The organism is Pseudovibrio sp. Ad5 (assembly GCF_001623095.1).
In the GTDB taxonomy this organism is placed as follows: Bacteria; Pseudomonadota; Alphaproteobacteria; order Rhizobiales; family Stappiaceae; genus Pseudovibrio.
In genome coordinates this window covers 1-57,671 of record NZ_LMCH01000015.1, presented here as the reverse complement: position 1 = coordinate 57,671, position 57,671 = coordinate 1, and the positions used below count along the sequence as shown (strand labels likewise).

The following is a 57,671-nucleotide window of genomic DNA, read 5'->3' as shown; positions in this document are numbered from 1 at the left end:
TTGTCACGAGCTTCCGAAGGGCAGCTCTCATTAAAAATCTTTTTCCTGTAGCGCCTTAACAAAGCGCCACAAAGGTTCGCGCGAGATATACTTAAACTCTCCCTTAAAAAGCAAGAGGGTATATCCGTATTCCCACGTTGTCCTGCGTGAAAACTGCAGAAAACAGGCGATTATGACTCATTGATGACGGTTGCAATGCTGTTATCAGCCCTGCTCCGAGGCACCCCTCCCGTCTCTTCCTTATGGCCCCTTTTGATTTTAAGGGGAGGTTTTCCCAAGGAGGCAATGTCGCGAATGCAGGCTTTTGGCGAAAAGAGTTGAGGTTCCAACAGGTTCTGGCACTGCATGGACAACTACGTCTTTCGGGTTGCGACTACACGTCTCCCCCTACGGCTGATTTTGTTTGAGATGGGTCAATTTATAGAGGTTCAAAGGCGTGCATTGTTCTTGCAACAGACATAGCAAGAGGACACCCCTATGAAAGCAGCATTTGTAATGTATGCCTCCTATAACAAGTGGGCTAACGATCTATTGCTTCAGGAATGCGACCAGATCACTGCGGAAGAGTACCACCGTGATCTTGGCGTTTATTTCAATTCCATTCATGGCACCATGGATCACCAGTATGTGGCAGATAAAGTCTGGCTTTACCGCTTTACCGGCCAGGGCGACCCGATTGACAGCCTTGACGAACAGTTGACCGGCGACCTTGCAACCTTGCAAGAAAAGCGCCGTCTGCTGGACGACCGTATCTGCTCGGTGATTGATCAGATGCAGGAGAAAGACTTCCTGCGCACCATGATTTATCGCACTGTGCGCAAGCCACTGGTGATGCAGCAGCCCCTTGGCGCTGCGCTGTTCCACTTCTTCAACCACCAGACTCACCACCGCGGACAGGTGCATGCCATGCTGACCCAGCTGGGCCGGACACCTGCGGCGCTGGACATGATCTACTTCCAGCGTGAGACCGGGCAATGGATGGCAAAAGAAGAGGACATGATTACCGCCTGACGAAAGGCAGCTGATTTCGCCTGATAATCAGGCGTGTGCTCTTGTTTCTCCCTGAAGAGGTCAATTATGATCTGGTATTGATCATGATCTTTTCAGGGATGCATTTATGGAGCGTGTTACAAAGCCCCGCAAACAGTCAGCTCAGGCGCCTTTGCCTGATGACGTTGCGGCGGTGTTTGCCGCTTACCCTGAGGATAAACGCGTCCACCTGCTGGACCTGCGCTCGCTTATCCTGGACTGCGCCCAGCGCTTATATGGCCCCTCCTCTTTGACTGAGGCTCTGAAGTGGGGGGAGCCTTCCTATCGCCCTTTGCCAAAGCATGGCGGCACCACGGTGCGCCTTCACTGGAAACCAAAGTTCGGCGACCAGCTCGGCCTGTTCGTGCACTGCCAAACCACCCTCATTGCTGACATGCGCACCCTTTATGGCGATGTGCTGAGTTTTGAAGGCAACCGCTGCCTCTGGGTGCCTGTAAATGGCACTTACCCACGTGATCCAGTCGAGCACTTTGTGGCGGAGGCGTTCAGGTATGGGAAGAGGTAGGAGTTGCTCTCTCCAAGCCTAAAAGAAAGCACTTCTTTCATTGATTGAAGTAAAGAAAATACATTAAATTAGAAAGCTGAATCTGATTTAATTCTAATGGGTTAGGTATATTGAAGATCAATTTTTCTTCTTTTGACTGGTGGCATATTTTTTTGCTGTTTTTTTTCGCGGTATTTGCGCTCACATTCATTACGTTTTCGGCTTACGGAGCCCTGTCGGTATTCGGAGTACTAAGAGGTGCTACCATCGACATCTCACCATCAGAAGACTTTCTAGTGGCGGCACTAGGCGTTGCTGCAACTGTTATTGTTGCGATAATTACTCTGCTCTCAGTTTTGGCAATAAAACAACAAACCGCCACAGCCCAAGAGCAAGCCGAGTACGAACGTCACAGACGAGCGGAAATGTATCGTGCTCGCCTGCCTTTTGATCTTGTAGACCTCAGTAAGTTTATTGACCTTCTCGCATCTCATTACGACCGATTAGTCAACGAAATAAACCGTAGAGAAGAAGCAAGCGAACCCGAAATCTCAATTAAAGAAATTAATGAAATTGGCTTCAGAGACCTTAAAGATCCACGTCGTTACATGGATTCACTTTGTGGTTATCTGGAGTATGGCGATCAGCAAATTGCAACGTCGATCATCTCAGTAATGCATGAATTGCAAACAACATATTCCAGCGCATCGTTCAATGAAGAGCGCGACTTAGTATTTGATGCAGAGAGCTATCAATCTGAATTGATCAACTTAGCCAAACTCAAATCTGAAATATTGGATATTCTCATGCAAATGAGGAAAGTCGGCACAGAAGAAATACTTGATATCTTTCAGCCGTCTTTTGAGCGAACCATACGTTCATGGGCATTCAATTCGACTGTAAGCCCCGAGCAAGTTCGATACTGCTTGGATTATTATTCGAGAAATTACGCCTGATCAAATTTAATCCTGCTTCCTGAAACCACGCCAGTATCAGAAAAACTTAAAAATTGGATTGGTTCCCCCTTGCACAACAAGAGGTTTGCGGGCAAACAGCGTGGCATGCTTCAGGTTTCTAATCTTACATATCGCATTGCCGGGCGTCTTTTGATCGACAATGCCTCCGTTACTATTCCAAGTGGTGCGAAAACCGGTCTGGTTGGGCGCAATGGCGTTGGCAAGTCTACGCTGTTCAAACTGCTGTGCGGTGAGCTGTCCGTTGAGAGCGGCGGTGTACATATGCCGCAAAAAGCGCGTGTGGGTCAGGTGGCTCAGGAAGCGCCGGGCACGCAGGAAACGCTTTTAGAGGTGGTGCTGGCAGCTGATACGGAACGCACGGCTCTTTTGGCTGAGGCCGAAACGGCTGAGGATGCGCACCGGATTGCGGAAATTCATACGCGACTTGTTGATATTGAGAGCCACAGCGCTGAAGCACGGGCCTCTGCGATCCTGAGCGGGTTGGGTTTTTCATATGATGAGCAGCAGCAGCCGTGTGCCAACTTCTCTGGTGGCTGGCGTATGCGTGTTGCGCTTGCAGCCCTGCTATTTTCCAAACCAGACCTGATGTTGCTTGATGAGCCAACCAACTATCTTGACCTTGAGGGTACGATGTGGCTGGAGAACTTCATTGCGCGTTATCCGTATCAGGTTGTTCTGATCAGCCATGATCGCGACCTCCTGAACAATGCGGTCGACAGCATCGTGCATATGGATGGTGGCAAGCTCACCTTCTATCGCGGTGGTTATGACAGTTTTGACCGTCAGCGCCGTGAAACCATTTTGCTGCAGAAGAAGGCGGCTGATAAGCAGGAAAAGGCACGCAAGCATATTCAAAGCTTCGTTGACCGTTTCCGTGCAAAGGCTACCAAAGCGAAACAGGCGCAGTCTCGCATCAAGATGCTTGAGAAGATGCAGCCAATTTCCGTGCTGGATGAAGGTTCAGGACTGGAGCTGCACATTCCGCAGCCTGAGGCCAAGCTTTCTCCGCCGATCATCAAGCTGGAACAGGCTTCTGTTGGCTATGATGACACGGTGATCCTGAAGAACCTGACGCTGAACATTGACCATGACGACCGCATTGCTCTTCTTGGTGCCAATGGTAACGGTAAATCGACCTTCGCCAAGCTGATTGCCGGGCGCCTTGGATTGATGTCTGGTGATATGACTAAGGCCACCAAGCTGAGCACTGCGTTTTTTGCGCAGCATCAGCTGGATGACCTGATGCCGGAGAGCAATCCGATTGAGCATGTGCGTCCGCTAATGCCGGGTGCGTTGGAATCCAAAATCCGCGCGCGTGTGGACCGGTTTGGTTTGCCGACAGACCGGATGCTGACCCCTGCCAAGGATCTTTCCGGTGGTGAGAAAGCCCGGTTGCTGCTGGGCCTTGCCACGTTCCACGGACCGAACCTTGTTATCCTCGATGAGCCGACCAACCACCTTGATATCGACAGCCGCGAAGCCCTTGTGCATGCGATCAACGATTATGACGGTGCGGTCATTCTCATCAGCCATGACAGGCATCTGGTAGAGGCCTGTGCAGACCGGTTGTGGCTGGTTGCCGATGGTGGTGTAAGAAACTTCGACGGCGACATGGCGGAGTACCGCAAGCTGATCCTGAAGGGCGACAGTGGCTCCAAGTCCAAAGTCGCGGTTGATGAGGACAGCGAGAAAGCGAATGCGCAGGCGCGCCGTAAGGAAGCTGCTGAGCGCCGTGCCAAAACTGCACCGCTGAAAAAGAACATTGAAGCTGCGGAAAAAGAGATCTCCAAGTACCAGAAGTACATCAAAAAGCTAGATGCCCTGCTGGCTGATCCGCGCATCTACACCGAGGCACCGGACAAAGCAAAACAACACGCCATCCGCCGTGCCGCCTATGTGAAGGTGCTGGAAGAGACCGAAGAGAACTGGCTGAAGATGTCCGCTGAACTGGAAGAGCTGACAGGCGGCTAGGCTTATCGCTTTCGAGAGATTGTTATGCCCGGGACTGGAAGCAGTGCCGGGTTTTTTATTGCTACGTGTAGAGCGCCTTATGCATCCCTGTCGGACATACCTATGTCGGTAGCTTCCCCCAACGGGAAGGACCGGCGTAGCCCAAATTTCATGGCAAAGGCCAGGATCAAAGCAGTCAAGACTAACATGAGTGTTGCGAAGTAAGCGTCACTTGGCTGGTTGGTGCAGACACTTCCCTTGCAATGCATTGCGACCAGAGATGGCTCGCGCCTGTCGCCCTGCAACTTAAGCAGTTTTAAATGTGTGCGCTCGCTGAGGATATGGCTTTTGTCGCGCTCGTTCATAACCACGATCGCTTTGCCCGCAACCTCGAGACTGAGCTTTGCAAATTCAACAGCGCGCTTTTGAGCATCTTGCTTGTAGGAACTTGAATATCTGAGCGCAGGCCACCAAGCCTGCATAGGGACGAAAGTGTGCAAGAGAATTGGCAAACACACCAACAGCCCAAGCTTCACCAGCGGTTGCGTCATCAGGCCTCTTCCAATTCAATAAGTTAGTTATAACAATCGGTTAACTTAATTTTCTAATATACAGATTCACCGGCTTCACAAACTGATTCAAGTGAACGGCTCACACCATGTTAGGCCTTAGAAACCAGTTTTGACAGGGCTTTCATTCGGTCGCTTTTCGAACCTGTCAGCTCCACCGTTTCGGGCAGGACATCCAGCAATCCGAGCGTGTCATCGCGAAGAATTTGCTTCAGACGGGTGTCGGTTTGTTTCCGCAGTTTGGGGTATTCGATGGTGGTGGTGATCTCATCAGGTGAGATAAGCGGAAGGAAGATGATCAGGTCCAGTGTGGTGAGGGCTTGTTCGATCTGCCTCAGGAGCTGACCTGACGGCTCCCATTCATCGTCGTCTTGTTCACTCAGCACTTCCAAATAAGCCATGAAATCCAGCGGGCAGCGATCGAAGATTATGTTTTGCTCTGCACCGGAAGTGAGGATCGTTTTCAGGTTGTGGCTCAGCTGCTCTGTGAAGCTTTCGATGGTGGGCTCATTTGAGAGTGCAACGCCCTGCTCTGCCAGGTCCCAATAAGGTTCCTGAGTGGCTTCATAGGTCAGGTTTTGATCGACAAAGTCCTCTATGAGTGTTGTTTTGCCGCTGCCGTGGGTTCCAGTGATCGCGATCCTCATGCTGTCCCCTGAAGATAAATGCCTCTCTCCGTGCTCGAAGTGAGGCGCTTGATTGTTCTCTACTGACACTCGGCTCTAACCCTTGCGTTTCAGTTCCAGCCAGATGTGGGGGATGTTGCGGCCATCGTCTTTGTGTTGGACGAATGTTGTTCTTGAAGCCTCTTTAAAGCCGTCACCGTAATACACTGCAATCTCTTCATCCGTCAGTGGCCATGGCGGGCCTGAGCGGTCGCCGGTGCCATCATAGTACCGCCCGAGGATGATCAGCGAGCCGCCCGGTGCGACAAGGCTTTTGAGAGGTTTGACCACATCACCGCGCATTTCAATGCCGATGGCCTGCAGGGTAAAGCATTCGTAGACCAGATCGAATTTGCCAACCCAATCTGCTGGCGGGTTGAACAGGTCTGCACAACGGAACTCGATTTCACCAGATGGGAAGCGCTTTTGCGCCCATTCTATTGCTGTGGGTGCCACATCAAAGGCGGAGGTTTTCCAGCCTGCCTCATACAAAGCATTGGCGTTGTCGCCCAGCCCGCAGCCCACATCCAGCGCGGTGCGTCCCTCACCCTTGTTGTGTTCCAGCCATTCCACCAATGGTGCTTTTGGCTTCAGCTCGGCCCACGGGATCTCGTTGGTGTCGCCATCGGCAGTGGTGTAGACCTGCTCAAACCAGCTTTTACGGTTTTCCCAGCCTCCACCATTTGCACCTTCCAATGTATCCAGACGCGCGCGCAGCTGTTTGCGATGGTCTATGTCGTCAGTGGTCATGCTTTCCGGTCCCATCCGCCATTGTCGGTCTGCGCCCAATATGTGAGTTCGTGGTCGCCGTTTTTGACCTCGAGCCAGCGCTGCCGGGCTTCTTGCAAGGCATCCTGATCGTTGCCGTCAAACATATAAACGACGCGCTTGTACTGCGCCGGATCTGGCAGCGGTGCGCGGTCCACCAGAAAGCGGACGATTGCCTCATTGGGGTTGTCGTTTTCCGTTGTCAGGTAGATGGGCTGAAATTCCGGATGGCCTTCCTTTTTGGTGCCGTGAGGCAGGAAACCATCGTCAGAATAGGTCCAGAGGTAAGAATCAATGGCATCACACCGTGCTTCCGTTCCAAACTGGATGGTCACAACCCATTCTCTCTCCAAGCACTTTTCAAGGAGAGTGGGCAAGGCCCGTTCCAGCGGAAATTTAGAGAGCTGGTAGAACAGCACTTCACTCATATTCTGGTTTCCCGTTTATCCGGCAGGCCTTTTGCGTCCTGCAGCCCAATACGCCGTGCGACGCATGCTGCATCAGGCTGCGCATGGAATATGTAAAGCCCAAATCACTGTGTTTCTCAATTGACCACATTTTATCCTAAAAATTGTCGTGAATGATCCCAATTACATTGGGATATTCATAGGAATCGTTGATAAACCCAACCCAGACGCTTTAAAGGGCTAGACTTGACCGCATTCCTGGGGAATTTCGGTGTGGTGTTAAGCTTAGCGAAACCGACGCCAAATTATGGAGAGTGAAATGCTCTCATCTCTGTGGTGTTGTAGGACCGCAGGCATTGTATATTTAGGAAACGACCAAATGGCAGCGCGTATTGTATTGTTCTTTGCTCTTGTATCCGGTCTTGTTGGCGTAACAGCTGCAGTGGGTGCAATGCTTCCAGAAGCCTCCAGCTCCTGTACTCATTATCAGACCTGCTGATTGACTGGAAAACCAACTTACTCTTTCAAATATAAAATTTTCTTTGAATATAGCGCTTAGCGCGTTTAACTCTTTTAAGATCAAGAATGCCCCTCTTCAGTTTGAAGTGGGGTTCTTTTTTTGTAGTTATCAAGACGTTACTGTTACCTTTGTGATGAGCAGCAAAAAAGGCCGCCCACAACTTCTGTGACCGGCCTTTGTTCGTTTAATTTAGCGCAGGCATTTTACTGCCTGATGCAAGGCTTAGCCTTCGTAATGATCTTTGATCATGCGGTTCAGTGCGCGCACGCCGAAACCGGATGCCCAGCCCTGAGAGATTGCGTTTTTCTTGGATCCCATTGCAGTGCCGGCCACATCGATGTGTGCCCACTTGGCCTCATTGGTGTGACGCTGCAGATAAACAGCTGCAGTGCTTGCACCACCCCAACGGCTGCCACCGGTGTTACGCATATCGGCATTTGGGGTGTCGACCATCTTGTCGTACTCATCACCCAAAGGCAGACGCCACATTTTTTCTGCAGTGGTTTCACCAGCTTCGCAGATCTGCGCTGTCAGCTCATCATCAGCAGAGAAGACACCTGCGCGGTGGCCGCCCAGAGCAACCAGACAAGCGCCTGTCAGGGTTGCAAGGTCTACCATGAACTTCGGCTCAAAACGGCTTTGTGTGTACCAAAGCGCATCACCCAGTACCAAGCGGCCTTCCGCATCAGTGTTGAGGATCTCAACGGTCTGACCAGACATTGTTTTGACGATATCGCCCGGACGGATTGCGTTACCATCCGGCATGTTTTCTACCAGACCCAGCACACAGATTGCGTTGACTGCAGCTTTACGGCCTGCAAGAGCTTTCATAAGGCCGATGACAGCTGCTGCGCCGCCCATATCGCCCTTCATGTCTTCCATGCCAGCGCCTGGTTTCAGGGAGATACCACCGGTATCAAACACAACGCCTTTACCAACGAATGCGATTGGAGCGTCGCCTTCCTTGCCGCCATTCCATTTCATGATTGCCAAACGGGAAGGACGAACTGATCCCTGACCAACGGCCAGCAGTGCATTCATGCCCAGTTCCTGCATCTCTGCTTCATCGAGGATTTCAACTTCCACGCCGAACTCAGAGAGCTGCTGAGCTTTTGCAGCGAACTCAACCGGGCCAAGCGTGTTGGCAGGCTCATCAACAAGAGTACGTGCGAGAAGTGTGCCTTCTGCCACAGCCTCAGCTTCTGCCCAAAGTGGCTCAACGGCTGCTGCATCCTGCACCTTCAGCGTGATTTCGCAGGCCTTGTCGCCGTCTGCTTCTTTTTTAACAGTGCGGTAGGTGTCGAACTTGTAACCACGCAGCAAAGCACCTTGCGCAAAGTCTGCTGCCTGCTGAGCTGTTGCGGCAGCTGGGAAGGTCACTTCTGCACCTTCCGCTTTGAGCGCAAGCAATTTGCCAGCAACTTCACCGCCCAGATTAACCCAGTCCTGCTCTTTCAGATCGTCGACTTTGCCAAGGCCTGCAACGATCAAACGGTCTGCATCCATACCTTCTGGAGCGAGCAAGTGCATGATACCGGATTTCTTACCTGTGAAATCAGCCGTTTTAGCAGCGCGCTCAACAGTTTTTCCAGCAGAGCCCATCACACCCTCAGCTTCTGCTGCAAAGCTGAGTTCTTCACCTGCAAAGACGACCTGAACGGGTGCTGTTGCATCAGAATACTGCGCGATCTTAATGGATGTGAATTGCGTCATTATGTCGTTTCTTTCCTCGGGATGACCTGCGATAGGCAATTTCTAGCAGAATATGCTAGCAACCACAGGCGGACGCGTGGTCCAGCTACTCTTAAAATTCATGGCAGAACATGGCGCGATAATGGTCCCGTTTCAAGGCTATGTGAAGAAACTTGCGAGTTTATTCATTAAAAGATCCGGTGATCCGGCTTTCTGCCGTATTCCGTGTTATTGAGTGGACTTGAATCATTTTGCGGCTTGGCCTCCCCCATAACGAACAAGAAAAGGTTCTGTTGCACGGCACAATGAAAACTATTGAACGCTACATCGTCAAACGCAGCTTTACCGCCTTTATTGTGACACTGGCCGCCATGACCGGCGTCGTCTGGTCTACGCAGGCGCTGCGCCAACTGGATCTGGTCACCTCAAAAGGCCAGACCCTTTTGCAGTTTGGTTACATCACTGCATTGGCTCTGCCTTTCCTCATCCTGATCGTTGCGCCCTTCGCAATGATGCTGGCGTTTATAATCGTGCTTAACAGCATGTCCCGCGACAGTGAGCTTATCGTCATCAACGCTTCGGGCGCTTCCAAGTCGCTTGTTCTCCGGCCAATCATGGTGTTTTCACTCACGATCACAGCCCTGATGTATTTCCTGTCCATGTATCTGTCCCCGACAGGCTTGGCGGAATTGCGCAGTGAGTTGACGCGCGTACGTGTTGATCTGGTCGCCAACATCATCAAGCCTGGACGTTTCATTCCGATCGAAGAGAATCTGACCTTCCATATCCGCAACAGAAGCGGTGATGGGATCCTTGAAGGTCTCTTGCTGGATGATGCCCGCGATCCGGAAACCTCATTTACCTATACGGCTGAAACGGGACGGATTATCGAGGCTGCGGACAAAACACTGCTTGTCATGCTTGATGGGACGATCCAGCGCCGCCCGAAAGGTGGACAGGATATGTCCATCGTCAGCTTTGAGAGTTATGGCTTCGATTTGTCCTCGATGATTCCCGAGGCTCGCGAGCCAACATTCAAGGCAAGTGAGCGTCCAACCTTCGAATTGCTGAGCGCAAGCCCTGATGATTCTTACGCTGCAAAGCATTGGGACAAGCTAGTTGTGGAATTCCACGACCGTTTAAGTGTCCCGCTTTACCCCATTGCCTTTGGTCTGATCATCTATGCTTTCCTGGGTTCTCCCAAGACCACTCGTCAGGACCAAGGCCTTGCAATAACAACAACAATCGCAGTTGCGACCCTGCTGAGAACAGCAGGTTTTGGCGCAACGCTCATCGTGAGTTCGGCTCCTGATATGTTCCCATTGCTCTATGCAATCCCAATAATCGCAATTGCGCTTGCTGCGTGGTCCATTAGCCTGAACAGAAGACCTTGGTTTGTTCAGCGTCTGGTCGATGGAACACAAAGCCTCTTTAATGGCATTGGTCGTGTGTTCTCCAAATTGGTAGGCCGCAAGAACCAAGGGACAGCAGGACTGTAATGACCGGAAGAACGCTTAGTCTTTACATATCCAAACGGTTTTTGAAGTCAATTCTGGCCCTCTTTCTGTTTGCTGCCGTTTTGATCTTGCTGTTTGACGTGCTTGAGCTTGTTCGCCGTGGTGGCGATCGTGAAGGGTTTTCTCTTCTGCGCATTGCTGCGATTTCTGCCTTGCGCGTTCCACTTCTGCTTGAACAGGTTATTCCATTTGCAGTCCTTTTTGGCTCTATCTGGGCGTTTGTTACGCTTTCCAGAAGCCTTGAGCTTGTGGTCGCACGTGCGGCTGGTATTTCGGTCTGGCAGTTTACTGCCCCTGCTCTTCTGACTGGCCTGTTCATCGGCGTAGCTGCTGTGATTGGTTACAATCCTGGTGCTGTATATCTGCAGCAAAAATCAGATGAGGTGGCAGAGGGCTTGTTCAGTGTGGAGCAAACCTATTTACTGGAAGGATCTGGAGAGGTTTGGCTCCGGCAGAACGGCACCGATGGTGAGTCAGTTCTTCATGCACGCCACACCAGCGGGCAAGGTGCGTCACTCAATGGTGTCACGATCTTCTCTTTTGATCGCCAAGGCCAGTTTTCAGAGAGAATCGAAGCACGGCGAGCCGTCCTAGCTGAGGGCATGTGGCGGCTAACGGATGCGGTTGTCTATGCTGTGGACACTGATCCACAGCATTATGGGAACTACTCTGTCAGTACTTTTTTGACCCCGACAGAGGTCAAGGAGAGCATAGGTTCGCCGGAATCTATTAGTTTTTGGAGTCTTCCACGCTTTATTGAGTTATCCCAAAGGGCTGGACTACCCGCGTATAGGTATTCTTTACAATATCAGACTCTTCTAGCCAAACCCCTGTTACTTGTGGCAATGATTGTCATTGCTGCTGCTGTTTCGCTGCGTGTATCGCGTTTTGGGGGGATTGGCCGCTTGATCGTTTGGGGCATTATTGCTGGTTTCGTGCTTTATGCCGTTTCCGAAGTCTCAAAGGATCTGGGCGGTGCTGGAATCGTTCCCACAACGGTTGCAGCATGGGCACCTGGCGTATTTGGGGTTCTTATGGGTTTTACAATTCTGTTGAATCAGGAGGATGGTTGATGGGTTCGGCCTTGATCCTGAAACAGAAAATCAAGCGAGTTGGTGCTGGCTGCGTATCGCCAGAATACCTTCGCACTGTCTCTGCAGTTGCTCTGCTGTGCGGCGCTGGCCTTGCGGTCCTCAGCGCGCCTGCAGTTGCGCAGATCGACCTTTCACAGTCTGCCCAGCAGGCTGTTGACACATCTCAACCAATGTTGCTTGAAGCGAAAGAGCTTCGCTATGATTTTGACAATGACGTCATTATCGCGACGGGTAGTGTTGAGATCTATTTTGACAACTACACATTGCTCGCAGATCGTGTGACTTACAATCGTAAGGACGGCAAATTTTCTGCGCACGGCAATGTGGAAATGACAGAGCCTGACGGCAATCTCATACTCGCAGACAATCTGACTTTGAGTGATGACTTCTCTGAGGGTTTCGTCAATGCTTTGCAGATTGACACTCCTCAGTTTACGCATTTCGTTGCCGAGAGCGCTGAGCGCTCTAATGACAACGTTACCACACTGAGGAATGGCACTTATTCTGTCTATAAGAAGGCTCCCAAGCCTCCGTTATGGCGGATCAAATCAACAACGATCATCCACAATCAGCAAAAGCAACGCATCTATTTTGAGGGTGCTTCCATTGAGCTGTTCGGGAATACGATTGCCAAGATTCCTTACTTCTCAATCGCAGATCCATCAGTCGGCCGTAAATCTGGCTTCCTACTTCCGCGCTTTGTTACCAAGAATCGCCTCGGTTTTGGTGCCGCGATTCCATATTATTGGTCCCTTTCGCCAACATACGATCTAACCGTGACACTCACGCCGCTCACGCAGCAGGGTGTATTGGGCCAGCTGGATTGGCGGCAACAGTTTGATACTGGTTCCTACAATGTTTCACTTGGCGGGATCTCTCAGGCAGACCCAAGTGCCTTTAATGGCTCCAGCGGCGATGTACGTGGTCGCTTCATTGTCAACACGGACGGAAGCTTCGATCTGAGTCAACGCTGGGAAGCCGGTTGGGACATTACTTATGCAACAGATCGGGCATTCCGCGAGGACTATGGGTTTGCACGATTTGGTAGCGCTCAGGAAGTTTCCAAGCTTTTCTTGAATGGTCAAACAAAGCGGAATCTCTTTGACGCAAATGCATATGCCTTCCAGATTTCGCAGGAAGACAACCCAAGCCCAACGCAGCCGATGAATCCAATTGGGCCATTCTCTCAGGTCAATGCAGACCTTCAAGAGAAGCAGCCTTTTGTTCATCCTGTCATAGACAATGCCATTTATTTTGAGAAGTCTGTCGTTGGTGGACAACTAAACTACGATGGCAACCTCACAAGTCTGACACGCCAGACAACTGACGCCTTCTCTGTGAATGGCCAAAACCGCTTCCGTGGTGTTGAAGGTACGTTTAGTCGTCTAAGCGCAAACCTGACTTGGCAGCGCACACTTATCGATCCGATTGGTCAGGTGTTCACGCCGTTTGCCTATGCAAAGACCAACCTGTATTTCCTCGCTAATGCTGACCATGATGTCACCGCACTTTCCGATGAAGCAGTTGTCTTCCGCGGAATGCCTGCGATTGGCTTGGAATATCGTTATCCATTCCTTGCAACATTCAAAGGTGGCAATCAGGTAATTGAGCCGATTGCGCAGATCATTGTTCGTCCAAACGAGGCGGAAATTGGGGAACTGCCAAACGAAGATGCGCAGTCCATCGTGTTTGACGCTTCCACGCTGTTTGAGTGGGATAAGTTCTCAGGTTTCGATCGTAACGAGGGCGGCACTCGTGCAAACTTAGGTTTGCAGTATAAGCTTCAGTTTGACAAAGGGTCGTTTATCAGCGGTTTGTTTGGTCGCTCCTTCCAGCTTGCGGGCCGGAACTCCTATTCAGTTCCAGGCATTCTCGATTCAACAGGCGACTCTGGCTTGCAGACTGCAGGGTCTGATTATGTGACGAGCCTTTATTTCGACACCAATACTGGCTTTCGCGTTGGTGGTAATGCACGCTTTAGCGAACATGACTTTGGCGTAGAACGTGCAGAAGTCAGCGCGAGCGGTCGTTACGGTCCAGCTTCGACAGTTCTGTCCTATGCCTATTTGGCGGAGCGTCCAGACGCTGGGATTGATGAACAGCGCTCTGAGCTTGTTGGTGCCTTAAATCTGAACTTGCAGGAAAACTGGCGTGTCTTCGGTTCACTGCGTTATGATATGATCAACGAGAACATTGTTCAGGACACTGTTGGTCTTGGTTATGACGACGAAGGTTTCTCCGCTTCACTCTCCTACGGCGAGGACAGAAGTCGGAACAATGGTGAGCCTGTTGAGCGGATCTTCTTCTTCCGATTCGGCCTCAGAACCATTGGTGATACGAGCCTTTCGACCTCAACTTCTGACTCATCCCCAAATGATTGAGTAAGTATATAAGCTTAAACCTCTGGCTGTGCACAGGAAATAGCCAGAGGCATGACAGAATGTCGCCTACATTTGTTATTATTAGTTTGAATAAATTTTTCCGGGCTGCACCCTTCTAATTTGAGTCAAGCTGTGCCAAATATGCACCAGTGCTATCTAGGGAGCGTCCATTGAGGGCAATCGCCTTTGGGACGGAGAGCTTAACAAAATGAAACTTACTCGCTTCTGTGCTTCGCTTGTTGTCGCTGCCAGCATGCTGGCGCCACTTGGTCCGATGCTTACTTCTGCGGAAGCCGCAAGTAAAATCGTTGCTGTCGTCAATGGCCGTCCGATTACCAGTTATGAACTGCAACAGCGGTCAAAGCTCATCACGCTTACCACACGGGCACCGTCCAGCGTTGCCAAAAGAAAAGCTAAGGATGAGCTGATTGATGAAGCGCTGAAGCTTGAAGAGGCAAAGCGGGTCGGAGTTTCAATCGCTGACAAGAAAGTTGATGATGCTTTTGCAACAATCGCACAGCGCGTTAAACTCTCGCCTTCTCAATTCAAGCAAGCGCTTTCTCAAAGCGGCGTTAATCCTCGCACGCTGAAAAATCGCCTACGTGCTGAAATTTCCTGGTCTGAAGTTGTCATGCAGCGATTTCGCGCGACCGTTCGGATTAATGAGTCAGACGTGATTGCTGCGCTTCAGGGCAAAGAAAACAAAGATGACAATGGCGCGACCAGCGTTGAATACGATCTGCAGCGCATCATTTTTGTCGTCCCGAAGAAGTCCAGCAAGTCCTTCAAAAACAAGCGCGTCACTGAAATGAAGAAGCTTCGAGCCCGCTTCACATCCTGTGAAGAAGGAACGCGAATTGCATCCGGTTTGAATGAAGTCATCGTGCGCCCAATCGGCAAACGCCTTGAAACTGATCTGCCAGCAGCCTTCGTGCAAAAGCTGAATAAAATCTCTATCGGCCGCGTCACAGCGCCTACCCCTGTAGACTCCGGATTTGAGATGATTGCTCTTTGTGGTAAAGAGACAATCAACAGTGATGCGACTGCGCGAAGCACTATCGAGGGCGAGTTGCGGAATAAAAAAGGGCAACAGCTTTCTCGCCGTTACCTTCGTGACCTGCGCTCCAATGCTGTAATCGAGCAGCGCTGATCGCCTGATCAGCAGCAGGAGATGTTTTTTTATTATGCGCAGAGTGAAATTGGCGCTCGCCCTGACAATGGGCGAGCCTGCAGGTATTGGACCTGATATTACGCTTAAAACGTGGAAAGTTCGCTTTGAACAAGCTGTTCAGCCGTTCTACGTCCTATGCGATCCAGAGCTCCTCAAAGCCCGTGCAAAGCATCTCGGATTGAAAATTCCAATCAAAGTGGTGGAACCAGAAGCCGCCTGTGACTGTTTTGATGAGGCACTTCCGGTGGTTCCTCTCTCTGGCCCAGTCCAGGTTAGTCCCGGCGCTCCTTCTGGCACGAATGCTGCTCTTGTCATCGAATCCATCGAGACTGCGGTACGACATGTGAAGGATGGCAGGGCTTCAGCGGTTGTTACCAACCCTATCTCCAAGAAAATCCTTTATGACGCTGGTTTTCATCATCCGGGTCACACCGAGTTTCTTGGCGATCTGGCAAAGACCTACTGGGACAAGGACGTGGAACCAATCATGTTGCTGGCTGGTCCTGAGCTGATGGCTGTTCCGCTTACGGTCCATGTTCCAATTGTGGACGTACCAAAGCTGGTGACAAAGGATCTCATCGTCGACCGCTGCCGGGCCATCAACAAAGACATGATCGAACGGTTTGGCATTGCTTCGCCGCGTATCGCGATTGCGGGCCTCAATCCTCATGCAGGTGAAGGTGGCTCTATGGGTACGGAAGAGATCGAAACGATTTCTCCAGCGATTGCCCAACTGCGCAGTGAAGGCATAGATGCTCGTGGTCCTTTGCCTGCCGACACCATGTTCCACAGTGAAGCGCTGGATACCTATGATGTGGCTGTGGCCATGTATCATGATCAGGCGCTCATTCCTGTCAAAACTCTGGCCTTTGATGAAGCTGTGAATGTGACACTCGGCCTCCCCTATGTGCGCACATCACCTGATCACGGAACCGCATTTTCCATTGCGGGAACGAATAAGGCCTCTCCAAACAGCTTGATGGCTTCCCTGCGCCTTGCAGCAGCCCTCGCACAACCTGAGCTCGTTTAATGGCACAAATTGATGATCTGCCACCTCTGCGTGAGGTGATTGCAGAGTATGGGCTCGATGCCCGCAAATCCCTTGGTCAGAATTTTCTTCTGGACCTTAACCTTACCTCGCGCATTGCCCGCAGTGCCGGGGATCTGAGCAACTGCACCGTTGTTGAAGTTGGTCCAGGCCCCGGTGGTTTGACACGCGCCTTGCTTGCAGCTGGTGCCAAGAAGGTGGTTGCGATTGAGAAAGACACGCGATGCCTGCCTGTGCTTTCTCAGATTTCAGAGCACTACAATGGCAAGCTGGAAGTGATTGAGGGTGATGCCCTCAAGTACAATCCTGCTGAGCTTGCTGACGGCCCGATCAAGATTATCGCTAACCTGCCTTACAATGTGGGTACGCAACTCCTGCTTGGGTGGCTGACAACAGAGGAATGGCCTCCGTTTTGGGACTCTCTAACATTGATGTTCCAGAAAGAAGTCGGACAGCGCATTGTTGCTGAAACAGGCAATAAAGCCTATGGCCGCCTCGGTGTTTTGGCAAACTGGCGGTGTCATACGGATATACTTTTTGATCTGAACCCAAAGGCTTTCACCCCTCCACCAAAGGTGACGTCCGCTGTTGTGCAACTACACCCGCGCGAGAAGCCTCTGGAGTGCCCTTTGAAAGCGTTAGAGCGAGTAACCGCTCATGCCTTTGGTCAGCGCCGTAAAATGCTCAGAGCAAGCTTAAAAGGCCTTAAGCCAGATGCGGAGGATCGTATCGAAGCTGCCGGCCTCAAGCCAACTGCCCGAGCAGAAGAGATCGACGTGACCGGCTTCATTGCCCTGGCACATGCTTTTGACAAGGACTAGAGCAAGCTCGTTCAGTTTCTAACATGATAAAGCCCTGAGATCTTATCCGAGCTCAGGGCTTTTGGGTGTCTTCGCAGAAGTGATTTTACTCCACGCGCATGAAGGCGGTCATGCCGCTTTCCTGGTGTTCTATGATGTGGCAGTGCATGAGCCAGTCGCCTTCGTAGTCCGGGCGCACGGCGACTTGAACGCGTTCGTCTGGCAGCACGAGCGCGGTGTCGGTCCACCATGGGGCGAGCTGGCGTTTGTTGCTCTTGAGGAGCTGGAAGGTCATGCCGTGGATATGGATCGGGTGCGTGTGCGGGGTTCGGTTGATGAACTCGAACACATAAGACTTGTCGCGCTTTAGAACTTGCACCGGATCTAATGGGCCGCGCTCTGCGCCTTGCCATGCCTCTTTGTTGACCGCCCAGAATGAGAATCCCAGTCTTCCGCAGATTGGATTGGCTGGTCGTTTTTCTGCTGTGGCTGAGAACTCCAGCGGGATGTACTCCGCGTTTTTCAGATCAGGCTGCGGGATCGGATTGGCTGGCAACGGTTTGATCTCACGCAGGTCGCGGTTCAAGGATTGCCCGATCGCTCTCAGTGACAGCACCGGCCATGGAGAGGACGAGGAGAAGTTGGTCAGCTCAATTTGCTCCCCTTCTCCATCTGGAATGCGCATTGCGATGTCCGCACGCTGCCCCGGCCCCAATGCCAGCTTGTTGACTGCAAATGGTTCAACCGGATTGCCATCCATGGCGATGATCTTTGCATCCGTGCCTTGTGGGAAGGACAGTTTGTAAATGCGAGTTACATCAGTAACGCACAGGCGCAGGCGGACAAGGGAACCGGCTTTTACATCCATAACTGGCGCAGATTGCCAGTTGGACGTGCGGAGTGTTCCAAATGTCCCTGCTCGCGCGGATTTGCGTGGCTGGAACAGTTTGATGAACTGACCATCACTGCCAAGGCGGAAGTCGCGCAGGTTCACCGGGATGTCATGATCGAACCCCGGATCTTCATCCTCTTCCACGATCATCAGGCCAGTCATGCCGTAAGACAGCTGTTCCAGCGAGTTGCAGTGCGGGTGATACCAGAATGTACCTGCATCATGTGGTGTGAAGCGATAATCGAAATGATCGTCGGTATACACGTAGTGCTGGGTCAGGAATGCCACGCCGTCCATATCATTGGGCAGGCGCATGCCATGCCAATGGATCGTCGTTGGCTCTTGCAGTTTGTTGATGAGGCGACTGTGGAACGGCTGCCCCTGCTTTACGCGCAGGGTTGGTGGCATTGCATCCCCAAAGGTGAACATGTTTTTCGTTGCAGGTGCACCGCTCATCAATTGATGATCGATGTTGCGTGCAATCATGTCATGTCGTTTTGGAACGGCCCAAAGGCTGGAGGCGCCAGCCAAGCCACCAGCAACAGCAGCCCCGCCAAACAAAGCGCCTTTCAGCGCCTGACGTCGTGTGATCATCGCTCTTTGTCCTCAAGTTCAGCCCGTCTCTGTACTTGGCTGGTCAATGGCTATTCACTCACGACGGCTGCTGTTTTGCAGGGCACCTGCTCTTGCAAATAACGCCCTGCTTGTATCTGGCTCATAATTTGATTCAAGTAGCTAATAGTTTGAATCACAAAACCACGTCAACATTCTGAATTTACAAGATTTTGCATTGTTCTTGTCTGATTATTCAGCAATGGTGGACTTCAGGTCGGCAATCATACCTTCCATTTTCCCAGAGAGCTTTGGCAAGCGAACCCGTTTCAGACGTTCACTGGCGATGATTGACTGCACTGTTGCAACGGCTTTATCCAGGTCATCATTTACGATGATATAGTCAAACTCCTGCCAACCGGAGACCTCGTCAATCGCGGTCTTCATGCGGCGCTTGATGGCTGCGTCATCGTCATCTCCACGGCCCGTCAAACGGGCGTGCATTTCTGCGATTGATGGCGGCAAAACGAAGATGGCAACAACGTCTTCTCCGGCCTGTTCCTGCAGCTGGCGTACGCCTGCGATATCAATATCAAACAGGATGTCCTTACCTGCGTTCAGGCTGGCATCAACCGGCTCACGCGGGGTGCCGTAATAGTTGTCGTGGACCTTGGCCCATTCCAGAAGTTCGTTGGCTTTGATCTTGCGTTCGAACTCATCCGTTTCGAGAAAGTAGTAATGAACGCCATGCTCTTCGGCTGCGCGGCGTTGACGGGTCGTTGCTGACACAGAGAGCGCCAGTTTGTCATCATCAGCCAGCAGTTTGTTTGCGATCGTTCCCTTCCCAGCTCCGGAGGGCGCAGCTAACACCAGCATGAAGCCGCGGCGCGCCTCTTCGATATCCTGAGCTGATACGGTTGTCGCATCTGATTTTTTAGAGGTCATATTGATTTTGTCTTCTTTTGCTTATCTGCACTTCAAGCGTTTGTCTTCATGTTCTGCTGCGAAAACCGATCCCTGACTTTCGCAGCACCTCTTCACTCAATGTTTTGAGTTTGTTCGCGGAGCTGGTCGATCACTGTTTTCAGTTCCAGCCCGATTGCAGTCAGCTCTACGCTGTTGGACTTTGAACAAAGTGTGTTTGCTTCGCGGTTAAATTCCTGTGCCAGGAAGTCGAGGCGACGTCCGATGGCTCCACCTTTAACAAGCAAGTCACCGACAGCTTCCACGTGCGCGTAAAGGCGATCCAGTTCTTCACGGATGTCTGCTTTGGTGGCAAGGACGGCTGCTTCCTGATGCAAGCGCTGAGGATCAAGCTGGCTGCTCGCCTGAAGCAGCTCGTTGACCTGAGTTTCAAGACGGCCGCGAATAGCCTCTGGACTGCGGGAGGGCAGTTCTTCAGCTTGCCGGGCCAAAGCCTCAATGGTATCGACCTGGCCCTTCAGCAAAGTGGCAATGGCATTGCCTTCGCTTCTGCGCATTTCGACAAGCTCATTCAGTGCTTCATCAAAGGATGACAGAAGAGCCGCAATCTGAGCGTTCTTTTCATCTTCGCTCTCTTCAGCCTCTTCAAACTCCAAAACGCCTTTATAGCCCAAAATGCCGTCGAGTGTTGGCTCAGGCGCATCTGGCAGGCGGTCCCGCAGAATGGAGATGGCTTTGAGTACTTGCTCAAGAGCGTCTTCATTTACAACCAGCGCTGTATCAGACTGCGAACGTTGCATCTGCAGGCCTACAGAGACGTTGCCGCGTTTCAGCTTCGCAGCAAGGCGCTTACGCACTTCCGCTTCTACTCCGTCCAGCCCCTGAGGCAGGCGCAAGCGGGCATCCATGCCTTTGCCATTGACGGAACGGAGTTCCCACACCCAGCGCGTCTCTTCATAGCTGCTTTCCACGCGCGCAAAGCCGGTCATGCTCGCCAGTGCCATCCCTTGAAACTCCTCATCTGAACACCGCCTGTGTGTTGGCGTTCTCATTCAATATTTGCTGGCCCTGAGCTTACCCGTGAAATCGGTCCATGCCCATGAGGTATGTCGTTGCCCCGGCCTTTGCGCCTAACCTAATCTGAAAACCAGTATGCATCTTTCAGGCATGACGCTTGCTTTCAGCAAAAAAACCTGCCCGGTGTTTCAACTGGGCAGGTTTTTCTCATTTTGTCCTGCAAGGTTTGCAGATCAGTTCTTTTTCTTTTCCGCAGCCTGTCTGGCACGGATCTCTTTTTCAACCTTACGCCAGTTGGCTACATTACGCTGATGCTGTTTATAGCTTTCAGCGAAGGCATGGCCACCCGTTCCGTCGGCAACAAAGTAGAGGTCCTTTGTGCGAGCAGGGTTTGCGACTGCTTCCAGAGCCGCAGCACTCGGGTTGCCGATTGGCCCCGGAGGCAGTGCTTTGATCTGGTAGGTGTTGTAAGGGTTCTTTTCTTTGAGCATGGAGCGCGTGATCGCAGAGCGATCTTTTGTCCAGGCATCGCCACCAAACAAGCCGTAAAGGATCGTTGGATCAGACTGCAACGGCATGCCCTTGCGCAGGCGATTAACGAAGACAGAGGCAACGCGCGGATGCTCATCCACTTTGGACGTTTCCTTCTCTACTATAGAGGCAAGGATCACGAGTTGTTCTGGCGTATCAATCGGCAAACCCTGAGAGCGCTTTTCCCAGATGCGAGCGATGTGATCATTCATCGCCTTTTCCATCTGCTCGATAATGCGCGCCTTCGTGGTTCCGCGGGTGAATGTATAAGTTTCTGGCAGCAGTGAGCCTTCTGCTGGGATTGCAGAGATTTCACCGGTCAGGATCTTGTTTGCATTCAGGCGGTTGATGATCTGAGCGCTACTCCAACCTTCCGGGAAGGTTACGGAGTGGTACACAGCACGGCCACCGACAAGATCTTCCATGACGGTCTTCATGGAGATCCCTAGTGGAAACTCGTACTCACCTGCTTTGATCTTGTTCTCATTTTTGAACAGGCGGGTGCCAGCTTCAAATACGAGTGAATTGGTAATGACGCCTTCGTCTTCCAGCTTCGCAGCAATCTGCGGCAGGCTCATGCCACTCGCGACAATGAAGATTTTCTCTTCTGTCAGCGGACCGGTGGCGTCAAACTCGCCCTTCCCCCAATAAAGCGCAGCGCCGGCAACGATAATGCCGAGTACAGCTATGGAAAGCAGAAAGTTGATGGTTATGACGACTGGATTGCGTGCATGACGGGAACGCGGCGGAGGTGGTGGTGCAGCTTCTGGCTGAATAGCGCGGCTGGGACTCCGCGGTGCAGATTGCCCACCCGGCTGAATATGAAGATCGGACTGATCTTGAGGCCCATTTGAGTTGTCTTCAGGCGATTGAGCCATTGTAACCCTCTATACGGGAGCACTTACAGCACTCCATTACTAGCGTATCCTTAGCGAAAACCGATGCCCACTTTTCGCAGATACGCTTTAAATACTCATTACAGAGCCTAACCCATTCGGGAGCCGCAATATAAAAGGCCAGATTCCGCCATGCGGAGTCTGGCCCTTTTATTTCTTGATCAAGAAAGCGAGTTATGACTCGACTTTTTTGAGAACCAGAGACGCGTTTGTGCCGCCAAAGCCAAATGAGTTAGACAGAGCATAATTAATCTCCATCTTCTTGGCTTTATTAGGGACCAAGTCAATCTCAGTTTCAACTGATGGATTTTCAAGGTTGATCGTTGGTGGAGCAATCTGATCACGGATCGCCAAAGCGGTGAAGATTGCCTCTACTGCACCAGCGGCACCCAACAGGTGGCCGGTTGCAGATTTGGTGGATGACATGGTCAAAGACCCGGCATCATCACCAGCCAAACGCTCAACTGCACCCAGCTCAATCTCATCACCCAGAGGTGTTGAGGTGCCGTGTGCGTTGACGTAATCAACATCACCGAGAGAAATGCCAGCACGTTTCAGCGCAGCTTTCATACAACGGTACCCACCGTCGCCATCGGATGCCGGTGCCGTGATGTGGTATGCATCACCGGACAGACCGTAACCAACAACTTCAGCGTAGATTTTCGCACCGCGCGCAACAGCGTGCTCGTATTCTTCGAGAACAACAACGCCAGAACCGTCGCCCATGACAAAGCCATCGCGGTCTTTATCGTAGGGACGAGAACCTTTTTCAGGCTCATCGTTGTAACCAGTAGACAGTGCTTTACAGGCATTAAACCCGGCAATGCCCAAACGGCAGATTGTGCTCTCAGTGCCGCCAGCAACCATAACGTCCGCATCATCTAATGCGATCAGACGGGCAGCATCGCCAATAGCGTGCGCACCAGTGGAACAAGCTGTAACCACTGAGTGGTTCGGGCCTTTGAGTTTGTGCTTGATGGACACATAACCGCTTGCAAGGTTGATCAAACGACCAGGAATAAAGAACGGGCTAACACGACGCGGGCCCTTCTCTTCCATCATAATTGCTGTTTCAGCGATACCCTGAAGACCGCCAATTCCAGACCCAATCAGGGTCCCAGAACGGTTCTGCTCTTCTTCAGTCTCTGGATTCCATCCCGAATCTGCAATTGCCTGGTCGGCAGCTGCGACAGCATAAATGATGAAGTCATCTACTTTACGCTGTTCTTTTGGGAGCATGAAATCGTCTGGATTGAAGGTTCCATCGGTTCCATCGCCAAGTGGTACCTGACAGGCGATTTTGGTTTGAAGGTCTTCAATTTCGAAGCCCTCGATGCGCCGTGCACCGCTCTTACCTTCAAGAATTCGCTGCCAAGAGATTTCTGCACTGCTGCCCAGTGGGCTAACCATGCCAATGCCTGTGATAACGACTCGACGCATATTTCCTGCACTTTAATTAGATTGGCGCTGCCAGCCCTTTGTGTCGTACCGGAAGACATAAGTGTCATTCTCTGCGACAGGCATGCAGCTGAAAAGGAAACAGGCGCGGCGAGCGCAAATGACCCACCGCGTGCCTAGCTTTTTGAAACAGGATTAGCCCTGTTTGGATTCGATGAACTTTACAGCATCGCCAACGGACTGAATGGTTTCAGCAGCATCGTCCGGGATTTCAACGCCAAATGCTTCTTCGAAAGCCATTACCAGTTCAACGGTGTCCAGGCTGTCTGCACCAAGATCGTCGATGAAGCTTGCAGATTCAACGACCTTGTCAGCCTCTACGCCGAGGTGTTCGACAACGATCTTCTTTACCTGCTCTGCAACATTGCTCATTTTAAGTCCTCAATTGGTTTTCAAGGTAGTGTTTCGGTCCGCTTCGCGGGGCCTTGTTTCACTCGGCTCCCGTGTTGCATACTCTGGTTCTTTTGAAAAGACGCAACGGCCCATATGTTAAGCCGCTTCCAAAGAAAACCGCAGCTTTTCCGTTCCTCTTTCCAAGAGGTCACTTCTAATCGGCGGGTTCCTAGCACAATTAGCACTGGTTTACCAGCCGCCAGTAGTGATTGCCCCATTTGTAAGAGGATCGGACCGGCTGCGTATTTCTTCGTTAAATCATCGCCATACCGCCATTCACGTGCAGTGTCTGACCGGTAACGTACGCTGCTTCATCACTTGCGAGATAAACAGCTGCACCTGCGATTTCTTCAGCAGTGCCCAAACGACCAGCTGGAACGTTGCCCAGGATCGATTCGCGTTGCTTTTCGTTCAGCTCGTCGGTCATCGCGGTTGAGATGAAACCTGGAGCAATTGTGTTTACGGTGATCTTGCGAGACGCCACTTCCTGCGCCAAAGACTTGGACATGCCGATCATGCCAGCTTTTGCAGCAGAGTAGTTCACCTGACCTGCGTTGCCGGTAACACCAACAACAGAGGTAATTCCTATAATGCGGCCCTGACGACGCTTCATCATGCCTTTGATTGCAGCACGGCAAATGCGGAACGTTGCGGACAGGTTCACTTCAAGAACCTGATCCCATTCTTCGTCCTTCATGCGCATGAAGATGTTGTCACGGGTGATACCAGCGTTGTTCACGAGGATATCGAGAGTACCCATCATTTCTTCAGCAGCTGGTACAAGCGCATCAACACTGTCACGATCAGACAGGTTTGCTGCTTTAATGTGAACGCGGTCACCCAGATCAGAGGCCAGCGCTTCCAGCTTCGCTTCGCGAGTGCCGGACAGAGTTACAGTTGCACCTTGCGCGTGAAGAGCGCGTGCAATCGCTTCACCGATACCACCGGTCGCGCCGGTTACGAGCGCGCTTTTACCTTCTAAATTGAACATGCCGTTGGTCTCCTCGGCTTAAAATCCGTTTGAAGAAAGCTCATAGGGAGGAACCATAGGTTCCGTCTATACGCAGTGCAAAATGCGGTGCCTTTGAGCCTTCAAAATCTGTGTATTAGCTTTCGACGCCTTCAAGGCGTGCAACAAGTGCATCAATATCTTCTGCTGTGTTGATCGCAACACCTTCCAGAGACTTGACGATACGGCGCACCATGCCACTGAGAACCTTTCCAGTGCCGATTTCAACGAGCGTGGTCACTCCGTTATCAGCCATCCAGGTTACAGATTCGCGCCAGCGTACAGTTCCAGTCACTTGCTCTACGAGACGAGTGCGGATTTCTTCCGGATCAGTGATTGGTGCAGCAAGAACGTTTGCAACAAGTGGAACAACCGGTGCTTTAATCTCAACTTCAGCCAGCGCCTTTGCCATTGCGTCTGCAGCAGGTTGCATCAAAGAGCAATGGAACGGTGCGGAGACCGGAAGCAGAACAGCGCGGCGAGCGCCTTTGCCTTTTGCGATTTCACAAGCACGCTCTACGGCTGCCTTATGGCCAGACACAACAACCTGACCGGTTGCGTTGTCATTGGCTGCCTGACAAACTTCGCCCTGAGCGGCCTCCTGTGCAACTTCCATCGCCTGATCGAAGTCCAGCCCCAGGAGAGCTGCCATTGCGCCCTCACCTACTGGCACTGCTTTTTGCATTGCGTCACCGCGAATGCGCAGCAGACGTGCTGCATCGGCAATGCTCAAAGAGCCCGCTGCAGCCAGTGCAGAGTATTCACCAAGAGAATGGCCTGCTACAAAACTTGCAGCTTTGGAGAGGTCAACGCCTTTTGCCTCAAGCACACGCATGGTGGCGAGACTTACAGCCATCAGAGCTGGCTGAGTGTTTGCAGTGAGGGTCAGCTCGTCTGCCGGACCTTCCCACATGATCTTGGTCAGAGACTGACCGAGAGCTGCATCAACTTCCTCAAATACAGCGCGCGCTTCCGGGAACGTGTCGGCAAGTTCTTTACCCATTCCAACCGTCTGGCTGCCCTGTCCGGGAAATGTAAATGCAATAGTCATTTATAAATAGCTCCGTCGCACTCTATATTGCGTCAATGTGGGCCAATCGCCTCAAATGTGGGTGGTCCACTTTGTATTCCAAGATGGGGCGGCTATAAATTCACCAAATACGTGCAAATTATGACCGCCGCCAAAATTAGTAGCACTGCAGATGCCCTATTGGTCAGCTGCTTGCACCTTCAAGAAACCCAAGGAAAACCTTGGTTGCCTGCGTATTCATCGGGGCGACATGAGCCGCCTTGCACGCGCAATGTCAAGACTGCATCTGGAAAAAAGGTCTTTTTCCCCGATAGTACTTGTCTTTTGTAGGGGATTGGCTATAAAGCCCATCTCGTTTCCGGTATTAGGCCGGAGGCTTAAAGGAAGGCAGCCCTTTGGGGTTGTAGGAGTTGAAAGATATCCGTCTTCCCGTGTCTCCGCTCTTGTGTAAACATCTTCTGGGCCTTTTTCTGAGGGCCGTTCGAAGGGGCTTTGCGCCAATACCGGAATTGTTTAACTCAGAAAGGCAATCCACATGGCGCTCTATGAGCACGTGTTCCTGGCTCGTCAGGACATTTCTACTCAGCAGGTTGAAGCCCTCGTTGAACAGTTCAAAACTGTTCTCGAAGAAAACGGCGGCAAAGTCGGCAAAATCGAAACTTGGGGTCTGCGTACTCTGACTTACCGTATCAACAAGAACCGTAAGGCTCACTACACTCTGATGAATGTAGATGCTCCACACGCGGCTGTTGCTGAAATGGAACGTCAGATGGGCCTGAGCGAAGACATTCTTCGTTTCATGACCATCCGTGTAGAAGAGCTGGACGAAGAACAGTCCGCTATGATGCAGAAGCGTGATCGCGACGACCGTCGTCGTGGTGACCGTAACGATCGTGGTCCACGTCCGGACCGTGGCGATCGCGGTGATCGTGGCCCACGCCCTGATCGTCGTCCTGAAGCACCTGCAGCGGAGTAATTGAAAATGGCTGAATCTTCTTCCGCAGGACGTCGTCCTTTCTTCCGCCGTCGTAAGACCTGCCCATTCTCCGGCGCGAACGCTCCGAAGATTGACTACAAGGACATCCGTCTTCTGCAGCGCTACATCTCTGAGCGCGGCAAGATCGTTCCTTCCCGTATTACCGCAGTATCTGCGAAGAAACAGCGTGAACTGGCTCGTGCCATCAAACGCGCTCGTTTCCTCGGCCTGCTGCCTTTCGTAATCAAGTAAATCTTGGTTATTGGGTCAGGGTGTTTTGCACCCTGGCCTTTTTCATGATCCCGACGTGTCGGGATCACGGTTGAGAGATTGATCGCATCAGCGAGAAGCTCTCTCTAACTGCGGATCACACTTTCCGCAGGACAGCAAAGGAGATATTCCATGAAAGTTATCCTTCTTGAGCGTGTGGCTAAACTTGGCCAGATGGGCGAAACCGTAGCTGTTAAAGACGGTTACGCACGTAACTTCCTGCTGCCTCAGGGCAAAGCACTTCGTGCAAACAAAGCTAACCTTGAACGCTTTGAAAGCGAACGTGTACAGCTTGAAGCTCGTAACCTTGAGCGTAAAACTGAAGCTGAAGCAGTTGGCACAAAGCTGGCTGGCGCAAGCATCGTTGTTATCCGCGCTGCTGGCGAAACTGGTCAGCTCTACGGTTCTGTTGCTACCCGCGATATCGCTGGTGAACTGACCGAAGCAGGCTTCAGCGTTGTTCGCTCCCAGGTTTCCCTGCGCGCGCCAATCAAGACCATCGGTCTGCACGACGTATCCATCGTTCTTCACCCTGAAGTTGAAGTTGAAATCTCTGTTAACGTTGCTCGTTCTGAAGACGAAGCTAACCGTCAGGCAGCAGGCGAAGACCTCACAGGCCGTGAAGAAGACAACTTTGAATTCGACGAAGATCTCGACGAAGACGAAGAGCTGGAAGATGGCGAAGAAAACGCTGAAGAAGCTTCTGACGAAGAAGAAGCTGAAGGCGAAGAAAAAGAAACCGAAGAATAATTTTTCTTCACTTTTCGATGAAAAAGGCAGGGTCTCCGACTCTGCCTTTTTTTATGCACTGATCTTGGCAGAATCGGCAAAGGCCCCGCTGATTCTATTCCTCAAAAAAGAGTTTGTTAATAATTGTAGTTGGGGCGAAAATCCCTGAATACGGCTGATTTTAAACAATTATTCTAAGCTTTTCTCGCGTCTAGAGAGTAGCGACTGTCAATTGGCAACCTGCAATTTTCCCCGCTGATTTAATTTTGTTAAAGAACTGGGCTTAAGGTGCGAAGGCCCCCTTTTCCTACCCGCCTTAAAGCTGTAACCAAGTTGCCAAGCGGCACGAGGGGCGGAATGAAGGGCACAGTCCAAAAATTAGAGAAGGCTAGTGAGACCATGAGAGTGGTCCCGCATAATGCCGAGGCAGAGCGCCAGCTTCTTGGTGCCATAATGGTAAACAACGAGACCTATTATCGTGTCTCGGAGTTTTTAGAAGCGCGCCATTTTTTCTTAGCTCCCCACAAGGATATCTATGACAAATGCGGAGCGTTGATTAAGGCAGGCAAGATTGCCTCACCTATTACGCTCAAAACGTTTTTCCCGGCAGATGAGAAGATTGCAGACCTGTCTGCAACTCAGTATCTGCTGCGTCTTGCAGGTGATGCGACTTCTGTGATCAACGCAGAAGACTACGGCAAGACCATTTACGATCTGGCGACTCGCCGTAACCTGATCACCATTGGCGAAGACATGGTGAACATTGCCTATGACGCGCCAATCGACATGCCACCGTCCTCTCAGATTGACGATGCTGAGCGTCGTTTGTTTGAACTGGCGGAGACTGGCCGGTCTGATGGTGGTTTTCAGGACTTTGGCAGTGCACTGACCGAAACTATTGAGATGGCTGCAGCGGCCTTTCAGCGTGAAGGCGCCCTTTCCGGTGTTTCAACAGGTTTGCGTGACCTGGACAAACTCATGGGTGGCTTGCAGTCTTCGGATTTGGTCGTATTGGCTGGTCGTCCTGCGATGGGTAAAACATCGCTGGTTACGAACATCGCTTATAACATTGCTGAAAATTACCAGACTGAAGAGATGCCAGATGGCACTGTTCGGACTGTGAATGGCGGCGTTGTTGGCTTCTTCTCATTGGAAATGAGTGCCGAACAGCTGGCTACTCGTATTATTTCCGAGCAGACAGAGATTTCTTCCTCCAAGATTCGCCGCGGCGACATCAACGAGATTGAATTTGAGAAGCTGGTTGCGGCGACACAGCATATGCAACACGTTCCACTTCATGTGGATCAAACAGGTGGTATTTCCATCGCGTCCCTCGTTTCCAAAGCCCGACGGCTGAAGAGACAAAAGGGGCTGGATATGATCGTGGTCGACTATATTCAGCTGCTCTCTGGTTCTTCCAAGAATCAGGGCAACCGTGTTCAGGAAATTACTGAGATCACCACCAACCTTAAAGCGCTGGCGAAGGAACTTAATGTTCCGATCATCGCGCTGTCCCAGCTCTCTCGTCAGGTTGAAAACCGTGACGACAAACGTCCACAAATGTCTGACCTTCGTGAATCTGGCTCGATCGAGCAGGATGCGGATGTGATCATGTTTGTGTATCGTGAAGAGTATTACATGGGCAAAAAAGAACCGCCTGAAGGCACTCCAGAATACGAAGAATGGAGTAGCAAGATGGAGCAGTTGCGCGGCAAGGCGGAAGTCATTATCGCCAAGCAGCGTCACGGTCCAACTGGCATTGTTGATCTGCAGTTCCAGGGCGAGTTCACTCGCTTCTCCGATCTGGCAGACGACGCCCATATTCCTGACAGAATTATGGAGTAAGTCTGGTTCATCCTACTGAATTAGCGATTGGCCCGGGGTAACGCACATCAGTTGTGCAGTGCTCCGGGTCTTTCTTTTTAAATTCAGATATTTTTTGTAGGTTATTGCGCATTCAAAGAATCTGAGGGCAATCGCGTGACACATTCTGCCGCTCCTACATCTGCCCGCGCAGCTCATTCTGCTGGCGGTGCTGCAAAGCTAACCATCGACCTTACCGCTCTACGCTCGAACTGGTGTTATTTGAATGGCAAGGTGGGTGATGGCTGTACCTGCGCTGTGGTACTCAAGGCCAATGGTTATGGGACTGGTGCTACAGAAGTTGGCAAAACACTTTATCACACCGGAGCCCGTGTCTTTTTTGTTGCGCTTCCTGAAGAAGGAATCGACCTGCGCAAAGAACTGCCACATGCAGAAATCTATGTGCTGAATGGCCTCTTCCGTGGCCGTGAGAAATTCTATTACGATTTCAGTCTCAAACCGGTCTTAAACAGTCTTGAGGAAGCGGCTGAATGGTCCGCTTTTGCACAAGGTCTGGATGAAGAGCTGCCTGCGGCTTTGCACTTTGATACAGGCATGCATCGTTTGGGCATGTCTATTGAAGATGCGCTGAAGACTGGTGAGTCGCCTCATTTCCTTAAGGACATCAAGATCGATCTGATCATGAGCCATCTTGCTTGCGCCGATACGCCTGACCACGAGCTCAACGCAAAGCAACTGGATCGTTTCCAGCGGGTTTGTGAGTTGTTTCCGGGCGCCCGCAAATCCTTGAGCAACTCTGCCGGTATTTTTCTGGGAGCTGATTACCACTTCGACATGGTTCGCCCAGGCATTGCGCTTTATGGTGGAAACCCAGTTCCTGACGACAGCAACCCGATGCTTCCAGTTGCACATGTTCTGGCGGAAATCATCAGTTTGCGTGAGGTTCCCCCTGGCGATCCTGTGGGTTACGGGGCTTCCCGTGTAACACCGCGAAAAAGCCGGATTGCAACCATAAATGCAGGCTATGCGGATGGTTTGCACCGACTGGTTGGCAGCTCTGACGACCAGCCTGACGGCGCACGGGTTTATATCGGCGGGCATTTTGCTCCCATCTTTGGCCGTGTCTCCATGGATATGATTGCAGTTGATGTGACGGATATTCCCGAGGAACATCTGTCACGCGGTGCACCGGTTGAGATTATGGGCGCACATGTAAACGTGGATGAATTGGCAAACTTTGCTCAAACCATCCCATATGAATTGCTGTGTAGCCTTGGAGCACGCTATACACGCCACTATAAACGCTAGCGAGCTAAACACTGGCAGGAACCTGAATTCGATATGGCGAAACGCTCCCTTTCATTTGTCTGTCAGTCTTGTGGGGCAACCACACTCAAATGGGCAGGCCGCTGCGAATCTTGCGGTGAATGGAACACAATTCAGGAAGAGCAAGAGGCCAGCGGCATCGGAGCCGGGCCCAAGACCGCTTCGCGTTCCAAGGGCCGGGTTGTTCCGCTGGTTGGACTTTCGGGTGAAACCAAAGACGCTCCGAGAATTATCACAGGTGTGGCCGAGCTGGACCGTGTGACTGGCGGCGGCTTTGTAAAAGGTTCTGCTCTGCTGGTAGGCGGCGATCCCGGTATCGGCAAGTCTACCCTATTGACGCAAGCCAGCGCACATCTTGCCTATCAAGGGCACAATATCGTTTATATCTCTGGCGAGGAAGCTGTGGATCAGGTGCGTTTGCGTGCAGAACGTCTTGGTTTGCGCGATGCTCCGGTTCAGTTGGCTGCCGAGACAAGCGTTGAAGACATTCTTGCAACTCTGGAAGCCAAGAAAGGTGATGAACGCGCCCATCTTGTGATCCTGGACAGTATCCAAACGCTGTGGACCGAGATGGCTGATTCTCCGCCAGGAACAGTAACGCAGGTGCGAGCTTCTGCGCAGGCTCTGGTCCGCTTTGCCAAGAAAACCGGAACAACGGTTGTTCTTGTTGGTCATGTGACGAAAGACGGCCAGATCGCTGGCCCACGCGTTGTAGAGCACATGGTTGATGCCGTGCTCTATTTTGAAGGTGATAACGCGCATCAATATCGCATTTTGCGAGCCGTGAAAAACCGCTTTGGCCCAACGGATGAAATTGGCGTCTTCGAGATGTCCGACATGGGGCTACGAGAAGTAAAGAATCCCAGTGCTATGTTCCTTAGTGAACGAAGCGCAACTGCTCCAGGTTCAGCCGTGTTTGCCGGGATAGAAGGTACGCGGCCATTGCTGGTCGAAATGCAAGCACTTGTTGCACCCTCCCCCCTTGGCACACCACGCCGAGCGGTGATCGGGTGGGATAGTGCGCGCCTTTCTATGATTTTGGCTGTGCTTGAAGCACGCTGCGGTGTTAAGTTTGCGCAACATGACGTTTATCTGAATGTCGCTGGTGGACTGAGAATTAATGAGCCAGGAGCTGACCTCGCCGTTGCGGCAGCTTTAATCTCATCGCTTAGTGGGGTTGCTCTTCCCCTCGAATGCGTCTATTTCGGCGAAATCAGTCTGTCTGGTGCAGTTCGACCAGTCGCTCAGGCAGCTTCCCGATTAAAGGAAGCTCAGAAGCTTGGATTCGGTCAGGCGGTTATCGCCGACGGGAATATGAAAGAAGGCTCCAATGCTCTCGGTCAGGTTAAAGGACTTGAGGAGTTGGGAGATCTGGTAGCAAATATTGTTGCCAGTGCACAGAAAATGGAAAACGCTTAAGGGTTTAACCTAGGCTGATTTTAACCGGCAGGCATTTTTGTTGGTTTGCCTGCCAGTCAAACAAGGGACTTGTGTCGACAGATGCCGATCACACTCTTAGACGGAATTCTACTGGTTATCATGCTGATCTCTGGCGTTCTTGCTATGATTCGCGGGTTCGTGCGTGAGGTGCTTTCTATTGCATCATGGGTCGCAGCAGCAGTCGCCGCCTATCTTTTTTATGGCAGCCTGAAACCATTTGTGTTGCAGCACGTAACCAATGACACACTGGCAACTGCCATTGCTGCAGGTGCTGTCTTCCTCGTGACATTAATCGTGGTGAGCTACATCACCATGCGCATTTCAGACTTCGTGCTGGACAGCCGAATTGGCGCGCTCGACAGAACTCTCGGTTTTGTCTTTGGCGCAGCCCGCGGCTTCCTGCTTGTTGTCGTTGCGCTGCTGTTCTTTAACTGGTTTGTTCCAGAGCCACGCCAGCCAAACTGGATTATGGATGCCAAATCCAGACACCTTTTGGTGACCAGCGGTCAAAGTTTGGTTGCGGCGCTGCCGGAAGATCCTGAACGCGCAATTATGGACCAGATTCGTAAGCAGGGCGGCACGACCGGCTCTACAACAGGCGCATCCAGTGATGAAGAAGCCCGTTACTCCCCAAGTGAGCGGCGCGGACTGGACCAGCTGACGGCCTCCGGCGAAGGCCGGAACTAAGCTTAATTTTGATATTTGGCCCAAGTAAGAACCAAGGAGTGATGCCATGAGCAGTGGCGTATCAAACAATTCTGCCGCTTTGAAAGAGCTACAGGCAGATTTTGACGGCGATACCCTGCACGAGGAATGCGGTGTTTTTGGCATTCTTGGACATGATGATGCAGCAGCACTGACGGCTCTGGGGCTTCATGCGCTTCAGCATCGCGGACAGGAAGCTGCAGGCATTGTGACATTTGATGGCGATCAGTTCCGCTCAGAACGTCATATGGGTCTTGTGGGTGATCATTTCACTCAGCAGGAAACCATCGACAACCTGAAGGGTCCGTACGCAATCGGCCATGTGCGCTACTCCACCACTGGTGAAGCTGCACTGCGCAATGTGCAGCCGCTGTTTGCTGAGCTTGATGGTGGCGGGATTGCAATCTGTCATAACGGCAACTTTACCAATGCGATGACCGTACGCCGTCAGTTGATCAAGGACGGTGCGATCTGCCAGTCTACATCTGACAGTGAAGTGGTTCTGCAGCTGGTTGCCCGTTCCCGTGAGAAAAAGATCGTAGATCGCTTCATCGAGGCCATCAGCCAGATGGAAGGTGCTTACTCTCTTGTCGCACTTACCCGTAAAAAGCTGATTGGTGCGCGTGACCCTTATGGAATTCGCCCATTGGTTCTTGGCGATCTGAATGGTGCTCCGATTTTTGCAAGTGAAACATGTGCACTGGACATCATTGGCGCTAAATTCATTCGCGAAGTTGAGAATGGCGAGGTTGTTGTTTGTACGCCGGGTGGTATCGAAAGCTACTTCCCGTTTGGTAAGCGCCCTTCCCGTCCAGATATCTTCGAGTACATTTACTTCTCCCGCCCGGACAGTGTTTTGAATGGCCATTCCGTTTATGACGTTCGTAAGCGTTTTGGGCGCGTGCTGGCGCAGGAAAGTGCTGTTGAAGCGGATGTGATTGTTCCGGTTCCAGATTCTGGTGTTCCTGCAGCTCTTGGTTTTGCAGCCGAAAGCGGTGTTCCGTTTGAGCTTGGCATCATCCGCAACCACTATGTGGGCCGCACGTTTATTGAGCCGACACAGCAGATCCGTACGCTTGGTGTTAAGCTCAAACACTCTGCCAACAGAGCGCAGATTGAAGGCAAGCGTGTGGTGCTGGTGGATGACAGCCTTGTGCGTGGCACTACCAGTGTGAAAATCGTTCAGATGATCAGAGATGCTGGCGCGAAAGAAGTTCACTTCCGTCTGGCCTCTCCGCCAATCAAATTCTCCGATTACTACGGCATCGATACGCCGGTTCGCGAAAAGCTGCTGGCTGCCAAGTATGACCTTGAAGGCATGCGCAAATACATTGGCGCAGATACCCTTGCCTTCCTGAGCATTGACGGCGTCTACCGTGCCATGGGCCATGAAAATGGCCGTGACAACGAGAACCCGCAGTTCACTGATCACTGCTTTACCGGGGACTATCCGACCCCGCTTACAGATCTGTCTGACGATGTGGACACACGTCAGGCTCCCCGCCTTGTAGAAACTGGTTAAGTTCAATGAGTTCGAAAAGACTTGAAGGTCGTGTTGCTGTTGTCACGGGAGCCTCCCGTGGCATTGGTTATTTTGCTGCAAAAAAGCTTGCTGAAGAAGGTGCGCATATTGTTGCGATCGCACGGACTGTTGGCGGACTGGAAGAACTGGATGACGAGATCCAGAAGGCCGGTAGTTCAGCTACGCTTGTGCCAGTTGACCTGACTGATTTCGACGCGATTGACCGTTTGGGCGCTGCGATCTTTGAACGCTGGAAAAAGCTCGACATTCTTGTCGGTAACGCCGGTATTCTCGGTCCGACTTCTCCACTGGGTCATGTGGATCCGAAGAAGTTCGATGACGTGATGAAAATCAACGTGACTGCGAACTGGCGTCTTATTCGTTCGCTTGATCCACTGCTACGTCAGTCCGATGCGGGCCGTACGGTCTTCCTGACCTCAGGAGCGCCACACAAGTGTCGTGCCTATTGGGGACCTTACTCCATGTCAAAAGCGGCTCTGGAGGCGCTTGTACGCACGTATGTGAACGAAACGCAGAAGACCAACGTTCAATCCATGCTCATCAATCCAGGCCCGATGCGGACTGGCATGCGTGCGAAAGCAATGCCGGGCGAAGACCCAAAGACCCTGCCGCATCCTTCCGAGATCTCTGAGGACATCGTGCGCTTCTGCTTGCCAGAAAGCCAGGAGAATGGTCGACTCTACGATTTCCCGAGCAAAGAACTGAGGGACTTCGTGCAGCTGACCAGCTAAACGGCATAAGCCTACAAATACGAAAAGCCCCGGTGATGAGCCGGGGCTTTTTTGTTGTGCAATCTGGGTGCTTTAGATGAAGCACTTATCAGTTAGCGCTTTGGTCTGATCAAATACACCCGGGCAAGCAGCAACAACTTTACAGCCGTTCATGACTGCGTTGGCGACGTCAATTTCCTGACATTTCCCACCAGCTTCCTCCAGAAGGAGCAGGCCTGCCATACAGTCCCAGGAGTTCATGTGCTCTTCGATATAACCGATGAGACGGCCAGAGGCGGCATATGCCAGCATAAGACCACCGGACGCGTTGCGGAAAAAGATCCCGCCTTCATCCAGCAGTGCATCAACTGCGCTTTTGACAGCCTGATTGCGCCCGCGTGCACTGAAGCCCAGACCGATTGACCCATTGGACAAGGAATCGCTCGTGGACACTTTCATTGGCGTACCGTTGAGTGTTGCCCCTTTGCCTTTTTCAGATGCAAACAATTCATCTGCACATGGATCATAAATGACGCCAATATATTTTTCACCGTTTTTGACACAGGCAATGATCACGCACCACTGTGGAATGCCAGAAACGAAGTTCGCCGTGCCGTCAATCGGGTCGATGATCCAAGTATACTCAGAAGTACCCGGTTTGGGATCACCCTCTTCTCCCACGATGCTGTCATCTGGAAATGCTTCGGTAATGGCTTTGCGGACAAGAATTTCAGTATCGCGATCGGCCTCAGAGACCATGTCCTGATGACCTTTACTCTCAATATTGAGGGTCTCCAAACGCGTAAAATATTCGTGCGCATAGGCACCAGCGCGCTTAACCAGAGCGTTGGCGAACGTAAAACGGTCTTGTGACATGATAATCCTATTAAATGTAGGGAATGCGGAAAGAGAGCGCGATTAAAAGCAGATTCAGGAAGAATTGCAACTTATTAGCGGCACTGACTGATACTTCTAGAGAAAAATTCAAGTACGCGACAGTGGTCAGAACCCTGACAGTTCCCGGTTCTCCGGGATTTAGCAAAATAAAAGGGCAGCTGACTGCTGCCCTTTTATGAAATCAAGTGAAAGCGAAATCACCTTCTCTTCTTGTGGTATGGATTGTCGCCCTTTCTATAGGACAGACGAATGGGCGTTCCTTTGATGTCAAAACGCTCGCGAATACCATTCACAAGATATCGGGTGTAGCTCTCCGGCAGATTGTCTGGCTTGGAGCAGAACACCACAAAATGCGGTGGGCGTGTCTTTGGCTGTGTCATGAAACGCAAGCGCACACGACGCCCAGACACTGCTGGCGGCGGATGGTGGATCAGAACACCTTCCAGCCAGCGGTTGAGGCCAGATGTACCAACGCGCTTGTTCCACATCTCGTAAGACCGGAAAACAGCCTGCATGAGCTTATCAAGGCCCTGCCCGTTGATACCGGACATGGTGACAATCTCAACACCACGTAGTTGATTCAGATAGCGTGCTTGTGAATCCTTGATGTGACCCCAAGCATCCTCACGATCCTCAATCAAGTCCCACTTATTGAGTGCAATAACGATTGCGCGACCTTCACGGGCACACAGGTCGATGATCTGCAAGTCCTGTTTCTCGAAGGAGATAGTGGCATCGAGCGTTACAACAACAACTTCAGCAAACTTGATTGCACGAAGGGCGTCCGCAACGGAGAGCTTTTCCAGCTTTTCCTGAACGCGTGCTTTTTTGCGGATACCTGCAGTGTCGAACACCTTCACATGGTGATCCTGCCATTCCCACTCAACAGAGATACTGTCGCGTGTGATGCCAGCTTCAGGTCCGGTCAGAAGGCGCTCTTCACCCAACATCTGGTTGATGAGAGTAGACTTGCCTGCGTTTGGACGGCCAACAATTGCCATGCGCAAAGGACGTTCGAGCGTGCCAACCGGCTCGTCGATCTCTTCGTCTTCGACATCAACATCTGTTCGTGCTTCAGTAAATTCGGAAGAACCTTCCATCTCGTCTGCAGCATCTACAATCGGGCGCAGAAAATCATAAAGCTCGGACAGGCCTTCTCCGTGTTCCGCAGAAAGAGGAACAGGATCACCCAATCCAAGCGTGAACGCATCATAGAGGCCGCCATCGCCTGCTTTGCCTTCCGCCTTGTTGGCGCAAAGAATTACAGGGGTGTCGGCTCGGCGAAGAAGGTTCGCAAAGTGCTCATCAAGCGGCATCAAGCCAGCGCGTGCATCAATAAGGAATAAGCATGCATCCGCATCCCGGATTGCTTCTTCTGTTTGAGCGCGCATACGCCCTTCGAGGCTTGCTGCCTCTGCTTCTTCCAGGCCGGCAGTATCAACGATCTTGAATCGCAGATCGCCCAAGCGCGCATCACCGGACCGACGGTCACGGGTCACACCTGGGGTATCATCAACAAGCGCTAAGCGCTTGCCTACAAGGCGATTGAAGAGCGTCGACTTGCCAACATTAGGTCTGCCAATAATGGCGACTGTCGCAGTCACGCGAATACTCCTCGTCTGGTATGCAGCATTTAGAGTAGTTCGCCTTATGCGCCCTACTCTAAGCTTTTATTTTTTAACGTATCCCAGTTTCGAAAACCGGTATCCACTTTTCGTGGGATACGTTTAGTTCAGCGCTGCAACCGCTCCGTCACTGGTAAGGACGACCATGCGTCCACCAGCAACAATTGGTGATACAAATACGCCACTGGTCACTTTCCGCGATGCGGATGCCTGACCGGTTTTTGCATTCACAGATGCAAGATAACCGTTGCTGGACATGGCGATCAGCTGGCCGTTGGCCAGAATTGGACCTGCCCAGTTGACATTCTTGGCGTCGCTTTCGCCAGTTGGCAACTTGGCACTCCAGATAAGGTTGCCGGTCTTACTTGAGATTGCATGCAATTTGTCATCCAAGCCGATCAAGAATACCGTACCGCCGGAAACAACCGGAGTATGTACGGCACCAAAATCAGCCTCCCACAAACGCTCGCCATCTTTCAGAGCAATGCCCAGTGTGCGTCCAGCAACGGAGGTTGCAATAACCTTGTTGCCTTCAATGACCGGGCTTGCAGAAACATCTGTCAGGCCAGAGAGCGCGCGTGTACGGAAGGACCGTGCAACGGTATCGATCCATTTAGGCTCACCGCTGTTAATGTCAAGTGCCATAACCTCGCCTGAGGAAAACGGCACAACAACAGTGTTGCCTGAAATTGCCGGATTTGCAGAGGAAAGCAGGCCTGCTTGTTCTGCGATGCCAGCGAATGACCATGCCTGTTCCCCATCTGACTGGTTGAGGCCGATCACTTCATTGTCTTGTGTTACAACGACAACTTTGCCATTGGCCGCTGCTGGCGCACCGCGAACCGGTGTTTCCAGTTGCTTGGTCCAAAGGACGTTGCCACCTTTATCAAGTGCATAAACATTGCGGTATGCGGTTGCGACAAAGATCTTGCCGCCGTCAAGCACGACACCACCACCTGCGGCAACTTCGTTCTCGCCTTCCAGGCCCAGGTTCTTTGTGAAGACCTTGGCGCCACCAGTTGTCAGAGCAACGAGGTTGCCATCCGACTTATAGACGTAGATGCGCTGGCCATCAGAAACCGGACGCGCAGCGGTGCGCGGGTTGCTGGAGCCTATACCAAAGAAGCCGGGAGAACGGACCTGACCGATGCTCGACGACCATGCAACACCACCGCTCACATTGATTGCGATGTTGCCCGGATCATTGCTCTTAGGACCAGCAGCGGTTGGCCAGGTTGACCCACCTGTCGCCGCACCGATCTTGGCATCTCCACCTGTTGCAGATGGCTTTAATGCGCCTTGATACAGTGGCTGACGGTCTCCCTCAAGAAACTCATCATCGCCGCCGAATGGATTTAGACTGGAAAGAGAAGAACAACCAGCCAGCGTCAGCGCAAGCGCGCCGGTTCCAATCAAAGCCTTCCAAGACTTTCTTTTGGTCTCGCTCACTTATTCAGTCCCCTTTTCGTCTTTGCCCAATGCAGAGGTAATTAGTTCAAGATAAATTTGTGCGCGTCCGGAAACATCTGACGGAGCAGCTGCATCATTCACAATTTCGCTGAAGCGCGTGCGAGCTGCATCCAGATTACCAGCCTTGTACTCAGCAGCACCCAGAATTTCCAATGCAGAAAAACGCCATGTGTTACCAGCAACAGCTAGCACTTCTGTGTGTTTTTTCACAGCAGCAAGGTCGCCGTTATCCAGCAGCAGATAAGCAGCCCGGATGTTGGCGAGGCCCTTGTAAATGATTGGTGTCGCACTGTCAGCGGCGACCGCTTCAAAAGCCTTGATGGCTTCGTCAGGTTTACCTTCCAGCGCCAACTCGGTTCCAATGCGCATCTTGGCCATCATAGGATAACCGCCAATACTGCCTTCCATGGAAACAAAAGCTGCCTGCGCTTCGGTGTAGTTGCCTGCGTCTGAAAGCTTGATAGCCTCCAGAAATTCAGTGCCTGCTGCCTGAGACTGTTTGTTCTGCCAGTACTCATAGCCGCGAAAACCTGCGGTACCTACAACGATAAGACCTGCTGTCAGGTATACAACCGGAGCAAAGCGCTTCCAAAGCTTTGAAAACTGGTCGCTTCTTACTTCTTCATCGACTTCGCGAAAAATGTCGGACATAACTTCAAATGTTCCTGCAGCAACGATTCTTAGGTTCGTGGTATCCCAATGGGCGGCGTCACATTAAAACTAAGAGAGCCGCAGGCAAACCTCTTTCTCTACCTCTTTCAACCGATTAGTGGCTTTATTAGGGCAATGAAAGAGTTTTCCCTGCCAACATTTACAAGTGTAATTGCCGAGAGAGACCACTTTGATGTCTGTCTTGAGACCTTACCCCATGCAAAAGGTCAAGCTATGATCGGTACCCCGATCAAAATTGCATGTAGTTTCCACACGAACAGGCCATAGAAAATCAAACCGAGGCCTACGGAAATCACATCGTTTCGCGTTGCGTTTGGGTAGTCCCGGCTTGGTGGATTGATACGCTCACGGCGGGCAATGGTAATTCTGACAAGAATTGCCCAGATCAAAAATGAGCCAAACAATAGTACAGAGTAAGGTTCCCCGTTTGCAAACAAGTGAGCCACAGCCCAAAGCTTTGTTGCATTGATCAACGGGTGCTTGGTGACGCGTGTGATATTACCTTTCAATTGAGAGGCAAAGAAGAGTGGAAAAACAGGCAGCATCAACAGCATGGTGACGTGACGACCCCAGCTTGGTGCGACATACCATGGCGCATAATCACCATTCCAGGCGGCACCGAAGCCATAGACGATTGCGACCAGAGCACCCAATGAAATGAGCGTGTACAGTCCGCGATATCCGTTGAACGACAGACGTTGAACCAACGTGTCCCGAAGCGCCGAGAACGACGGGATCAAATGCACCGCAAAAAATGCGGTGAGGCCTGAAATCAATAATGCCATAAATTGTTCTCCCCCAAGATCAATTGAGGGCAAAGGTATTTCACAGAGTGCTCAATTGCAAAACAATCTTTGGATCAGTCAAAATACTCAGCCTAAAGCAAAACCGGGTGCGCAACTGATCAGTCACGCACCCGGTTTTGCTGAAACACTCGCGATTTGAGAGTTTGCTTAAGTCAGGATCGGCATACCGATCAGCAGCGCATGTAGTTTCCAGACAAACAAACCGTAGAGGAGCATGCCCAACACAACGCTGATGATGTCATTGCGCAGAGCGTGTGGGAACTCTTCGACTGCAGTGTTTTTGCGATTGAATTTCTTCAAGGAGATCCGCGCCCAGATCGCCCAGACAAGAAAGCCACCGAATAAAGCAACGGAATATGGCTCACCATTGACCAGTAAATGGGAGATTGCCCAGATCTTTACTGCCAGAATAACGGGGTCTTTGGTCCACTTGGCGATGTTACCGCGAATAAACTTCGCAAAAACCAGAATGAAGACTGGTAAGAGCAATGTCATAGCCAGATGACGTAGCCAGAATGGCGTTATGTACAGCGGAAACAGGTCTTCCTCACGCGCCAGAACGAAGCCGTAGATCATGGAGAAAAGGCCTGTCAGCACGATCAGTGAGTAGATCGCCCGGTATGGATTCAGTCCAATGCGCTGAACGACTGAGTCACGAAACCCAGGAAAAGATGGGACGAAGTGAATTCCCAGAAAGATGAATAGCCCAACTAATAACAGCGTCATCGAGTGACCCTTTAGATTTGTATTTTACGTTAAAGCCCTTAGATAGGCTTGTGCACTGTGACCATACGCGGTGAAATATCAATAAGCCTGACCGTCGCTGCGTAAGGTGTTTTATACATTTACCCAATTCTTTTTCGCAGAACCCTTGAGCTCATGCTGCTTTTCTCGCTAAATCAGGGTGAGTTGTTTATCTGCATATATCATAACTTGACTGTTTGACTCCTATATTTGCGCAAGATCTAAGGTTTCACAAACAGAAACAGTGCCTGGAAAGTTCTATGTCCGAAAGTGACAGTGCAACAGAAACTAGTGAACGTCGCCGCGTTCGCCGTCGGCGTACGCTTAAGGAAGGGCGCATTGTTTTCGCGAGCCAGTCGATGGTTTTCGACTGTGTTATTCGTGATTTGTCCGATTTCGGTGCCCGCTTGAAGATGGAAACAACGATCGATATTCCCGATGAGTTTACACTCTATCTGGTTCATCTGCGCCAGCGCGTGCAAACCGAAGTCCGCTGGAGGACAGCGGATACACTGGGTGTAGAGTTTGTGGGCGAAAAAGAAACCGTTTCCAGCCTGATGAAAATCTAATCCACTCCCTTAAACGCCCACTATGTTGGGCGTTTTGTTTTGCTTGCACAGTTTCTCAATTCGCGCTCATACTGACTACCTGAAGGTTTGGGCGGGAGATGATCTGATGACACTGGCTCTCAATGATGCAGAGAAGTTACTTCTTGCACGAAAGGCAGAACTGACAGAACTCACTGCTATCTCTGAGGGAGACCGTGCAACGGTTGCGCTTGACCAACAGTCCGTTGGCCGCCTCTCCCGCATGGACGCTATGCAACGGCAAGCGATGGCTCAAGCCAATGACCGCCAACGCACCAGAGAACTTCAACGGATCGACAGCGCCCTGCAGCGGATCAAAGAGGACGAATACGGCTTCTGCCTTGAATGCGGAGACGACATTCCCGAAGCCCGACTGCGCGTAGACCCAGCCGCTCTTTATTGCATCAGCTGCGCGAAGTTGTTTGGGTAGCCTTGACGCTCAGACTACCTCTAACGCGCTCGCCAAATTGTACTGACACCCTTCTTATTTTCTCTTGCCCAGACAAGATCAAACTCTGAAGCCATCATTGAGAGGCCGTCTGTCTTACGGCGTAGGTCGAGGTAGATGATGCTCTGTTTTCTGGTAACTTGCTTCAATGTTTCAAAATACGTTGAAATTGGAAAATGCCAACCATAAGCGAGAAAAGACACAACGACATCAAAAGTACCATCAGGAAACGCGTTATGATCCAAATTGATAAGACTGACGTTTTCAGGTGCAATCCTATTGAGCTGCAAATTCTCGGCTGTGCGCATCAGGTCGTTGTATATTTCTGCATGAAGCTTAAAACCATATTTGATTTCTGTGTCTTTGCCATCTTTGTCTAAGCCGACGAAACAATGATCCGCCCCATAAAGCTCCTTTAAAACGAGCAGGCCAAATCCGAGGCCGCAGCCGATATCCAGGAATCGCCCTTTCGCAGCAAGATCCGGGACGTGATCCTTCAACATTCGAACAGCTTTGGCGATGTGTTTTCGGTATAGACGAAGGACTGCGTCTTCATCCTTGCCAATCAAATCGGTTCGCTGGCAAAGCAAGAGTTCTCTATGCTGTTCAGTTAGATATAACTCCGCATCAGGTAGATCCATTGACGACTGCCCCCAAATTTCAAAACATCAAACAGTATGTACGAACTTATAAAATTAGAAATCCATGCAAAATTAGAAGCCGAGTTGATCACTAGATAAGAAAAAACCGGGAAAGTTGCCCTCCCCGGTTTCTGTTTAACTTATTCCCACTCAATGGTTCCCGGAGGCTTTGAGGTCACATCATAAACGACGCGGTTAATACCGCGGACTTCGTTGATGATGCGGGTTGCAGCCCGGCCAAGGAATTCCATGTCATAGTGATAGAAATCTGCTGTCATGCCATCAACCGAGGTCACTGCACGCAAGGCACAGACGAACTCGTAGGTGCGACCATCGCCCATAACGCCAACGGTTTGAACTGGCAGCAGAACAGCGAATGCCTGCCAGATGGCGTCGTAGAGACCAGCTTTGCGGATTTCATCCAGATAGATGGCATCTGCCTGACGCAGGATATCCAGTTTCTCACGCGTGATACCGCCCGGACAGCGGATCGCAAGACCCGGACCTGGGAATGGGTGCCGTCCAATGAAGCTGTCTGGCAAACCCAATTCGCGACCAAGGTCACGAACTTCATCTTTGAACAGTTCACGAAGTGGCTCAACCAGCTGCATATTCATGCGCTCTGGCAAGCCGCCCACGTTGTGGTGTGACTTGATGGTCACGGATGGACCGCCCGTGAAGGATACACTCTCAATCACGTCAGGGTACAACGTGCCCTGTGCGAGGAAGTCTGCGCCGCCAAGCTTTTTCGCTTCTTCTTCGAAAACTTCAATGAAGAGCCTGCCGATGGTTTTGCGTTTGACTTCCGGATCGCTCTCGCCTTCCAGCTGACCAATGAACAGATCAGCAGCATCCACATGAACCAGCGGGATGTTGTAGTGATCTCGGAACATGGATAGAACCTGCTCCGTTTCACCCATACGCATCAAACCGTGATCAACATAGATACAAGTGAGCTGGTCGCCGATTGCTTCATGGATCAGCACTGCTGCAACAGAACTGTCAACGCCGCCAGACAGGCCGCAGATGACTTTTTTGTCGCCAACTTGCTGACGAATGCTCTCTATCGCCTGCTGACGATATTCAGCCATTGTCCAGTCGCCTGAGCAACCTGCAATCTTATGAGTGAAGTTCTCGATGAGCTTCGCACCATCGGGAGTGTGAACCACTTCTGGGTGGAACATAACACCATATTGCTTTTTGGCTTCATTTGCATAAGCAGCAAATGGTGCACCTTCAGAGGTTGCAATTGCCTCAAAACCTTCGGGCAGCTCCACAACACGGTCACCATGGCTCATCCAAACCTGATGTTTGGAGCCAATTTCGTCCCAAACCCCATCAAATAGTGGGCTTTTCCCTTTAATTTCAAGGAAGGCGCGGCCAAACTCGCGATGATCAGAGCCTTCCGCTTTGCCGCCATTTTGGACACAAAGGGTCATCTGACCATAACAGATTCCGAGAACAGGAATGCCTGCCTCGAATACGATCTGGGGTGCTCGTGGGCTCCCCATTTCAGTCGTGGATGCCGGACCACCTGACAGGATCACCGCCTTTGGATTCATCTCCTTAAAAGCAGCTTCTGCAGACTGGAACGGAACGATCTCGGAGTACACACCAGACTCGCGCACACGGCGCGCGATCAGCTGAGTGACCTGAGAACCAAAATCAATAATGAGGATGCGGTCTGTCATGCGCAGCTTCTACTCTGTGCGCATTGATTTGGAAAGGTCTTTTACGCGGAAAAATCGTGGTTCCGTTAAGGGCAGATGATGTTTTTCTGTGTGCTTTGTCCGAAGGTCCAGTCAGCTACAATATCGACTGCTCGTGTTCTTCGATACGGCTCATCATTTGCCCCAATCTGATGCGCTCCTGCACGTCTAACTGCGGCAGCAGATTCTTCTCCAGCTGTTCGAGTTGGGCCTCTAGAGCTCGCAAAACAACGCGTCCATCTTCTGCCAGGTTCAAACGGACAAGGCGACGGTCTCGAGGGTGCTCATGTTTTTTGATAAGATTTGCTTCTGACAGGCGCTTTACAGCACGCGATACAGCCACCGTATCCAATCCAATAACTGGCCCCAACTCCCGTACAGACACAGCACCCATCCGCTCCAGCGCACTCAGCACGAGCCACGAGGGAAGCGATAAACCATATTGCTTCTGTAAATGCTCGGAAAGCCGGCGCTCAATAAAGCGGCCAGTCGCGATGATGCGCAGAGGCAAATAGTTCAACAACTCGACGTTATGTTCGTCTTCAAACAAACTTGCCTGTGTCGTTATTTTCGCACGGTATTTCTCCGCCATAACCCTTTGCCCTGCGTCGGATGCTTTGCTTCATTCCATTGACCGATAAGAAAACGGAAAATGGTTAAGCTGTCTTGAATATTGGTGATTTTTCCCAGGCACTAGCCCCTGAATGTGGTTTTGATGCGTTCAATATCATCTATCCACGCCTTCCTTCAGGATCAACCCGTTCCACCTTTGACGCTGATTTGCCAACCGCTTAGGCTTCATCGTGCATAGATACGAATTTGATTCGCAGAATTGCCTGTCAGCAGATCCATCCGAATGGATCTACGGGCGGCACTGCCCAACGAGGGGGTCCGTAAAAGATGACAGAGACACTGCGCGGTACACCGGACACTAACGCCCGGCAAGAAAAAATCAATGCTGCACTTGATGCTATTGCCTACTTGGAACAGGACGAGCGCTTTGATGAAGTGATCCCAGTCTATCAGGATCTTGTTGGACGCTACCCTGATGATGTCGAGCTTCTTTTCAAGATGGCAACGATTATGTTGCGCAATGGAGATTTGAGGGAATCCGTCGCCCATTTGCGTAAAGTATTGTTCATGAAGCCAGAACACTTGGCTGCACGCTCCAACATGGGTAATGCGCTGCTTTTGCTGGGGTACCTGGAACAAGCTAAAGAAGCCTTTGATGCGGTGGTGGAAGCTGAGCCGGAGAACCGGAATGCGCTTTATGGGCTCGCAACCATTTTGATCAAGATGCATGGGCATGCAGAAGCAGAACCATATGCCCGACGCCTTGTTCAACTGATCCCAAACAGCGCCCCTGCTCTTTCACTTCTTGGCGATGCTTTGAGTGCGGAGACCAAGGCGGAAGCGGCAACCCTGAACTATCGGGCTGCGCTCAGAATTGACACGCAATATGTTCCTGCTCTGGTTGGCCTCGCGAAGCTACTCATCATTCGTAAAAAGAGTGAGGAGGCACTGGCGCATCTGGACAAGGCCCATGACCTGCAGCCTCGCAATGTTGAAGTGCTTGTCGCAATGGGGCACGCGTACTTGCTGGAAGAAAACACCTCCAGTGCTGTAGAAAGCTTTGAGCTGGCTCATGCGTGTGAGCCTGAGAACGCGGCTGCGCTCGTTCATCTGAGCATTGGCAAGCGCAAACTTGGTCTTGTTTATGCCGGAGTTTATCACGCGGCTGCCGCATGGCGGCTTGCACCAGGCAATAAGCAAGTCAGCAACGCACTTGGCGCAGCTCTTGCAGCAGCTGGTGCCACTGATGCCGCTCGCGATGTCTTGACCTCTTCATCCAGAAACAGTCAGTTTTTAGAGGAGACTGAAGCTGCGATCAAAGAGGTCGAGTATCTTGCTGAGCAAGGTTATGAGCGGCCTGTACGCGAGGAGAAAGTTATACCCGAGCCTTCAGAGCACAGCAAAAGCATAGAAGCCAGAGCTTTGGAAGAGGCCGGTGAAAGCATATTTGAGGCACAGAGTGAAGATGCCGCTTCTGAAGAGCTGGCGGAAGATGTCGTCAAGGGTAAATCTGAGGTACCTGATGAGCTTGAAGAGAAAGCCTCCAGCTAATCACATGGTTTATTTGCCGTTTCGAAACATGTCGCATTTCATATGCGACATGTTTTTTTATTAAAGCCAAGGTACTGATATCAAATACGTTCCATCATCGCGATGAAGAAGCCATCAGTACCGGTATGATAAGGCGTCAGAGTGATCATACCGCCATCCTTAAACAGTGGACGACGGGATGCTATTGCACCAAAATGCTCTTCCCAAACCGGCGCTAGATCAACAAGCTTGAAGTCAGCGTGCTTTTCAAGGAACGCTTTGACTTGCAGCTGATTTTCCGCTGGCACCAAAGAGCAAGTTGCATAAATCAGCTTGCCACCTGAACGCACAAAGCGTGTCGCAGTCTCCAGAACCTGCGCCTGATCTTCAACACGTCCATTCAGAGCGTTTTCGGTTACACGCCACTTGGTATCTGGACGACGACGCCATACACCAGTGCCTGAACAAGGAGCATCCACGAACACGCGATCCATCTTGCCTTCGCAGATATCAAGAGAACCGGTTTGCGGATCAATCGTCTGGATATTTCGCACCCCTGCGCGGGCCATGCGGTCATAAAGTGGTGCTAGACGCGTCTTATGGGCATCATAAGCGTAGATCTGTCCTTTGTTCTGCATTTGCGCAGCTAAAGCGAGGCTTTTACCGCCCCCACCTGCGCATAGATCCAGAACCTGTTCACCCGGTTGAGCGCCTGACAGGATGGACGCGATCTGAGAGGCCTCATCCTGCAATTCAAACCAGCCTTTGCGAAAGCTTTCTTCAGCCTGAACGTGAGGTGATTTGCGTGGCCCAATTACAGGTTCAAGACGAACGCCGACGGGAGACAATCCACTTACTTCTGGATGAAGGTGAGACAAACGCTTGAGGACTTTTTCCTGCGAGCTTTTGACAGTGTTCACGCGCATATCAATCGGCGCACGTTCAGAAAGAGAACGCCCAACGGCCAGCGTCTCGTCACCAAAGTTATCCTGAAAGTGCGGCCAGAGCCATTCTGGAACATTTGCTGAAATCTGGTCGTCATCGCCGACTTGCTTGTTTTCAATCAATGCGTCACGTTCAGCGTCGGAAAGCGCTTCTGGTGCGTGACGGTCTTCTTCCATCACCTGCTCCAACTTTTCCACCTGATTGCCCCAGCCCCAGATGTAGGTTGCCAAAACAAGCGCGCGCGCACTGTCAGATCCCATCGCCTGAGCATGGGAGAGTTTGTGGCGCAGCGCATCAAACACCAGATTGCCGATAGCAACCCGATCACCGGATCCTGCAAACCTATGCTTGTTGCCCCAGTCCTTCAGGGCTTCCTGCACAGGACGGCGGCGCTCATTAATCTCTGTCAGCACTTCAATTGCAGCCGCAATTCGTCCACCGTCGCGCATGAATGATCCTTAATTCCGTGAATTCTATTTTACGATTTATTTGTTTGGCTTTGCAGCGTGTATGCCAATACTCAAGGCTTTTCAATAGTGCATAGCATGTGTGAGGCAAACCTCACATCAACTCATTCAACAATTTCTTGGGTGTTGCATAACTCATATATGCTGAATTTAGCAGATAACAGTAAAAATACAGATATTTACGGCCTGCTTCCGCTACCTCATGACACATAGCGCATTTTAATAAAAACGTAGATCCTGCCTCGCAACTCATCAGATCACTGTAAACAATGCGTGTTGCGTTTCATGTTTTATCAGGTCTCCATCTTTCTGCTTGGCAATGCAATATTGTATTTCCTGAAAGCAGACCTCATCGGTGCTTCGATTGCATCCAACTCATCAGTTGGTTTGAAGCAGAACCATTACGTGTTTGCAGCAGGCGCATTTACTATGGATGCGTTGCTCTCTTCGGTTCTGACACTGGGATGCCTTGCTCTTCTGGAACTAGCATTTTCTGTCTCAGCAACATGGTATTACTCAGTGGTGTGCCTTTTGACATATTTAAGCATCCTGAGCTTCTTCACTCTCAGAATTCACCGATAACTGCGACATAAAAAATGGCTCACCCGAAACCAGAATGAGCCATCTAATTATTAGCATTTGATTGTTATCAGGCGCTTTTTACATTGCGCAAGAAGCTTGCAATGTTGTCCCGCAACAGGTCTGCTTGCTTATTCAGGATCTGAGAGGATGACAGTACCTGACTTGCAGTTGCGCTGGTTTCTGATGCGGCAGATGATACACCCGCCATGCCTTCAGCAACATTTTGAGTGCCTACAGCTGCTTGCTGCACGTTCTCACTAATCTCAGTGGTTGCGGCCCCCTGCTGCTCAACAGCAGCTGCGATAGTTGCTGTGATATCATTGACGTCAGACATGGTTTTGGTGATCGCGCTGATTGCACCAACGGCTTCCTGAGACGAATTCTGAATGCCTACAATTTGGCTGGAGATTTCTTCGGTCGCCTTTGAGGTCTGATTGGCCAACTCTTTCACTTCAGCTGCCACAACAGCAAAGCCCTTGCCAGCTTCGCCGGCACGAGCTGCCTCAATGGTCGCATTCAGAGCCAACAAGTTGGTTTGCTCTGCGATCGCTTGGATGAGTGTGACCACTTCGCCAATACGCTGCGCAGCACTATCCAGACTGGAGACTTTATCATTTGTGACCTGGGCCGTAGATGTAGCATCTGCGACGACTTTCTGAGTCTGACCGACCTGGCGACTAATCTCATCAATGGATGCGGCCAGCTCTTCTGCTGCCGACGCTACCGTTTGTACATTGGTAGACGCTTCCTCAGAAGAGGCGGCAGCCGTTGTTGATTGCTCAGTGGCATGCTCAGCGATGCCAGTCAGTGCCTTGGCAGAGACTTCCATTTCAGTTGAGTTATCCGCGACTGTCGTCAGACTTTCCTGAATGGTCTCATCAAAGTCAGTAATAAGCTCATCAATATGCTTTTGGCGAAGTGCACGGGCTTCTTGCTCCTGTTCGGATTCACTTTGCAGATTCATGCGCTCAACTGCATTGCTAACAAAGACTTCCAAAGCCTTCGCCATCTGTCCGATCTCGTCTTTACGGTCAGTGAAGGCGACAGGATCATCTACATTGCCCTTTGTCAGAGAGTTCATCCGTGCAGTGATACCGACAACAGGTCTTGCAATGGAGGAGCCAACAAACCAGAGAACGACGACACCAAAGGCAAGACAGATAAGCGCCGTAATGATAGCGTTGTTTCGTGTTGCGTTGGCAGCGGCGAGTAGTTCAGACTTATCCACGGACACAATTGCGGACCAGACCTGCTCTGTACCACGCAGTGTCAGCGGATAGGTCGCTATTTCCTTATCACCAAGCTCAACAACAGTTGGCTGCGTACCTGCCTCAGTGAGGAGTTGAGCAATCTCTGCTGGGATTTCTTCGCCTTTCAACTCCGAATTGGAGTGAGCTACCCATTTGCTATCGTTGCTAACGAGGCCGACAAACCCACTTTTGAATTTTCTGGAAGCTTCCAGACTTGCGATCAAGCCGTTAAGGAACACGTCGCCAGTGATGACACCAATTGCATTACCATTGCCATTGAAGATAGGTGACGACATGGAGACAGCCATTACGGTGTCCCCTTGTGATTCAAAGCTGTACGGCGGTGTGACAACGTCGTGACCCAGTCTGAGCGGAAGACCATACCAGCTATCAGCATCAGCTTCGTCCGCACCTGCAATACGCCACCCAACCTTGCCATCCTTGCGAGAGAAGTAAGGTGAGAAACGGCCGGTTTTTCCGGAATAATCCTGACCAGCGTGGCTAGCATCTTCGCCAATCATATTTGGCTCGAAGGAGGTGGTCAGGCCATCAATGGACGGATTGTTGGCAAAGAAGTCTCGGGCGATCTGGGCGATCTGCTCACGAGTTAGATCGGCATGGCGCAATGTTTGTTCGAGCTGGTCTGCAAAACTTGCCGTGATAATTTGTGCTTCGCTAATTGTTTGATTGGCCAGATCCGCTTGAACCTGGGCATTCTCAATAAGTAATTCCTGACCGGCCTCTTCTGAGGAATTGGACATAAGGACGGAAACAACTGTGATAAGTGCAATAAAGCCAAGCAAAAACACGGCATTCGCAGCGGCGAATATCCTTAGGCGCAGTGACATGATTATTTTCCATTGAATTAGTTCAATTTATTCTCAACCTCTCTATCCCTGAAAAATTAATTGCAACTTAAGTCTAGTTCTTTTCAAAGGAAATCTAGTAATACATTTTGACGCACTCACCTGATACCTATTTAAACCATTGCATTATATAAACTAATTACCTCAAACGAATATCTTACCAATATACAAAACTAAATTCTCTACGTGAGATCACTCTAGATATAGATGAATATTTATATTTAATGTGCACGCATCACATATCTAAAAAATCAACTATGGCACGCATTTCGATACTTCAAATTACTTTGCCGGCGAAATTTAATCTAATATATTTGCTCAGTTACGCGCCTTTGCAGCCTTAGGCCAAGAAGCGCAATTACACCCCCACTGCAGGTCAGATCATTTACCTACTTTCTAAATGGCCGTTTCGGCCGTGGCTATGACAAAGCGCCAGCTGAACTGAAGCCAACCATCCTCACCATCTCAAGGATGGAACATGCTGCTCGTTCAGCGAGAAGCAATCAATCTTAGAACCCTTTCAACCCAAATCACGGGACACCCAAATGGCAGATGCAGGCGGCGGCGCAGTTGGGCAACTCAGAGCCTTTGTAGAGTGCATTGAGCGCCTCGAAGAAAAAAGGCCATCCTCGCAGATGACATCAAGGACGTTTACGCAGAAGCCAAGGGCAACGGCTTTGACGTGAAAGTCATGTGCAAAATCGTATCCCTTCGCAAACGCAAACCTCATGAGCGCGAGGAAGAAGAAGCGATCCTCGATCTCTACCTCGACGCCCTCGGCATGACAGGTCCTGTCGCGGAGAATGCTTAAGCATGACAGAGCCGATGAACTTCATTCCGTTGCCAGAGGGCAACTACATCAACCTGACACCCCGGGCCTCCTCCAGGATCACCTGGCGTACTCTGGGCATTGTGTTGGGCCGCGTGGCTGCCCTGCACAATCTGACGGATACGTTCTTTTCGCAGGCGCAGTTCAACATAATGGCAGCGCGGTTCACACCGCGCGCTCTCCGGCCCTTGATGATGACGACCGGCCTACAGGTCATCCTGGCGCATCTGGCTTACACGGAAGCTGAATGCGATCAGGCTCAAACATTGGTGCACCGTCCAACCGGTGGCCTGTGTGAGCTGGCAAAAGCTTTGAGTGAGCTCATTCCGCGCCAGGACAAGCTAAGCATGGTTGAAACCGCCAAGCTGGAGGAGATCCGCCGAGCAGCGGTAACGACCACCCTCAACCAACTCTCCCGCAGAAGCATGTCAGGCCCAACCCTGCCGTTAACCTCCACCATCATACCCCAAAGCCTTGAAATGGCCGCTCTGGACTGGGCGGAGATGATGGAAGAGAGCTGTGCAAACTTCCAACCGAAAGGGGTAGCCGCATGAACCCGATCGAACTTCTCACCACAGCAGAAGCCGCAGACCGCCTGAGAATTTCCCCGCAAACCCTAAACATATGGCGTTGCAAGGGAACGGGACCTGCGTTCTGCAAAATCGGACGTACTGTGCGCTACACCACTGAAGCGCTTCAAGAGTACCTTATCCAAAACACCTGCAGGCACACGGGAGGTTGAAACCTTCCCCTGCAATCAGTCGCGTGAAACAGCATCCAGAACAAGGAGGCCAATCCAGGGAAAACCAATGCGCTTGAAGTACTTACGAAACTCAATACTGTAATTTGCACAGTTTTACACCGAATGACTCATACATGTAAAATATACGAAGAACAGCCCCACATAATATATGTAATGATTAAATATACTAATGAATACTATTTATGCAATTAAATATTGCAAGAATCATATTTAATTTTATACTTACATGATTGCTTTTATATTAAAGGATGTAGAAAATGTGTAAATTATGCATGATGAATCAACTACATGTAACTGCAGAAAGCATATCCTACAACTCAAGCGTAACGGAGCAAAAAGCGGCCCTCAGCGCGCAAGCTGCCGATCAGGTTACAACACAGGTCGAGGTGGCGGATTTCTTCGCAAATACTCTAGTCTTGAATGAGGGAGAAGATGCTGACGCAGGGCCGTCGACGCAATACCTCATTGCCGCAGGGGATAGCTTTTCAGGTACACTTGAAACCAATGGGGACCGCGACTGGGTGGCGATCGACCTTAGTGCGGGATCAAATTATACGATCAACCTTAATGGGAGCGGAGCTGCGCCGGTTACAGATACTTATTTAAGAATATACGATGCCTCCGGAAACCTAGTTGCGTTTGACGATGACGGCGGGTCTGGTTTAAATTCATCTTTAGACTTCCTGGCATCCACGTCAGGCAGATTTTACATCAGCGCCGCTGCCTACTCAGATGGGCAGACCGGAAGTTATACTGTCAGTGTGGAGGAGACCTTGCCTCCATCACCGCTGGATGCGCTCGATTGGGGTGGTTCAGCTGTAGATACAACAAATATTTCTGTCTACTTTGCGCAAGCTGGCGAAGTTTTTGATGGCCAAAGTTCAGATGGCTGGACGCAGGCGCAGATTGATGGTGCGATGGCGTCGTTAAACGACTTATCGCAAGGGACAAATCTCACTTTTTCGGTAGCAAGCAGCTCAAATAATGCAGAGTTTAAATTTGTAACATCTGCCTTTGGCGGCAGTACTTATGCTTATATGAATCCTCCGAGTGAAGCAAATCCAGGTGTAGCCGTTTTCAATACCTCTAATATGAATTTAGCAAACCTAGATCCAGGCTCACTTGAGTACTTTGTGTTTCAACATGAAGTTGGTCATGGACTGGGTATGGCGCACCCTCATGATACTGGTGGCGGTTCCAGTGTGATGAACGGGGTTTCTAGCTCACGCGGCGATTACGGTGACTTCGATCTCAATCAAGGTATCTATACCATGATGAGTTATAATGTCGGCCATGCAGAGCTTTATCCGGAATGGCCGAGTACTTATGGCGCGACGGTGGGCCCTATGGCGTTCGACTTGGCGCTTCTACAGGAGAAATACGGAGCAAAAGACGCGAATATAGATAATAATACATATCTCCTACCAGAACTTAACGGTTCGGGCACATTTTATTCGTGCATCTGGGACACCGGCGGCATCGATACAATCGCGTATACGGGCTTCAGCAGCGTCAATATCTCGCTTGTAGCCGCTACTCTTGATTACAGCAGCACAGGCGGTGGTGTACTCTCCTATGCAGAGGGTGTACGCGGAGGGTATACCATCGCCAATGGTGTTGAGATAGAAAATGCTTCTGGTGGCGCTGGCAGTGATACTGTGGTTGGAAACTCCTTGGAGAATGTACTTCAGGGCTTCTCCGGCGATGATTTCCTTGATGGAGCTCAAGGAGATGACCTTTTAGAGGGTGGTGCGGGACGTGATACCTTTAGTTTCACGAGTATAGGTGACACTGACACTATTGCTGACTTTCAGGACACAATTGACTTTATTCAGCTCGGCTCTGAATTTGGCGCGGACTCCTTTACAGAGCTGTCTTTGACCAATAGAGATGCCGACGTCATTGTCGCCTTTGGAGATAGTGAGATCATTTTACAAAATACGGATCTCTCACTTATTGGCGCCGAGGACTTCATCTTCGTATAATTTAGAATCCCAACATTGGGGTGTAAGGTAAGCGTTTGGTGAAGGCGACCTACCAACCAGCAATGGGCCCTGTTACGCTGACTTTGCAGCGTAACACCACAGCATGAGGTCGTTGATGTGAGTGATCTTGTGATCAGCGATTTGGATCAGAAACCACGTGAGCCAGGCTTGAAGGGTCCAAATTCTTGAGCTTGGCTGTTTCGATGAAGGTATAGGCGATTGCCGCAGCTTTGCCGCCACCTTCTGATCCCATGAAGAGATAATTTTTCCGCCCAAGAGCCGCAGGTCTCATTGCCCGCTCAGCGGTGTTGTTGTCAAGCTCCAGCGAGCCATTGTCGAGATAAGGCCATGTTTTGGGCGGCCGCGTGAGGGCCAACAACGGACATTCGAGGGTTTCCATCAAGAGTTGAGGCAAGATCCGAACGCTGATGCCGTGGAGCGTTTCAAAGACCGCTTGTCACACATCAGTTTGGATCCCTTCTAGCATGAGAGCCCAACGCGGGCGCTTAACAGAACGCAGAGCTCTCAGACGCAATCTGGGCTATGCACGAAACAACTACCGAAACCTATCTACACGCAAAATTAGCAAACCTATTCAGATCGGCTCTACGCAGAACGCACGCTATTCACCCAAAGTGACATTGAACCCTGAATGTTGAGGTTGCCTCTAAATGGCTTAGAGCCTACCAATAGTAAATACCGGCTTTTGGGGCGGTTGGCCTACCTCCACTAATTACTTTTTTTGCCATGATTTCAATAGAAGTCTTTGCTGTTGAGGGTGATATGCGGCGCAGTCTTTATAGCTGGTTCAAAGGAAAGCAAAAGAAACCTCCTTCATCTACGTCCACACATCAGCTTGACTTTGAGTCCCATGTCCCAATCGGTGCTCAAGTTAAGGAAATTGCATTGAAAATGCAGGAGGAGAGTAGTCCAGAGAAGCGATACACTTATGATGAATTACACGACATCATTGTTGAAACTAAAACTCTTGCGATTGGCATGGCACGTGTCTATCCACCCGACCCAACAAAATTTGCATCCTCCTACTTAGGAGGATTGCCCCGATTACCTGCGGATGTTGCTTGGCCTCGGGATCCTATCTCAAACAAACCACGGATGTTTCTAGGCCAAATTGATTGTGCAACCTTACCTCGCTCAACGGAGCGTTATTGGTTGCCTAAAAGCGGTACGCTTTGGTTCTTTGCTGGCCCAGATTTAAACGCATACTTTGATGCGACTGAAACTGATACCGACGAAAGCCATGTTATCTATCGTGGTATAGATGCGAGTTTTCTTTCAGAGCGCAATCCGCCTGATGCTCCCCCATGGTGGGAAGGTCCATGGGGTGAAGGTAAATCGGGTCCGGTATTTGGCCCCCAGAAACTCCATGAAATCAAAGAAGGGCCATTCCCGACGGTACTCGCAAAATGGCCGCTAGAGTTTGCCTTATTCAATAGTTATCGCGATGACTGGAACCAAAGCAGCGCACTCGAAAGTGAAGGTAAAACAGAAGAGGCTAACTCTTCAGATATACCTCGCATTAAGCGAATTGCTTTTAATTGCAGTGAGCAATCAGCTTTGCGCGAAATACATACTAAATTACTCTGGGAAAGCTGGATTGCAACTTTTGGAGTAAGTGAGACAAGAACTGATCCGCATTTTCGACAAGCACCTTGGGAGGGAACATTAGATACCCCAATCACTTGGCTCGCAGTTCGCAGATTTTGCGTTACTATGAACCATGACCTAAAGCATAAGCTAAAGAAAGAGGAGTTAAGTTCCGAAAATGAAGAACTTATTCTGCGTGCCATTCACCACCTATCGTTTTGGCTGAATGAGGCCGACAAGCACCCCATTATGGGAGTGATGCCAGATAATCGACGTCTGGAGTTTCTGAACTCGTTAAAATCTATTGCAGACACCAGCAATCGGGAGTTTGACCTCAGAAAGTCAGTGCTAGATCTTAGGCAAACTATCTTAGGCAGAGAATTGAACCGATCTATTCACGATGTTTTAAAAGACCAAATTTGGCACCCTGAATGTGGCCCAAGTGGCTTTCCACCAGAAATAGTTTGGTATGAGAGCCATTATCACAAACCATTGAGCCGTGTTGAGGTTTTTCCTACACGCAATCCGGATGGGCCATATGAACGCGTGCAATACCATTCATTGTTCCATCGGTTTTTAGGCGCCCAAACAATCATTTACCGTAATGAGAACCCACCTGATGGGTACATACTCTTAGCTGAATTTAGCTACGATGATGGAATGCGTTTGATAATCGGGGACGTGAATAGTTTAACTATTTGGATCCACCCTGATCATCTGTTGAACCGGGATTTCTCAAAGGTATCGATTGTTGCCAGTTATGGAAAAGACACCGTTATGCATGATCAACTTTTGGAAGAAATGCGCGAAAAAACTTGGTAAGCTTGTTCCACATCGGTCCACATGGCTTCGACAGGGAAATGGGCAAAGACAATATCCAGTTCAATGTGCAGTTTCTTAATGACTTAGTTAATCGGTTCTCAACCACGGTTGGAAACATGCGAAGGTCTGCAATGCTCACGCGCTACGTGTCAGGAATGTCTAGAAGTTCGGGCCATTAAGTATGGACCGCCTGCATTTCGCAAGAGAGTTTTTACTTGGAACCTTGAAGTCGCTACTATGTATCCGATCTGTTTATCGGCACGCGGGCCGTGGCCTTGACGGTAATACGCACGTACCTACAGTCTAATTAGCGGACAGGTTACTTATGAACCATTATGGCCCTCTGACTTTGAGTGCGTTCTTTCTTCCGTTCCATGCTTATGCTCTGTCGCGAACTTTTAAGGAGGTGTCCGTCGTCAAAGATAGTTGGACAAAATTGGCTTTCGATTAGTGGAGTGTCTGGCCCAATTGCGTGTTGATGTTAAGCGGCTTGTGCGTGGTAGCGCAAGCGTCGGTTTTGAATAGTTCTGCGTT

General features: G+C 50.8%; 52 protein-coding genes and 1 pseudogene. 28 read left to right on the top strand and 25 right to left on the bottom strand.

The window, feature by feature from the left end; genetic code table 11:
• Positions 1–477 precede the first annotated feature (477 nt).
• The 4 genes from PsAD5_RS09055 to PsAD5_RS09040 all read left to right on the top strand — a co-directional run bounded on the left by PsAD5_RS09055 (position 478) and on the right by PsAD5_RS09040 (position 4,482).
• Positions 478–1,011: a DinB family protein gene (locus tag PsAD5_RS09055; RefSeq protein ID WP_057465351.1), complete on the top strand. Its 534-nt coding sequence runs from the start codon at positions 478–480 to the stop codon at positions 1,009–1,011.
• Between the two features lie 106 nt (positions 1,012–1,117).
• Positions 1,118–1,555 (top strand): DUF1801 domain-containing protein, encoded by a 438-nt coding sequence (locus PsAD5_RS09050; protein ID WP_063291866.1) that lies wholly within the window; start codon positions 1,118–1,120, stop codon positions 1,553–1,555.
• 110 nt (positions 1,556–1,665) lie between these two features.
• The gene (locus PsAD5_RS09045) at positions 1,666–2,490 is read left to right on the top strand and encodes a hypothetical protein (RefSeq protein ID WP_063291865.1); all 825 of its coding nucleotides are present in this window, start codon (positions 1,666–1,668) and stop codon (positions 2,488–2,490) included.
• 105 nt (positions 2,491–2,595) lie between these two features.
• Entirely contained in the window at positions 2,596–4,482 is a 1,887-nt protein-coding gene (locus PsAD5_RS09040; protein ID WP_063292115.1) for an ABC-F family ATP-binding cassette domain-containing protein, read from the top strand.
• Between the two features lie 77 nt (positions 4,483–4,559).
• On the opposite strand, the gene PsAD5_RS09035 is transcribed toward PsAD5_RS09040, so the two are convergent.
• From PsAD5_RS09035 to PsAD5_RS09015, 5 genes are all read right to left on the bottom strand, one after another.
• Positions 4,560–5,012 carry a hypothetical protein gene (locus PsAD5_RS09035; protein ID WP_063291864.1) on the bottom strand — a complete coding sequence of 151 codons (453 nt, stop codon included), beginning with the start codon at positions 5,010–5,012 and terminating at the stop codon, positions 4,560–4,562.
• A 110-nt stretch (positions 5,013–5,122) separates the two neighbouring features.
• Positions 5,123–5,677, bottom strand: a complete 555-nt coding sequence (locus tag PsAD5_RS09030; RefSeq protein ID WP_063291863.1) for an AAA family ATPase — start codon at positions 5,675–5,677, stop codon at positions 5,123–5,125.
• 75 nt (positions 5,678–5,752) lie between these two features.
• Complete coding sequence (locus PsAD5_RS09025; RefSeq protein ID WP_063291862.1) at positions 5,753–6,445, bottom strand: class I SAM-dependent methyltransferase; 693 nt, start codon at positions 6,443–6,445, stop codon at positions 5,753–5,755.
• Positions 6,442–6,891 carry a DNA polymerase III subunit chi gene (locus tag PsAD5_RS09020; RefSeq protein ID WP_063288455.1) on the bottom strand — a complete coding sequence of 150 codons (450 nt, stop codon included), beginning with the start codon at positions 6,889–6,891 and terminating at the stop codon, positions 6,442–6,444. Before PsAD5_RS09020 ends, PsAD5_RS09025 begins: the two co-directional genes overlap by 4 nt.
• 721 nt (positions 6,892–7,612) lie before the next feature.
• On the bottom strand, positions 7,613–9,103 hold the full coding sequence (locus PsAD5_RS09015; protein ID WP_063291861.1) for a leucyl aminopeptidase: 1,491 nt from the start codon (positions 9,101–9,103) through the stop codon (positions 7,613–7,615).
• A 284-nt stretch (positions 9,104–9,387) separates the two neighbouring features.
• On the opposite strand from PsAD5_RS09015, the gene lptF reads away from it, so the two are divergent.
• The 6 genes from lptF (at position 9,388) to rsmA (ending at position 17,114) form a co-directional block, all read left to right on the top strand.
• A complete protein-coding gene (lptF, locus tag PsAD5_RS09010; protein WP_208988556.1) occupies positions 9,388–10,581 on the top strand; it encodes an LPS export ABC transporter permease LptF in 1,194 nt (397 codons plus the stop codon).
• The gene (gene lptG / locus PsAD5_RS09005; protein ID WP_063291859.1) at positions 10,581–11,672 is read left to right on the top strand and encodes an LPS export ABC transporter permease LptG; all 1,092 of its coding nucleotides are present in this window, start codon (positions 10,581–10,583) and stop codon (positions 11,670–11,672) included. The genes lptF and lptG overlap by 1 nt, the downstream gene beginning before the upstream one ends.
• Complete coding sequence (locus PsAD5_RS09000) at positions 11,672–14,074, top strand: LPS-assembly protein LptD (protein WP_063291858.1); 2,403 nt, start codon at positions 11,672–11,674, stop codon at positions 14,072–14,074. Before lptG ends, PsAD5_RS09000 begins: the two co-directional genes overlap by 1 nt.
• A gap of 208 nt (positions 14,075–14,282) precedes the next feature.
• Positions 14,283–15,224 (top strand): SurA N-terminal domain-containing protein, encoded by a 942-nt coding sequence (locus tag PsAD5_RS08995; protein ID WP_063291857.1) that lies wholly within the window; start codon positions 14,283–14,285, stop codon positions 15,222–15,224.
• A 34-nt stretch (positions 15,225–15,258) separates the two neighbouring features.
• Positions 15,259–16,275 carry a 4-hydroxythreonine-4-phosphate dehydrogenase PdxA gene (gene pdxA, locus PsAD5_RS08990; RefSeq protein ID WP_057465379.1) on the top strand — a complete coding sequence of 339 codons (1,017 nt, stop codon included), beginning with the start codon at positions 15,259–15,261 and terminating at the stop codon, positions 16,273–16,275.
• Positions 16,275–17,114: a 16S rRNA (adenine(1518)-N(6)/adenine(1519)-N(6))-dimethyltransferase RsmA gene (gene rsmA, locus PsAD5_RS08985; RefSeq protein ID WP_063291856.1), complete on the top strand. Its 840-nt coding sequence runs from the start codon at positions 16,275–16,277 to the stop codon at positions 17,112–17,114. Before pdxA ends, rsmA begins: the two co-directional genes overlap by 1 nt.
• Positions 17,115–17,199: 85 nt before the next feature.
• Here rsmA and PsAD5_RS08980 read toward each other — a convergent pair whose 3' ends face one another.
• The 8 genes from PsAD5_RS08980 to fabD all read right to left on the bottom strand — a co-directional run bounded on the left by PsAD5_RS08980 (position 17,200) and on the right by fabD (position 25,816).
• Complete coding sequence (locus PsAD5_RS08980) at positions 17,200–18,579, bottom strand: multicopper oxidase family protein (protein WP_063291855.1); 1,380 nt, start codon at positions 18,577–18,579, stop codon at positions 17,200–17,202.
• 210 nt (positions 18,580–18,789) lie between these two features.
• Positions 18,790–19,482, bottom strand: coding sequence for a guanylate kinase (gene gmk, locus PsAD5_RS08975; RefSeq protein WP_063291854.1), 693 nt, complete (start codon positions 19,480–19,482; stop codon positions 18,790–18,792).
• A 92-nt stretch (positions 19,483–19,574) separates the two neighbouring features.
• Positions 19,575–20,465: a YicC/YloC family endoribonuclease gene (locus PsAD5_RS08970; protein ID WP_063291853.1), complete on the bottom strand. Its 891-nt coding sequence runs from the start codon at positions 20,463–20,465 to the stop codon at positions 19,575–19,577.
• Positions 20,466–20,711: 246 nt separating this feature from the next.
• A complete protein-coding gene (mltG, locus tag PsAD5_RS08965; RefSeq protein WP_063291852.1) occupies positions 20,712–21,887 on the bottom strand; it encodes an endolytic transglycosylase MltG in 1,176 nt (391 codons plus the stop codon).
• A gap of 192 nt (positions 21,888–22,079) precedes the next feature.
• The gene (fabF, locus tag PsAD5_RS08960) at positions 22,080–23,345 is read right to left on the bottom strand and encodes a beta-ketoacyl-ACP synthase II (protein ID WP_057460955.1); all 1,266 of its coding nucleotides are present in this window, start codon (positions 23,343–23,345) and stop codon (positions 22,080–22,082) included.
• 153 nt (positions 23,346–23,498) lie between these two features.
• The gene (locus PsAD5_RS08955; protein ID WP_008551920.1) at positions 23,499–23,735 is read right to left on the bottom strand and encodes an acyl carrier protein; all 237 of its coding nucleotides are present in this window, start codon (positions 23,733–23,735) and stop codon (positions 23,499–23,501) included.
• Positions 23,736–24,009: 274 nt separating this feature from the next.
• Positions 24,010–24,747, bottom strand: coding sequence for a 3-oxoacyl-[acyl-carrier-protein] reductase (gene fabG / locus PsAD5_RS08950; RefSeq protein ID WP_063291851.1), 738 nt, complete (start codon positions 24,745–24,747; stop codon positions 24,010–24,012).
• A 115-nt stretch (positions 24,748–24,862) separates the two neighbouring features.
• Complete coding sequence (gene fabD / locus PsAD5_RS08945) at positions 24,863–25,816, bottom strand: ACP S-malonyltransferase (protein WP_063291850.1); 954 nt, start codon at positions 25,814–25,816, stop codon at positions 24,863–24,865.
• Between the two features lie 514 nt (positions 25,817–26,330).
• Here fabD and rpsF point away from each other — a divergent pair.
• The 9 genes from rpsF to PsAD5_RS08900 all read left to right on the top strand — a co-directional run bounded on the left by rpsF (position 26,331) and on the right by PsAD5_RS08900 (position 35,339).
• On the top strand, positions 26,331–26,771 hold the full coding sequence (rpsF, locus tag PsAD5_RS08940; RefSeq protein WP_057460953.1) for a 30S ribosomal protein S6: 441 nt from the start codon (positions 26,331–26,333) through the stop codon (positions 26,769–26,771).
• Positions 26,772–26,777: 6 nt separating this feature from the next.
• Positions 26,778–27,023, top strand: coding sequence for a 30S ribosomal protein S18 (gene rpsR, locus PsAD5_RS08935; protein WP_008552033.1), 246 nt, complete (start codon positions 26,778–26,780; stop codon positions 27,021–27,023).
• 150 nt (positions 27,024–27,173) lie between these two features.
• On the top strand, positions 27,174–27,791 hold the full coding sequence (gene rplI / locus PsAD5_RS08930; RefSeq protein ID WP_057460952.1) for a 50S ribosomal protein L9: 618 nt from the start codon (positions 27,174–27,176) through the stop codon (positions 27,789–27,791).
• A gap of 336 nt (positions 27,792–28,127) precedes the next feature.
• Complete coding sequence (locus tag PsAD5_RS08925; protein WP_057460951.1) at positions 28,128–29,615, top strand: replicative DNA helicase; 1,488 nt, start codon at positions 28,128–28,130, stop codon at positions 29,613–29,615.
• Between the two features lie 135 nt (positions 29,616–29,750).
• Positions 29,751–30,902: an alanine racemase gene (alr, locus tag PsAD5_RS08920; protein ID WP_063291849.1), complete on the top strand. Its 1,152-nt coding sequence runs from the start codon at positions 29,751–29,753 to the stop codon at positions 30,900–30,902.
• 33 nt (positions 30,903–30,935) lie between these two features.
• On the top strand, positions 30,936–32,339 hold the full coding sequence (gene radA, locus PsAD5_RS08915) for a DNA repair protein RadA (protein ID WP_063291848.1): 1,404 nt from the start codon (positions 30,936–30,938) through the stop codon (positions 32,337–32,339).
• Positions 32,340–32,420: 81 nt separating this feature from the next.
• Positions 32,421–33,047 carry a CvpA family protein gene (locus tag PsAD5_RS08910; protein ID WP_063291847.1) on the top strand — a complete coding sequence of 209 codons (627 nt, stop codon included), beginning with the start codon at positions 32,421–32,423 and terminating at the stop codon, positions 33,045–33,047.
• 46 nt (positions 33,048–33,093) lie between these two features.
• The gene (gene purF / locus PsAD5_RS08905; RefSeq protein WP_063288438.1) at positions 33,094–34,587 is read left to right on the top strand and encodes an amidophosphoribosyltransferase; all 1,494 of its coding nucleotides are present in this window, start codon (positions 33,094–33,096) and stop codon (positions 34,585–34,587) included.
• Positions 34,588–34,592: 5 nt separating this feature from the next.
• Complete coding sequence (locus PsAD5_RS08900; RefSeq protein ID WP_063288437.1) at positions 34,593–35,339, top strand: SDR family NAD(P)-dependent oxidoreductase; 747 nt, start codon at positions 34,593–34,595, stop codon at positions 35,337–35,339.
• A gap of 72 nt (positions 35,340–35,411) precedes the next feature.
• Here PsAD5_RS08900 and PsAD5_RS08895 read toward each other — a convergent pair whose 3' ends face one another.
• The 6 genes from PsAD5_RS08895 to PsAD5_RS08870 form a co-directional block, all read right to left on the bottom strand.
• A complete protein-coding gene (locus PsAD5_RS08895) occupies positions 35,412–36,194 on the bottom strand; it encodes an inositol monophosphatase family protein (protein ID WP_063291846.1) in 783 nt (260 codons plus the stop codon).
• A gap of 218 nt (positions 36,195–36,412) precedes the next feature.
• Positions 36,413–37,819 (bottom strand): ribosome biogenesis GTPase Der, encoded by a 1,407-nt coding sequence (der, locus tag PsAD5_RS08890; RefSeq protein WP_057460945.1) that lies wholly within the window; start codon positions 37,817–37,819, stop codon positions 36,413–36,415.
• Positions 37,820–37,942: 123 nt separating this feature from the next.
• Positions 37,943–39,289, bottom strand: coding sequence for an outer membrane protein assembly factor BamB family protein (locus PsAD5_RS08885; protein ID WP_057460944.1), 1,347 nt, complete (start codon positions 39,287–39,289; stop codon positions 37,943–37,945).
• Positions 39,290–39,961: a tetratricopeptide repeat protein gene (locus PsAD5_RS08880; protein WP_063291845.1), complete on the bottom strand. Its 672-nt coding sequence runs from the start codon at positions 39,959–39,961 to the stop codon at positions 39,290–39,292.
• Between the two features lie 227 nt (positions 39,962–40,188).
• On the bottom strand, positions 40,189–40,767 hold the full coding sequence (locus tag PsAD5_RS08875; RefSeq protein ID WP_063291844.1) for an NnrU family protein: 579 nt from the start codon (positions 40,765–40,767) through the stop codon (positions 40,189–40,191).
• Between the two features lie 168 nt (positions 40,768–40,935).
• Entirely contained in the window at positions 40,936–41,514 is a 579-nt protein-coding gene (locus tag PsAD5_RS08870; protein ID WP_063291843.1) for an NnrU family protein, read from the bottom strand.
• 278 nt (positions 41,515–41,792) lie between these two features.
• On the opposite strand from PsAD5_RS08870, the gene PsAD5_RS08865 reads away from it, so the two are divergent.
• Together PsAD5_RS08865 and PsAD5_RS08860 are read left to right on the top strand one after the other, a co-directional pair.
• Positions 41,793–42,101, top strand: a complete 309-nt coding sequence (locus PsAD5_RS08865) for a PilZ domain-containing protein (RefSeq protein WP_057460940.1) — start codon at positions 41,793–41,795, stop codon at positions 42,099–42,101.
• A gap of 106 nt (positions 42,102–42,207) precedes the next feature.
• Complete coding sequence (locus tag PsAD5_RS08860; protein WP_063292114.1) at positions 42,208–42,549, top strand: TraR/DksA family transcriptional regulator; 342 nt, start codon at positions 42,208–42,210, stop codon at positions 42,547–42,549.
• 20 nt (positions 42,550–42,569) lie between these two features.
• On the opposite strand, the gene PsAD5_RS08855 is transcribed toward PsAD5_RS08860, so the two are convergent.
• The 3 genes from PsAD5_RS08855 to PsAD5_RS08845 all read right to left on the bottom strand — a co-directional run bounded on the left by PsAD5_RS08855 (position 42,570) and on the right by PsAD5_RS08845 (position 45,509).
• Positions 42,570–43,208, bottom strand: a complete 639-nt coding sequence (locus tag PsAD5_RS08855) for a methyltransferase domain-containing protein (RefSeq protein WP_063291842.1) — start codon at positions 43,206–43,208, stop codon at positions 42,570–42,572.
• A 140-nt stretch (positions 43,209–43,348) separates the two neighbouring features.
• Entirely contained in the window at positions 43,349–44,899 is a 1,551-nt protein-coding gene (gene guaA / locus PsAD5_RS08850) for a glutamine-hydrolyzing GMP synthase (protein WP_063291841.1), read from the bottom strand.
• Positions 44,900–45,014: 115 nt separating this feature from the next.
• Positions 45,015–45,509, bottom strand: a complete 495-nt coding sequence (locus tag PsAD5_RS08845) for a MarR family winged helix-turn-helix transcriptional regulator (RefSeq protein ID WP_057460936.1) — start codon at positions 45,507–45,509, stop codon at positions 45,015–45,017.
• Positions 45,510–45,817: 308 nt separating this feature from the next.
• On the opposite strand from PsAD5_RS08845, the gene PsAD5_RS08840 reads away from it, so the two are divergent.
• Entirely contained in the window at positions 45,818–47,041 is a 1,224-nt protein-coding gene (locus PsAD5_RS08840; RefSeq protein WP_063291840.1) for a tetratricopeptide repeat protein, read from the top strand.
• Positions 47,042–47,121: 80 nt separating this feature from the next.
• Here PsAD5_RS08840 and PsAD5_RS08835 read toward each other — a convergent pair whose 3' ends face one another.
• Positions 47,122–48,414 carry an RsmB/NOP family class I SAM-dependent RNA methyltransferase gene (locus PsAD5_RS08835; protein ID WP_063291839.1) on the bottom strand — a complete coding sequence of 431 codons (1,293 nt, stop codon included), beginning with the start codon at positions 48,412–48,414 and terminating at the stop codon, positions 47,122–47,124.
• Between the two features lie 303 nt (positions 48,415–48,717).
• Here PsAD5_RS08835 and PsAD5_RS08830 point away from each other — a divergent pair, with 303 nt between their 5' ends.
• Positions 48,718–49,014, top strand: a complete 297-nt coding sequence (locus tag PsAD5_RS08830) for a hypothetical protein (protein ID WP_063291838.1) — start codon at positions 48,718–48,720, stop codon at positions 49,012–49,014.
• A 67-nt stretch (positions 49,015–49,081) separates the two neighbouring features.
• Here PsAD5_RS08830 and PsAD5_RS08825 read toward each other — a convergent pair whose 3' ends face one another.
• Positions 49,082–51,112 carry a methyl-accepting chemotaxis protein gene (locus PsAD5_RS08825; protein WP_063291837.1) on the bottom strand — a complete coding sequence of 677 codons (2,031 nt, stop codon included), beginning with the start codon at positions 51,110–51,112 and terminating at the stop codon, positions 49,082–49,084.
• A 563-nt stretch (positions 51,113–51,675) separates the two neighbouring features.
• Between PsAD5_RS08825 and PsAD5_RS08820 the strand changes: the two are divergent.
• The 4 genes and pseudogenes from PsAD5_RS08820 to PsAD5_RS08810 all read left to right on the top strand — a co-directional run bounded on the left by PsAD5_RS08820 (position 51,676) and on the right by PsAD5_RS08810 (position 54,707).
• Positions 51,676–51,941: pseudogene (locus PsAD5_RS08820) on the top strand (DUF2312 domain-containing protein).
• A gap of 2 nt (positions 51,942–51,943) precedes the next feature.
• On the top strand, positions 51,944–52,513 hold the full coding sequence (locus tag PsAD5_RS08815; protein WP_063291836.1) for a hypothetical protein: 570 nt from the start codon (positions 51,944–51,946) through the stop codon (positions 52,511–52,513).
• Positions 52,510–52,701: a helix-turn-helix domain-containing protein gene (locus tag PsAD5_RS28665; RefSeq protein WP_084404426.1), complete on the top strand. Its 192-nt coding sequence runs from the start codon at positions 52,510–52,512 to the stop codon at positions 52,699–52,701. The genes PsAD5_RS08815 and PsAD5_RS28665 overlap by 4 nt, the downstream gene beginning before the upstream one ends.
• Positions 52,702–52,979: 278 nt before the next feature.
• A complete protein-coding gene (locus PsAD5_RS08810) occupies positions 52,980–54,707 on the top strand; it encodes a M10 family metallopeptidase C-terminal domain-containing protein (RefSeq protein ID WP_084404425.1) in 1,728 nt (575 codons plus the stop codon).
• A gap of 133 nt (positions 54,708–54,840) precedes the next feature.
• On the opposite strand, the gene PsAD5_RS08805 is transcribed toward PsAD5_RS08810, so the two are convergent.
• Positions 54,841–55,107, bottom strand: coding sequence for an IS66 family transposase (locus tag PsAD5_RS08805; protein ID WP_063291834.1), 267 nt, complete (start codon positions 55,105–55,107; stop codon positions 54,841–54,843).
• 383 nt (positions 55,108–55,490) lie between these two features.
• Here PsAD5_RS08805 and PsAD5_RS08800 point away from each other — a divergent pair, with 383 nt between their 5' ends.
• Entirely contained in the window at positions 55,491–57,137 is a 1,647-nt protein-coding gene (locus PsAD5_RS08800) for a DUF1963 domain-containing protein (RefSeq protein ID WP_063291833.1), read from the top strand.
• Positions 57,138–57,671: the final 534 nt, after the last annotated feature.

Bases quoted from the DNA above. Each gene is read 5' to 3' on its own strand.
- PsAD5_RS09035 (WP_063291864.1), bottom strand. From the start codon at position 5,012: ATGACGCAACCGCTGGTGAAGCTTGGGCTGTTGGTGTGTTTGCCAATT.
- PsAD5_RS08835 (WP_063291839.1), bottom strand. From the start codon at position 48,414: ATGCGCGACGGTGGACGAATTGCGGCTGCAATTGAAGTGCTGACAGAG.
- PsAD5_RS09020 (WP_063288455.1), bottom strand. From the start codon at position 6,891: ATGAGTGAAGTGCTGTTCTACCAGCTCTCTAAATTTCCGCTGGAACGG.
- PsAD5_RS08880 (WP_063291845.1), bottom strand. From the start codon at position 39,961: ATGTCCGACATTTTTCGCGAAGTCGATGAAGAAGTAAGAAGCGACCAG.
- lptG (WP_063291859.1), top strand. From the start codon at position 10,581: ATGACCGGAAGAACGCTTAGTCTTTACATATCCAAACGGTTTTTGAAG.
- PsAD5_RS08815 (WP_063291836.1), top strand. From the start codon at position 51,944: ATGACAGAGCCGATGAACTTCATTCCGTTGCCAGAGGGCAACTACATC.
- PsAD5_RS08810 (WP_084404425.1), top strand. From the start codon at position 52,980: ATGTGTAAATTATGCATGATGAATCAACTACATGTAACTGCAGAAAGC.
- PsAD5_RS08995 (WP_063291857.1), top strand. From the start codon at position 14,283: ATGAAACTTACTCGCTTCTGTGCTTCGCTTGTTGTCGCTGCCAGCATG.
- PsAD5_RS08970 (WP_063291853.1), bottom strand. From the start codon at position 20,465: ATGGCACTGGCGAGCATGACCGGCTTTGCGCGCGTGGAAAGCAGCTAT.
- PsAD5_RS09050 (WP_063291866.1), top strand. From the start codon at position 1,118: ATGGAGCGTGTTACAAAGCCCCGCAAACAGTCAGCTCAGGCGCCTTTG.
- PsAD5_RS08870 (WP_063291843.1), bottom strand. From the start codon at position 41,514: ATGACGCTGTTATTAGTTGGGCTATTCATCTTTCTGGGAATTCACTTC.
- PsAD5_RS08910 (WP_063291847.1), top strand. From the start codon at position 32,421: ATGCCGATCACACTCTTAGACGGAATTCTACTGGTTATCATGCTGATC.
- lptF (WP_208988556.1), top strand. From the start codon at position 9,388: ATGAAAACTATTGAACGCTACATCGTCAAACGCAGCTTTACCGCCTTT.
- mltG (WP_063291852.1), bottom strand. From the start codon at position 21,887: ATGGCTCAATCGCCTGAAGACAACTCAAATGGGCCTCAAGATCAGTCC.
- rpsF (WP_057460953.1), top strand. From the start codon at position 26,331: ATGGCGCTCTATGAGCACGTGTTCCTGGCTCGTCAGGACATTTCTACT.
- PsAD5_RS08875 (WP_063291844.1), bottom strand. From the start codon at position 40,767: ATGGCATTATTGATTTCAGGCCTCACCGCATTTTTTGCGGTGCATTTG.
- PsAD5_RS08800 (WP_063291833.1), top strand. From the start codon at position 55,491: ATGCGGCGCAGTCTTTATAGCTGGTTCAAAGGAAAGCAAAAGAAACCT.
- PsAD5_RS08840 (WP_063291840.1), top strand. From the start codon at position 45,818: ATGACAGAGACACTGCGCGGTACACCGGACACTAACGCCCGGCAAGAA.
- purF (WP_063288438.1), top strand. From the start codon at position 33,094: ATGAGCAGTGGCGTATCAAACAATTCTGCCGCTTTGAAAGAGCTACAG.
- PsAD5_RS08855 (WP_063291842.1), bottom strand. From the start codon at position 43,208: ATGGATCTACCTGATGCGGAGTTATATCTAACTGAACAGCATAGAGAA.
- PsAD5_RS08895 (WP_063291846.1), bottom strand. From the start codon at position 36,194: ATGTCACAAGACCGTTTTACGTTCGCCAACGCTCTGGTTAAGCGCGCT.
- PsAD5_RS08980 (WP_063291855.1), bottom strand. From the start codon at position 18,579: ATGATCACACGACGTCAGGCGCTGAAAGGCGCTTTGTTTGGCGGGGCT.
- guaA (WP_063291841.1), bottom strand. From the start codon at position 44,899: ATGACAGACCGCATCCTCATTATTGATTTTGGTTCTCAGGTCACTCAG.
- PsAD5_RS09040 (WP_063292115.1), top strand. From the start codon at position 2,596: ATGCTTCAGGTTTCTAATCTTACATATCGCATTGCCGGGCGTCTTTTG.
- fabF (WP_057460955.1), bottom strand. From the start codon at position 23,345: ATGCGTCGAGTCGTTATCACAGGCATTGGCATGGTTAGCCCACTGGGC.
- radA (WP_063291848.1), top strand. From the start codon at position 30,936: ATGGCGAAACGCTCCCTTTCATTTGTCTGTCAGTCTTGTGGGGCAACC.
- rplI (WP_057460952.1), top strand. From the start codon at position 27,174: ATGAAAGTTATCCTTCTTGAGCGTGTGGCTAAACTTGGCCAGATGGGC.
- PsAD5_RS08830 (WP_063291838.1), top strand. From the start codon at position 48,718: ATGTTTTATCAGGTCTCCATCTTTCTGCTTGGCAATGCAATATTGTAT.
- PsAD5_RS08825 (WP_063291837.1), bottom strand. From the start codon at position 51,112: ATGTCACTGCGCCTAAGGATATTCGCCGCTGCGAATGCCGTGTTTTTG.
- PsAD5_RS09015 (WP_063291861.1), bottom strand. From the start codon at position 9,103: ATGACGCAATTCACATCCATTAAGATCGCGCAGTATTCTGATGCAACA.
- PsAD5_RS09000 (WP_063291858.1), top strand. From the start codon at position 11,672: ATGGGTTCGGCCTTGATCCTGAAACAGAAAATCAAGCGAGTTGGTGCT.
- rpsR (WP_008552033.1), top strand. From the start codon at position 26,778: ATGGCTGAATCTTCTTCCGCAGGACGTCGTCCTTTCTTCCGCCGTCGT.
- rsmA (WP_063291856.1), top strand. From the start codon at position 16,275: ATGGCACAAATTGATGATCTGCCACCTCTGCGTGAGGTGATTGCAGAG.
- PsAD5_RS08805 (WP_063291834.1), bottom strand. From the start codon at position 55,107: ATGGAAACCCTCGAATGTCCGTTGTTGGCCCTCACGCGGCCGCCCAAA.
- PsAD5_RS08900 (WP_063288437.1), top strand. From the start codon at position 34,593: ATGAGTTCGAAAAGACTTGAAGGTCGTGTTGCTGTTGTCACGGGAGCC.
- gmk (WP_063291854.1), bottom strand. From the start codon at position 19,482: ATGACCTCTAAAAAATCAGATGCGACAACCGTATCAGCTCAGGATATC.
- PsAD5_RS28665 (WP_084404426.1), top strand. From the start codon at position 52,510: ATGAACCCGATCGAACTTCTCACCACAGCAGAAGCCGCAGACCGCCTG.
- pdxA (WP_057465379.1), top strand. From the start codon at position 15,259: ATGCGCAGAGTGAAATTGGCGCTCGCCCTGACAATGGGCGAGCCTGCA.
- PsAD5_RS09030 (WP_063291863.1), bottom strand. From the start codon at position 5,677: ATGAGGATCGCGATCACTGGAACCCACGGCAGCGGCAAAACAACACTC.
- PsAD5_RS08925 (WP_057460951.1), top strand. From the start codon at position 28,128: ATGAAGGGCACAGTCCAAAAATTAGAGAAGGCTAGTGAGACCATGAGA.
- PsAD5_RS08955 (WP_008551920.1), bottom strand. From the start codon at position 23,735: ATGAGCAATGTTGCAGAGCAGGTAAAGAAGATCGTTGTCGAACACCTC.
- PsAD5_RS09055 (WP_057465351.1), top strand. From the start codon at position 478: ATGAAAGCAGCATTTGTAATGTATGCCTCCTATAACAAGTGGGCTAAC.
- fabD (WP_063291850.1), bottom strand. From the start codon at position 25,816: ATGACTATTGCATTTACATTTCCCGGACAGGGCAGCCAGACGGTTGGA.
- PsAD5_RS08860 (WP_063292114.1), top strand. From the start codon at position 42,208: ATGACACTGGCTCTCAATGATGCAGAGAAGTTACTTCTTGCACGAAAG.
- PsAD5_RS09025 (WP_063291862.1), bottom strand. From the start codon at position 6,445: ATGACCACTGACGACATAGACCATCGCAAACAGCTGCGCGCGCGTCTG.
- PsAD5_RS08865 (WP_057460940.1), top strand. From the start codon at position 41,793: ATGTCCGAAAGTGACAGTGCAACAGAAACTAGTGAACGTCGCCGCGTT.
- fabG (WP_063291851.1), bottom strand. From the start codon at position 24,747: ATGTTCAATTTAGAAGGTAAAAGCGCGCTCGTAACCGGCGCGACCGGT.
- PsAD5_RS08845 (WP_057460936.1), bottom strand. From the start codon at position 45,509: ATGGCGGAGAAATACCGTGCGAAAATAACGACACAGGCAAGTTTGTTT.